Source organism: Nocardia aegles, assembly GCF_052545135.1.
Genome location: NZ_JBQWRI010000013.1, coordinates 114094 through 157897, shown reverse-complemented (window position 1 = coordinate 157897; position 43804 = coordinate 114094). Strand labels below are relative to the sequence as shown.

Below are 43804 nucleotides of genomic sequence, written 5' to 3'. Positions count from 1 at the left end.
CGACGCGCCCAGCGCACCTCGACCACGTCTTTCGAGCGCAGCGAGACCGAGCCTGTTCCGTTCGCGGCCCGGCTCGCGTGTGCGCGGCCGCCGCGTCCGCGACGAAGTCGCCAGCGGCGGTCGCGCACACGCGAGCCACCAAGGGGCCGCGAACACCCAGCGCCGCAGGCGCTGGAAATCCAACACAGTAGGCTGTGGCCGTGTCGAGACGAGCCGATGGCAGGGCGGACGATGAGCTCCGCGAGGTCCGGATCACCCGTGGTTTCACCACGCATCCAGCTGGTTCGGTGCTGGTGGAGTTCGGGCAGACGCGGGTGATGTGCACCGCGAGCGTCACCGAGGGGGTGCCGTCGTGGCGGCGTGACTCCGGATTGGGCTGGCTCACCGCCGAGTACGCGATGTTGCCCGCCGCGACGCACACGCGCAGCGGGCGGGAATCGGTGAAGGGCCGTATCGGCGGACGGACCCAGGAGATCAGCCGCCTGGTCGGCCGCTCGCTTCGTGCCTGCATCGACCTCGCCGCGATCGGGGAGAACACCATCGCCATCGACTGCGATGTGCTCCAAGCCGACGGCGGTACCAGGACGGCCGCTATCACCGGCGCCTACGTGGCGCTGGCGGATGCCGTGACCTATCTCGGCGCGGCGGGCGCGCTGGCCGACCCGCAGCCGATCTCCTGTGCGATCGCCGCGGTGAGCGTCGGTGTGGTCGACGGTCGGGTGCGCGTGGATCTGCCCTACGAGGAGGATTCGCGCGCCGAGGTCGACATGAACGTGGTCGCCACCGATACCGGAACGCTGGTGGAGATCCAGGGCACCGGCGAGGGCGCCACCTTCCCGCGCTCCACGCTGGACAAGCTGCTCGATGCCGCGCTCGCGAGCTGCGAGCGGTTGTTCATCGTGCAGAAAGAGGCGCTGGCGCTGCCCTACCCCGGCGTGCTTCCGGAGCCCGCCGAGTCGAAGAAGAAGTGATGACCCGCCGTCTGCTGGTAGCCAGCCGCAACGCCAAGAAACTGAACGAACTGCGCCGCATCCTCGACGAGGCGGGCATCGCCGGGATCGAGATCGTCGGATTGAACAACGTTCCCCCGTACGACGAGGCGCCCGAGACCGGCGCGACCTTCGAGGAGAACGCGCTGGCCAAGGCCCGCGACGGCGCCGCGGCCACCGGATTGGCTTGTGTGGCCGACGATTCCGGCCTCGAGGTGGACGCGTTGAACGGCATGCCGGGTGTGCTGTCGGCGCGCTGGGCGGGCAGGCACGGCGACGACGCGGCCAACAACGCGCTGCTGCTGGCGCAGCTGTCCGACGTGCCGGACGAGCGCCGTGGCGGGCGGTTCGTGTCCACCTGCGCGCTGGTGGTGCCCGGCGGGGCGGAGACCGTGGTGCGCGGTGAATGGCCCGGCTCGATCGGGCGGAAGCCGGTGGGCGACGGCGGTTTCGGCTACGACCCGCTGTTCGTCCCGGAAGGCGGCGATGTCACCGCGGCCCAGTTGACGCCCGCCCAGAAGGACGCGGTGTCGCATCGTGGGCGGGCACTGGCCCGGTTGACGCCCGCGCTGGCGGTGCTCGCCGAACGCTGACGCGGGCGGTCTCAGACGCCGAAGGTCTGCTTGACCTGCTTCGCGTTGACGTGCTCGACGAAGAACGACAGCAACGGGATGGTGCCGGCGAGCAGGGTGCCGACGGTGCGCAGCACCGGCCAGCGGACCTTGACCGCGAGGTCGGCGGTGACCAGCAGGTAGACGAAGTACACCCAGCCGTGCACGACCGCGATCCAGCTGGGGGTCGCCACCCCGAAGCCGTACTTGGCGATCATCTCACCGGTGAGCAGCAGCAGCCAGAGGCCGGTGATCCAGGCCAGCGCTCGATAGCGCCGCAGTGCCGGACCGATCTTGGCCTCGTTCCCGGCAGGGGCCGGGGCGGCGGTGGTCTCGATGGAATTCTCGCTGGTGGTCAACCGGCGCTCCTCTCGCGGGTGTGCAGGTCTGCCGCGCGGACCTGTTCTTCGACGTCGTTGGCGTGCAGCGCGGCGAGGTAGCGGTTGTACTCGGCGAGCACGGGGTCCTCGTCCCGGACGGCCTTCGGGCGCTCGGGCAGCAGCCCCGCTGGGAGTTCCCTGGGCGCGAGTGGCTTCGTGGCACGACTTGTCGTGGCGGAGTCGCGGCGCGGGGCGCCGGCGGACTCGTTGTTCTGCTCGGGTTCGCCTGCCTCGCGTTCGAGCCGGACGAACCGGAAGTAGGCGAAGACGGCGAAGCCCGCGAACAGGGGCCACTGCATCGCGTAGCCGAGGTTCTGTGCGCTGCCGGTCGCGGATTCGTACCGCTCCCACTGCCACCAACCCAGCCCCAGGAAGCCCAGCGCGGCGAAGATCACCAGCGCGATGAGGGCCGGGCGGTTGTGTGCCGAGCGGCGGGATGAGGCGGACACGGCTTCTACGGTACCTGTTCTACTACGCGGGCCGTAGAACGAGGTCCGTCGTCGGGCGCTTGCTGTGACCACGATCATCGCGGCGGCGGCCGGGTGCGGATGGAACCAGTTTCGGGGCGGCCTCGAATGCCGAGACGATCGGGCGCCGTCCGAGCAAACGCCCGATCCGCCCTGCCGCGCCTCCCCTGACCGCTCCGGCGTTGCCCGGCTCAGAACGAGTAGGTGACGCCGGTCTTGCGCTCCGACACGCTCCACAGCCGCTGCCACAGCTCCCTGTCCCGTGACAAACGGGTGGACGGCGAGGGTTTCACCGGGCCTCGGGCGCCGAAGAGCCGGGTCGGGCCCCAGTAGGTCTCGGGGTCGGCGTCCGGCATGGTCGCGGCGAACAAGGTCGAGTGCGCGGCCTTGGCCGGCGAGTGCCCGATCAGGCGGATGAACGGCTTCGAGATGTGATCGAGCGGGGTCTCGGTGTGTGCGAAGAGGTCGGTGGCCGAGACACCGGGGTGCACGGCGTAGGAGCGCTTGGCCGAGCCGGACTCGCGCAGTCTGCGCTGCAGTTCACGCGCGAACATCAGATTGCACAGCTTGGCCTGCGCATAGGCGAGGTTGCGCTGGTAGCGACGCTTTTCGTAGTCGAGGTCCTCGATCCAGAGTTTCGGTGCCTGCTTGTGCGCGATGCTGGAGAGGGTGACCACCCGATCGGTGATCCGGTCCAGCAGCAGTCCGGTGAGCGCGAAGTGTCCGAGGTGATTGACGCCCCACTGGGTTTCGAAACCGTCCTTGGTGCGCGAGAACGGCACGTTCATCAGTCCCGCGTTGTTGACCAGGACGTCGAATCGGCCGGTCTCTTCGGCGAACTTGCGCACCGAAGCCAGATCGGCCAGGTCCAGTTCGGCCACTCGAACGTCGCCGTCGATGGTGCCGGCGACCTCTTTCGCCCTGACCGCGTTCCGGCAGGCCATGATCACGGTCGCGCCCTTGGACGCCAGGACTTTCGTCGTGACGGCACCGAGCCCGCCGTTCGCGCCCGTGATGACGAAGGTGCGTCCCGTCTGATCCGGGATCTCAGTTGGTTTCCACGCCATGAGTCGACCTTACTTCGGAGTAAGTTGCAGGGGTAGATTTCGACATCGATCGTCTCAGACGCGGGTGCCCGTGTCGCGGAACGCGAGCGCGACACGGGCACGCGGCGGGTAGGTGTCGGTGGCCGCTGCCGATGGGCGCGCCGAGGCAGTTCCCGGTCGCTGTGATTTCGCTACCGTGGGAGATGTGACGGCGGCAGTGGGCAGGCGATACGGCGGGCGCGCCGTCGTGGAGCGGAAAGCCGAACGGCGCCGGCGGTTCGTCGAGGCGGCCACCCGGATCTTCGCCGAACGCGGCTACGCCGATTGCTCGCTGGCCGACGTGTGCGCCGCCGCCGGCTTGTCCAAGCGCCAGTTCTACGAGGAGTTCGAAGCCAGGGAGGACGTTCTGGTCGCCGCGTACGACCGGATCCAGGACGAGGCCGCCGGCGCCGTGATCGCCCGGATCGAGGCGCTCGACCCGCGGTTCGACCTGCGCGCCGCGATGACCGCCGTGGTGACGGCATATCTCGAATCGATCGGCTCCGATCCCTATCGCGCGAAGGTCGCCTTCATCGAAGTGGTCGGCGTGAGCGATCGGATGGAGCGCCGCCGCCGCGAGCGCAGGCACGCCTGGGCGGCCGTGCTGGAGTCGCACGTCGTGCCGGTGGTCGCGCCCGGTTCGCGGGTGCGCGGCGCGCCCGGGTGGGCAGCGAGCGCCTTGATCGGCGCGATCAACGGGCTCGCGCACGAATGGGTGCTCGCCGACCCGCGTCCGACGGTCGCCGAACTCGTCGATCTGCTCGTCCCCATCGCGATGTCGCTCATCGAGCGGACGGACGAAGCGCCGGAGGGCGCGCCGGGCTGATTCGCCGGCATGTCGCTGGACCAGACCATCGTGGCCACCGCGCTGCCCACCATCGTCGCCGGCCGCCGGCCTCGGCGGGGGCACATGGCGTAGGTGGTCCATCCCCACCTGCTCGCGGAGGCTGTGGCGTCGGCAATGGCCGGCGAGCTCGGTGACTGTTCGGCCGCAAGCCGGTGTTCGAGATCAGTGCCGTGATCCCTCGTCGGCTCGATCGTGGCGGGCCGGGCGAACGCCGCGCGGAGGAAACGGTACCCGCGTGACCCTTGCGGCCAATTACTCGCAGACGTATATTCGTTTACGAGTAAGGAGGAGGTGCCGCGATGAAGAAGCGCAAGGTCGACAACCTGCTGGCACTCGCGGTGCTGTCGGTGATCATCGAACGCCCGATGCACCGCTACGAGATCGCCCAGACCTTGCGTGACCGGGGCAAAGACCAGGACATGGCGATCAAGTGGGGTTCGCTCTACACCGTCGTGCAGAACATGGCCAAGGTCGGCTTCCTCGAGGTCGTCGGCAGTGAACGGGCGGGCGCCCGGCCCGAGCGGGTGATCTATCGGATCACCGACGCCGGTCGCGCCGAGTTGGCCGATTGGACCAGGGAACTGCTGTCGACACCGGAACCGGAGCAGCACCGGTTCGTCGCGGGCCTGTCGATCCTCGCAGTGCTTCCGCCCGCCGAAGTGATCGAACTGCTCGGCGCCCGCCTCGAAGCGCTGGACCGGACGATCGAGACCGTGCGTCGCGAACTCGGCGAGCTCGCGGGGACGTTGCCGCGATTGTTCATCATCGAATCCGAGTTCGGGCTGGCGATGCTGGAAGCCGAAGCGACCTGGACGCGCTCACTGCGCGCGGAGCTGACCGAGGGCACCTTCCCCGGACTGGCGCAATGGCGTGCCTGGCATGAGCACGGCACGCTGCCGTCGGAGGCCGCCGAAATGGTGGAGAGGGGGATGGCCGAGAACTAGCCGAGAACCGGACCCGGCGAAGGTGCGGCAACACCACCGCCGGGCCCGATCGAACAGTCTCGAACCGCGCCCGCGAACGCGCACCCGGCTACAAGGCTGGCAACCACAGGATAACCGGGTGGGTGGCGCGTGGGTCGGTCCGGGAACCGAAACCCGTATCGCACGAATCCTGGAGACACCCATGTCCACAACACGTACCGCCCTGGTGATCGGTGGCGGCATCGCCGGCCCCGTCGTCGCGACGGCCCTGCGCAAAGCGGGCATCGACGCCCGCGTCTACGAGGCCTATCCCGGCCCTTCCTACGGCATCGGCAGCGGGCTCGCGCTGGCGCCCAACGGCATCGCCGCGCTCGACATCATCGGCGCAGGCGACCCGGTCCGCGCGATCGCGCTGCCGGTGCGGAAGATGAACATGGCCGTCGGCGCCAAGGTGCTGGCGATGCCCGGCCTCGCCGATGTGCCGCCGCTGCAATTGGTCGATCGCAGCGAGCTGCATCGAACCCTGCACCGGCACGCGGTCGCGGCCGGTGTTCCGTTCGAGTACAACAAGCGCCTGGTCGACGTGCAGGAGGACGAGTCCGGCAGCACCGCCCGGTTCGCCGACGGCAGCACCGCCACCGCCGACGTGCTGATCGGCGCGGACGGCATTCGCTCGCGGGTGCGCACGCTGATCGACCCGAACGCGCCCGGTCCCGACTACACCGGCATGCTCGGCTTCGGCGCGACCACCGAGTGCGACGCGGACATCCCGCCGGATACCATCACCTTCGCGTTCGGCCGGCGGGCCTACTACCTGTACTGGCCGCTCGGGGACGGGCGGGTGGCGTGGGGGGCGAACCTGCCGCACAAGCAGTACCTCTCGCTCACCGCGGCGCGGGCGGTTCCGAGCACGCGCTGGTTGAAGATCTTGCGCGAGACCTACGACGGCGACACCCCCGGCGGCGAACTCGCTCGACGCACCACCGAGGAGCAGTTGGAGGTGGTCGGCGCACTGCACATCATGCCGCCGGTGCCGCACTGGTATCGCGGGCGGATGGTGCTGGTGGGCGATGCGGTGCACGCGCCGTCCAACAGTTCCGGTCAGGGCGCGTCGCTGGCGATCGAGAGCGCCGTGCAGCTGGCCCGCTGCCTGCGTGATCTGCCCGTCTCCGAGGCGTTCGCGGTCTATGAGCGCTTGCGGCGCGAGCGGGTGGAGGGCGTCGCGGCCCGCGCGGCGAAGATCAATCACAGCAAGACGCCGGGACCGGTGGGGCGCAAGGTCATGCAGTTACTCCTGCCGGTCATGGCCAAGACCGTGATGAATCCGGAGAAGACGATGGGGACGGAGCAGCGCTACCGGATCGATTGGGACGCGTCGGCCGAGCGCGAGCTCGCGTCGGTCTGAGTCGACGGGGGTCCCGCAGGTCCGGACGACCTGCGGGACCGGCCGTCCCTGTGGTGCTCGAGTTTCCCCAGTACTCAGGGGCAAGCGGTGAGGATCCGCACCATGGCGTCCTTCTCGGCCGCGGTGACCCAGAGCTGGTAGGCCGTCTTCACCTGGATCTGCCTGGTTACGTAGGCGCAGTGGTAAGCCTTGCTCGGCGGCAGCCATTGGGCCGCGTCGGAGTCGCTCTTGGACTGGTTGGTCGGACCGTCCACGGCCTGCAGGTTCAGCGGGTCGTTGGCCAGGTCGCGGCGGCGCTCGGCCGAAAGCTGCTGTGCGCCTTTCTGCCAGGCGTCCGAGAGCGCGACGACGTGGTCGATCTGGACGTCATCGGAGGACTTGGTGCCGCGCTTGAAGTCGATCGTCTTGCCGGTGTAGACGTCGGCGAGCGTTCCGGTCGCGACGATGCACTTGCCCGACTTGAACGTCACGTCGGTCATGTCGCGCTGGAGGATGTCGTTGCGGGTGTCGCAGCCGTTGTTGCCGCCGGGTACCGAGACGGTGTCGGACCAAGGCGGGCCGAATTCGTCGCGGCTGTAGCCGGTTTTGGGCGCGCGGTCGGCCACGCGCAGGGAGTTCAGCAGGGCGAGCGCGTTTCGTGATGCGATCGGGGCCGGTATGTCGGCGCAGGCTTTGCCGCCGGACCCGCAGCCCGACGCGGTCGACTGGCCGGGCGGAACGGTTGTGCACGAGACGAGTCCGATGGAAGTCGCCACCATGATGCCGATCAGAGCCAGCCGTTGCACTGTGGACTTCATCGAACTTCCTAACGCCGAACCCACGTGGAACTGTAACCGGCGTCAAGGTATCCAGTGGCCGCGTTCGCACAACCGATCGGCGCGTATGACATTCGGCACAGCGCACCTTGCGTCGGAGTCGGCCGAGCCGGAGAACGGGGCCGCCCCCGAATCGCCGTGCCGGCGCCGATTCGGGGGCGGTTCTATCACGAGGAGGCCGGTGGAGCCGCGCGGTTGTGCGGACGGTTGTCCACTCCGAAGACCGCACTGGGACGACACCACGGGGCTGATGAGGGGGAGGTCCCGAGGTGTCGAGCCGCGCCTGCTCCCGGACTCACTCGTGATGATCTGGGTGATCGACATCCGGCGGGCACCGGTGACCAGGGAAGCTACTCTCTGGTTGCAGCACGCATCAGCTCCGTCTCGATCACGCTTCATTCTACGTATCAAGACAGTAGATAGATGCCGCGCGGGTTGGCAAGTTCGGTCCGTGTATCCCGAAATTTTCTCAGCCGATCTTCAGTTTCGGCCATACATCTACTGCATGAGTACGGATGTGTCGCCAACGCGTTCCGTCGCTGCTCGCGCCGCGTGGACACAGCACGTGGACCGGCCGTGTCGTCCCAGCCGGTGCGCGATCAGCCCGGCGTCTGCCCGGCGGGCGGGCTTCCCCGGAGTTCCGTTGCCAGGCGGGCGATGTCCGCTGGGCCCACGCGGCAGCATCCGCCGATGATCCGCGCGCCTCGGGCGAACCAGTCCCGGGCTTGTCCCGCGGTGAACCGCGCGGGGCCGATCCACCGGTGATGTACCGCATCCCAGCGCTCACCACTGTTCGGGTAGGCGACCACGGGTTTGCCGGTGCCGACGGCGAGTTCGACCGCGACGGCGACATCGGCGGGCGCGCAGCAGTTCACGCCGATCGCGACGATCGAGTCCGAGCCCGCGGCCACCGCGAACGCGTCGGCGAGCGGCTGCCCGGCCCGGGTACGCACACCGTCGACGGTGTAGCTCAGCCACGCGGGCACCCCGAGATCGTCCACCAGGTCGACCAGCGCTTCCGCTTCGTCGACGTCGGGAACGGTCTCCAGGGCGAGCAGGTCGGCGCCCGCCTCCGCGAGCACCTCCATGCGCGGTCGATGCCAGGCCCGCAATTCGGCCACGGTGCGCCCGTAGCGGCCACGGTATTCCGATCCGTCCGCCAGCGATGCGCCGTAGGGGCCGATCGAGGCGGCGACCCACCGTCGCCGATCGTCGGCGCCCGTGTCGCACGCCGCGCGGGCCAGCGCCACACCGCGCCGCCAGAGCCGCACCGTCTGCGCCCTGGTCAGGCCGCGCGCGGCGAAACCTTCGAAGGAAGCCTGGTAGGTGGCGGTGGTCGCGATATCGGCGCCCGCCCGGAAGTAGGCTTCGTGCACGGACCGGATCGCGGCGGGATCGTCCAGCAGCAGCCGGGCCGACCACAGGGCGTCGGACAGGTCGTGGCCGCGCGCCTGCAACTCGGTGGCCAATCCGCCGTCCGAGATCAGTGCCCCTGCCGCGGCGTCGAACAGCACGGCTCCACTGTAGAACGCTGATTCACTCGTCGTCGGTGGGCTGGGCGGTCGGGGGGACGCCGGTGTCGAGGAAACGGATGAGCCGCTCGATGCGCGCGGTGTGATCGGCACAGCGTTCCAGGTGATGCCCCAGCAGCGCGATATCGATCGCTACCTCGGTGGACGGCTGGGAGACGGGGTCGCGCAGCGCGGAATGCAGCTGCCGGTGCAGCGTTTCCATCGAGCGGTCCGCGGGCGTGTCCTCCTCGGGCAGCAGGCGCTGACCGGCGACCGCACGCCCGGCCAAGGCCGTGCGCTCGGCCGCCAGCTCGCCCATCGCGGCGAGGATGTCCTGGATGGGTTGCTCCGCGGCGTGTGCGGGGTGGCTCCGGTACACCTGGTCGGCGACCCGGCTGGCGAGCCACCCGATGCGGGACAGCTCACCGGCGATCTGGATCGCGGTCACCACATGCCGCAGGTCGCGGGCCACCGGCGCCTGTAGGGCGAGTAGCACCACGGTGCGCGCCTCGCAGGCGCCGTACATCTTCTGCAACTGCTCGTCGAGCGCGAAAACCTCGTAGGTTGCCGTGAGGTCGGCGCCGACGAGCGCGTCGGTGACACGCTCGACGGCGTCATGGGCCAGCGTGCACATCTGCGTCAGGTCATTGGTCAACGCGATGAGCTCGGCAGTGAACTGGGTGCGCACCGCCAAATTCTCACCTATCGATCGGGGTGTGGTCGATTCCTTGTCGGATGTTCGTCAGTGCGGACGTCACCTCGGCGCGCCGTCGCGCACGGCAGCGTTGGAGCACGCGCGATCACAGCGCCGGGTGGCGGACGGGAAAACGGAGGTCAGACGCTAGTTTTCGCGGACAGGAAGGTGCGGCGGACCGGCGGGCGGCACCCGCGATCGGGTACCGGTCATGGGCAGCCCGAGATATATTGCGGGACCGGAGATTTATGACGGCCATCACAGTGCGCTGTTGCCGCGCACGGTTACTCGTCCGGTTGCTCATCACGTGCCGTACCCGGCCCGGTGCGGTGGCGCGGACGGCCGACACCGCGCGACGCGATGGGGGCATCGGCGTCCCGGTGCCGTTGGCTGCCGGCGTCCATCCCGCGCCCGCTCGTACCTTGGTCGATGCCCGAATCGCGCATGTCGCGTAGCCTGCCGACGGGTGCGCCGGTGTTACGGTCGCGGCATGCCGAACTTGCGCGATATCCAGCATCGGGTGGTGACGACGTTCCAGCGCCGATTGGGCAATCCGATCCTCCGTGCGCTGCCCGGCCAGACTCTCCTGGAGACCACCGGCCGGGTCAGCGGGCAGCCGCGGATCACGCCGATCGGTGGCCGCAAGGTCGGGCGGGAGTTCTGGTTGGTCTCCGAGTTCGGTGAGCGTTCGCAATATGTACGGAACATCAAGGCGGACAATCGTGTCCGGCTGCGGCTGCACGGCCGCTGGCACACCGGTGTCGCGCACTTGCTGCCCGACGACGATCCGCGTGCCCGCCTGGCCGCCCTGCCGCGCGCCAACAGCGCGGCCGTCCGATTGGTCGGTACCGACCTCCTTACGGTGCGTATCGATCTGGACGACTGAGTCGGGAGGGTGGGGGGCGTCGGTCGCTTGACCAGGGTGTGTGCGGTGTGCTGGGACGATGGTGGGCATGATCCGTGTGTTACTCGCCCGCTGGACCGTGTTCGTGCCCTTGCTCGCCGTCGTCGCCCTCGTAGTGACGTGGGGCCGAAGTCTGCCCGGTGTCGCGGTGACGATCGTGGTGGCGGCCCTGGTGGGGGCGGTGCTGTCGGCGGTTCATCACGCGGAGGTGGTCGCGCGCCGCGTCGGCGAACCGTTCGGGTCGCTGGTGCTGGCCATCGCGGTGACCGTGATCGAAGTCGCGCTCATTCTCACGCTGATGACCCAGGGCGGCGACAAGACCGCGACCCTGGCCCGCGACACGGTCTTCGCCGCGGCGATGATCACCTGCAACGGCATCTTCGGCCTCTGCCTGCTGGTGGGCGCCTTGCGCAGGCGCGTGGCGGTGTTCAACGCGGAAGGCACCGGCGCGGCGCTGGCCACCGTGGCGACGCTGGCCACGCTCAGCCTCGTGCTGCCGACCTTCACCACGAGCAAGCCCGGTCCGGAGTTCTCGCCGGCGCAACTGGCCTTCGCCGCGGTGGCCTCGCTCGCGCTGTACGGCTTGTTCGTGATGGTGCAGACCGTGCGTCATCCGGACGACTTCCTGCCGGTCGAGGCGGACGGCGTCGTCGCCGAGGACGACGAGCACGTCGAGCCGCCCACCGCGCGCGACGCCGTCACCAGCCTCGGCCTGCTGCTGGTCGCCCTGGTCTGCGTGGTGGGACTGGCGAAGGTGGTCTCGCCCGCCGTGGAATCGGCGGTCCAGTCGGCGGGCCTGCCGCAATCGGCGGTCGGTGTGGTGATCGCGCTGTTGGTGCTGTTGCCCGAGACGATCGCCGCGGTGCGAGCCGCGCGCCGCGACCGGGTGCAGATCGGTCTCAATCTGGCGCTGGGTTCGGCCATGGCGAGCATTGGCCTCACCATTCCGGCGATCGCCGTGGCCAGCATCTGGCTGGACGGTCCCTTGGTGCTCGGCTTGGGAGCGACGCAGATGGTGCTGCTGGCGCTGACCGTCGTGGTCGGCGGGCTGACGATCGTTCCGGGCCGGGCGACGCTGCTGCAGGGCGGCGTCCACCTGGCCGTGTTCGCTGCCTTCGTCGGTCTCGCCGCCAGCCCCTAGAGCGGCGGCCCAAGTGAGCGCGTGCACCATGCGCCAACGCGCTGAGCGCCTCGGCGCGGTCACCGCCGAATTGGTGCGCCGGTAGCGGCGCGAACGCGGGGGACCGGTCCACCCACCCGGCCTTCGGTGGCCGCGCGCCGCTCAGTGCGGGTGCTGGGCCGCGTACCTGGCTCGTTCCAGCGCTCGGCGTCGGGCTCGCCGCGGGTTCTCCAGATCCGCGGGCAAGCCGTGCTTCGCGAGCCGGTGCGCGCGGTTCATCGGCATGAAGGCGACGGTGTAGAACAGGGCCAGCAGCAGCGCCAGCAGGACCATCGCGCCGCGCAACCACAATTCGCCGGGAAAGAGCAGGAACGCCGCGAACAGCGGTGTGAACGGCACCATTCCGCGCAGCACGTGCCGCGTGGCGGCGAACCTGCCGGTCAGGTCGTCGCGCACCCATTCGCGCATCGAATCGGGCAGGCGGCGGCCGAAGGCGTAGCCGATCCACTGGATCGGACCGGGCCGTCGTCGCTCTCGGGTCATGACCGGGCTCCTCGGTTCGGGGTCGAGCTGTCGGGCTCGGCGAGCACCGACCGGCGGGCCGCCTCGTTCACCCGGGTGAGGACTTCGCGCAACTGCTCGAGGTCGGCCAAGGTCACGCCGAGGCGTTGCACGACGGCGGGTGGTATCCGCTCGGCCTCGGCGCGTAGTTCGGCTCCGGCCGGGGTCAGGTTCACCACCAGGTTGCGCTCGTCCCGGCTGTCGCGTTCGCGGCTGATCAACCCGGCGGCTTCGAGGCGTTTGAGCAGCGGGGACAGTGTGGGGGAGTCGAGCTGGATGGCCTCGGCGATGGCTTTGACCGACATCGGCGCCTCGCCCCAGAGCGCGAGCATCACCAGATATTGCGGGTGGGTGAGCCCGAGCGGTTCGAGCAGCGGGCGGTAGACGGCCAGTACCGCGCGATTAGCCACGGCCAGCGCGAAGCACACCTGCCGGTCCAAGCGCAGCGGATCCTCGATCTCGGTATCCATGGGTCCTCCTTGTCCCCCGCTGAAGTTAGCGCATTAATAGTTAGCGCGCTAATCAATGTAGGCGACATCTCGGCGCGAGATCCCGGCGTCGGGGCCGCCGCTGGATACCGTGAGATGCATGCACGACGACGCGGGTCCGCCACGCATCCAGGAACTCGACGCGGTTCGTGGTTTCGCGCTGTGCGGCATGCTGGTGGTGAACATCTGGCGGATCACCGACATCCCGGCGACGGACGATTCTGGCGTGGTGCTACCGGTCCGGCACGCGCTGTCGGTGGTGTTCGAGGGGCGGTTCTTCCCGATCTTCGCGTTCCTGTTCGGGGTCGGCTTCGCATTGCTGCTCGACAGCGCCGCGGAGCGCGGCGAGCGCCCACGGCTGGTCCTGATCCGCCGCTTGGCCGCGCTCGGGGTGATCGGCTTGGTCCATCAGCAGTTCCAGCCGGGTGAGGTGCTGCTGCCGTACGCGCTGGCCGGGTCGGCGATCCTCCTGCCCGCCTCGACGCTGCCGAACTGGGTGCTGCTCTCGGCGGGACTGGCAGGCACCTTCGGTGTCGCCCTGACGCTCGGCGGCGGGCTGGCGCTCGTGCCGGGATTGTTCCTGCTCGGCCTGGCCACCGCGCGCGCCGGGATCGTGCACACCCTCGATCAGCGGGGCCGGCAGATCGCCGCGGTCTTCGCCCTCGCCGTGCCCGCCGCGATCGTGGCGGGCAGGTGGGAATACCGCGCACCGTATCCGGAGCTGTGGTCCACTCCCGCCGTGGCTGTTGCGGGTCTGCTGGGTGCGCTGGCCTACGTCACCGGGCTACTGCTGTTTCTGCGCATCGAGCCCGGCCAAGTGCTGGCGGAGGTGTTGCGGCCGCTGGGCCGCCTGGCGTTGACCAACTACGTTGTCGCCACCGCTGTGATCCTCCTCGCCGCACCGCGTCTCGGCCTGCCCGGCTCCAGGAGCTACGCGGCGGTTCTCGGGTTGGCGGTCGGGATCATCGTGGCACAGGCGGTGTGCAGTGCCGTGTGGTTGCGATTGTTCGAATACGGCCCGCTGGAATGGGTGTGGCGCTGCGTCACCTGGTGGACGGTGATGCCGATCCGGCGGACGCGCGCGCCGAGCTACCCGTACTGAACTTGGGCGCGAGGCCGCCGGATCTGCTCCCAGCCGCGATCGGCCCCGCTCACTCGTCTTGCTCGTTCTCGATGCGCCGCAGGATGTCCAGCATCGCCAGCACCGATTCAGCGCGGACCGTACCTTGTTGCAGCCCGTCGCGCAGCACCGGTTCGAGCACCTCGTGCTCGGCGTTTCCCTTGAGCGCGTTGATCAAAGCCAGTTCGCTGCCGCGCGCCGTCGCCAGTCGCGGATCGGTGAACGGGTCGAGGCTGTCGAGACCGAAGTAGCCGCGCAACACCTCCAGGGTCTCGTAGGACGGGTTCACCGCCTGCCCGGTGCGCAGCTTCCACAGGTAGTTGGCGGACAGGCGCGCTCCGGTGGTGCGGTGGATGTCCTCGGCAAGCGCGCGATGGGTGACCTCCTGCGTCCGCCCGTCTTTTCCTGTGGGCGGGTGCATTCCGTTGATGAGCGTGTTGAGAGCCCGTGTGAACGGGTGTAAGTCGTCCCCCATATCGGCTGTGTCTCCTGTAGTTGACAGGGCTTGTGGCGTAGATCATACTCGTCCCTGCTCCGCGAGCGCATGTCGGTGTGGTCGCCCCGGGAGGGGTCGCGACCGCGAGAGGCCCGGCACCCGAGAGCGGTAGCAGATGGGGCGATCATCGTCGCTCGCCCCATCTCATCGGAGTGTGGCAGCACCAGTGGTCCGCGATGGCGGAAACCGCAGCGCCGGGCGATCTCTCGTTCGTGCACCCCGAGCGCCGGGTCCGGCCACCGGGTGCGGACGTGATCGACAGCGGCCGCGGCGACGGTGGGCCGGTGGCCCGTCGGGCGTGCGAACACGGTGAACGTCCCTCTCGGCGCGTAGTCGCTCGAGCGTTGGGCACGGGTTCTGGGCGAAGTCGGAATCGAACACCTCCGTCACTCCGTCATCGCCCGCACCGGGTCGCTGCTGACCAGGCCTGGGGCCGCGGCGCGCCCGATCAGGAGGCGGCGGCTCCGGTCTGCCGGATCGCGTCGAGAACCTCACCGAAGCTCAGCGTGGTCGAGTCCACGAAGGCGCGCGCCGCGGCCACGTCGATGTCGACGGAATAGATACCGCGGCGATGAGTCGATCGCCGACGCGGACTCCCGAGTAGCGTTGTGCAGCGTAACCGTGTACGTCAGGTAATTCGCTTTGATCGATTCCACACGGTCGAACTTTCCTTTCTGTCCCGTTTGATCGCGGGCACCCCGGGAATAGCAGAGTTGTCAAACGACTCGACGCAACAGGGATTGCCATGATCATCATCATCGGGCTCATCGCCTTGATCGCGGCCGTGATTATCGGAGTCGCCGCGGTAGTCGGCAACACCGGCCCCGCTCAGCAACTGACGAGCGATTTCTCGGTATTCGACTATCACTTCCACAGTTCCACCGGAGCGCTGTTCGGTTACGGAATCACGCTCGGGGCGATCGGGATGTTCGGATCGGCGCTGGTCCTGACCGGGGCCTGGCGGGTCACCCGCCGCGGCGTGGTGGCGCGTCGTGAACTCGCACAGTCTCGCCGCGAGATGGCGGCGGTGCGGCGTGATCTGGCGGCAGGCACTACCGCGAAATAATCGAGAAAGAAAAGGAATACGACAATGATCATTCTCGGCCTCATCCTCCTGGTCTTGGGCTGGCTGCTCGGTATCGGACTGCTCACCACCGCGGGCATCATCGTGCTGATCATCGGGCTCGTGCTGTTGGTGGCCGGTTCGGTGGGCCGTCCGGTGGGTGGCCGCCGCTGGTACTACTAGGAATTCCGCATGAAGTTCGAAGATCGCATCGCGCACCAAGTGCAAGCGACCAGGGGCCGCGTGAAGAAACTCCTCGGCCGAGCGACCGGTAACTCCCGGCTGGAGGCCGAGGGGCGTCGGGAGCAGGCCCGCGGCAACCTGAAACGCGCCGGGGACAAACTGCGGGACGCGCTCGAGCGCTGACCGCGCACCGCTACGCCGGTGCCGGGCGAAGGCAGACGGCCTCCGCCCGGCACCGGCGTGTTCTCAGCGAGGAAACGCGCGAATCCGCGCGTGCGAGTCAGATTCCGGCGACGCCGGCGAGCTGTCCGATGCCGTAGGTGACGGCCATCGCGAGCGCGCCGCCGAGCACCACCCGGACCACGGCCCGGCCACGGGGCGCGCCGCCCAGCCGGGCGCTGACCGACCCGGTGAGCGCGAGCGCGGCGAGCACAGCCGCGAACGTCACCGGAATCCGCGCGCTGACCGGCGGCAGCAGGATGGCCAGCAACGGCAGCAGCGCGCCGAGCGTGAAGGCCACCGCCGAGGAGAACGCCGCCTGCCAGGGGTTGGTCAGCTCGGCGGGATTGAGGCCCAGTTCCGCCTCCGCGTGCGCGGTGAACGCGTCGTGCGCGGTGAGTTCTTCGGCGACCTTGCGCGCGGTTTCGGGCGTCAGCCCCTTGGCCCGGTAGATCCCCGTCAGCTCGATCAGCTCGTAATCCGGCTCCTCGTGCAGCTCCCTGCGCTCTTTGGCCAGCAAGGCCCGCTCGGAATCGCGCTGCGTGCTGACCGAGACGTACTCGCCCACCGCCATGGAGATCGCTCCCGCCGACAGGCCGGCGATGCCCGCGGTGAACAAGGCCGGTGTGTCGGTGGTCGCCGCCGCGACGCCGACGACCAGACCAGCGGTCGATACGATGCCGTCGTTCGCGCCGAGCACACCCGCACGCAGCCAGTTGAGTTTGGAGGCGAAGCCGTCGCCGTGCGGCTCGTGCGGATGTGCGCCGGAAGCGTCGGTCGTGCGGTCCATGGAACGCACACTAATCACCACGTCGGGCGAGGGCGGGGCCACTACGGCCCGGACGGCCGAGTGCGGGGTCGGCTGAGGACAGCCGGCGGATACGGCGGCATCGTGCGGTGGATGATCTGCAGGATCAGCAGGAACAGCACCGAGAGTCCGGCGGTGGTGAAATCCCCGACCAGCACCGCCAGTGCGGCGAAGGCGCCGAACACGGGCAGCTCCAGCACCGCGCACCAGCGCAGGAGCCGCAGCCGCCTGGCGTTGGCGGCCAGCCGTTGCACACCGTCATCGATGATGGTCAGCGCGGTCTCGTAGCGCACCATGCCGTCGCCGACCTGGACGAACATGTGCACCGCCTGGTCGCGGCTGAGCTCGCCGAGCCAAGCTCGGTCGATCAGCCGCTTGCCCTCCTCGGCGACCTCCTTGACAACCGCGTCCATGCGGCCCCCTTCCCAATCGATCGGAGAGTCTAGCGGCCCGATCGCGCCTTCCCAGTGGGGATTCGAACCGTCTTTCGATCGTGCCGAACAGCGTTTGCCGCCGTCGCGGGCCGACTGGTGGGCCCGGGTGTTCGCGATCGCCTGCACCCGGGTGGGCCGCGAGTGCCGCTGCCGTGCGCGGATCACTCACCCGAAAGTGTTGTGTTGCTGTGACCTTTCGTGTGCGTCCGTGCGGCGCAGAACGGTAGGCGTTGTGCCCCACCACCTTCGGGCGCAGCGGGTGAAAGTCGCCTGCTCGGACAGTCCGATCAGCGAGGCGACCTGACTCATCGGCATGTCCGTTGTGGTCAGATACCGCCGCGCCGCGTCCCGGCGGACCTCGTCCAGGATCGCGGCGAACGAGGTGCGCTCGGCCGCGAGACGTCGTTGCAGGGTGCGCGGGTGCACCGTGAGCAGGCGTGCCACCGCCACTATCTCGGGTGCGGACGTGCCGAGCAGCTGCTGGACGGCGGCGCGCACCTGGGGGGCGAGCGCGGCGGCCGCGTCACCGGACTGCTCGGCGAGGAAGGCCATCGCCAGCCGGTGCAGGTTCTCGTCACCGCCGGTGAGCGGCCTGCTCGCCAGACTGCTCGGCACGCGCAGCGCCGCGAACGGCCGCTCGACCCGCACCGGTGCGCCGAAGAATTTCTCGTAACCGGCGACCGCCGCCTCCGGCCGATAGGGCAGCTCGACCGAGCGCAACCCGTATCGGTCGTCCACCAGGCGCTGAATGGTGCGATGCACGAATGCCAGGCCGAGGTCGGTGCCCTGGACGGGGTTCGGGCGTCCCGGTCGCACGCCGTAGCGCAGCGCGATCACGCCGCGATCCCCGTAGGGGTCCGGCTCCAGCGTCAGGCTCAGCGACGGCGCGTGCAGGAACAGATACCGTGCCGAGCACTCGAGCACGTCGGCCAGCGACGGCGAATTCCGGATCGCCAGCGCGAGCGGGCCGAGCATGTCCAGATCCTGGCGCTGGGAGATCCGCAGGCCCAGATCGGGACAGCGCAGCTGGTGCGCGGCCAGTTCCAGGACGGCCGCGACGCGCTCGTCGGGCACGAGCAGGTCGTCGGCGTCCAGGGCGGCCACCGGCAAGCCGCATGCCGTGGCCAGCGCCTCGGCGTCGCCACCGAGCTCGGCCACGGTCGCGCGAAAGCCGCGCAACCCGGCGGATCGAATCACCGACATGTCGTCGAGGATCAAATACTTGTCGCGCAAAGTCAAGGAAGCGGCGGGCTCGGCTCGCACACTGGAGATATGACGGAGACCGCGGTAGCGCCGGAACACCTCGATGTCGTGATCATCGGCGCGGGCCTGTCCGGTATCGGTGCTGCCTACCGGTTGCAGACCGAATGCAAGGGCGCGACCTACACCATCCTGGAGGCCCGCGACACGCTGGGCGGCACCTGGGATCTGTTCCGGTACCCCGGCATCCGCTCGGACTCCGACATGTTCACCCTCGGGTATCCGTTCAAGCCGTGGCGCGACGCCAAGTCGATCGCGGACGGCCCATCGATCCTGCGCTACATCGCCGAGACCGCGGCCGAGAACGGCATCGACCGGCACATCCGTTTCCGCACCAAGGTGATCGCGGCGGACTGGGACAGCGGTGCGGCGCGCTGGACGTTGACAGTCGAGCAGCGCGACGCGTCCGGCTCCACCGCGACGCGCACGCTGACCTGCGGCTTCCTCTACGCCTGCACCGGGTACTACAACTACGACCAGCCGTACACCCCGGAATTCCCCGGCATCGCGTCGTTCGCGGGCGAGCTGGTGCACCCGCAGTTCTGGCCCGAGGACTTCGACTATCGCGGCAAGCGCGTCGTCGTCATCGGCAGCGGCGCGACTGCGGTCACTCTGGTCCCGGCGATGGCCGAGCAGGCGGAGCTGGTGACGATGCTGCAACGCTCGCCGACCTGGATCAGCGCCGTTCCCGGCCGGGACAAAGTGGCCGACCGGATCCGCGATCTGCTGCCGCCGCGGCTGGCGCATCGGGCGATCCGCACCAAGAACATCCTGTTCTACATCGGCTTCTACCAGTACTGCCGACGCCGTCCGGAAGCGGCGCGCAAGCTGCTCACCGGCCTCACCACACGCATCCTGAAAGACGAACAGGCCGTCGCCGAGCACTTCACACCCAGCTACAACCCGTGGGACCAGCGTCTGTGCGCGGCCCCGGACGCGGATTTCTTCAAGGCGATGAAGAAGGGCAAGGCCGAGGTGGTCACCGATCACATCGACACCTTCGTGCCGGAGGGTATCCGGCTGAAGTCCGGCCGGGTGCTGGCGGCGGATATCGTCATCACGGCGACCGGTCTGCAACTGCTCGCCTTCGGCGGCATCGCACCGAGTGTCGACGGCGTGCGGGTCGACTTGCCCGAGCAGTTCGTCTGGCAGGGGGCCATGCTCACCGGCGTCCCCAACTTCGCCGTGTGCATCGGGTACACCAACGCGTCGTGGACGTTGCGCGCCGACCTCACCTCCCGGCTGGTTTGCAAGGTGCTCAACCACATGGATCGCAAGGGCTACGCCGCCGTGGTGCCCGAGCCGAGGGGCACGCTCGAGGAGCATCCGCTGCTGGATCTGGCTTCCGGTTACATCCAGCGCTCCATCGGCGACTTCCCCCGGCAGGGCGGCCGTCATCCGTGGAAGGTGCGGCAGAACTACTTGCTCGACTCGGCCACCACGCTGCGCTCCGACTTGGACAAGACACTCACCGCCACGCCGAAATCGTCCGTCCGGCGGCCGGAGCCCGTCGCCTGACCCCACCCACGGGGCGCCGGTCGGCGCGACCGGAGAGCGACGATGCCCGGGGCCGACCGCACGTACTCGGCGAGGGCGAGCCACCACCTTGTCGTTGCCCGCGAGCGAGGAGCACCCGCACCCAGGCATCGTGCCCCCTGCCGCTGTCGGGTGGACGTCGGTTCAGCCGCGGCGGGCACATCTGGGTAGGCTCGCGCACGACCCGGCGCACTCGACTCCCAGGAGAGACAAGTCATGGCAGGCGACTGGAACACCCAGATCATCGAGGAATTTCGCGCCAACCGGGGCAAGGTCGGCGGTCCCTTCGCCGGCCGCGAGTTGCTGTTGCTCACCAGCATCGGCGCGAAGTCGGGGCGCCCGCGCACCAACCCGCTCGCCTTCGTCCGCGACGGCGACGACGTCGTGGTGATCGCTTCCAAAGCGGGCGCGCCCACCAATCCCGACTGGTACCACAACGTGCGCGCCAATCCAGAGGTCACGCTCGAGATCGGCACCGAAACCCTCGCGGCCACCGCGACTCCGGTCACCGAAGGCCCGGAGCGCGATCGCCTCTACGCCGCGATGGTCGAGGTGATGCCCGGCTTCGCCGAGTACCAGGAGAAGACCGACCGGGTGATTCCGGTCGTCAAGCTGACGCCGCACTGAGCCGAAGGCAACCGTCAGCCTGCCGTGATTCCGGTGATCAGCGTTTGATCCGTACCGGTACGGGTGGTGATGAACTGCGTGAAGGTGTTCGCCTCCTCGCCGGGAAATTGCTGTGTCAAGTGGACTTCCCATCGCGCCTGGCCGTCGGGGCCGTCGCCGGCCCGGGAAATCCGCACACAGTAGCGGGTGCCGGCCGGCACTTGATTGATGCCGCGCTGGATCTGATCGGCGGGTGATACCGCCGCGTCGGAGGCGACCACCGCGCGGGCACGGTACCCGGACCGCTCGGCGTAGTAGGCGTACTCGAAGGCGAAGATGGCGTCGGGGCCGTTGGCGGTGCCGCCCGGATCGGTGCCGGAAATGACGTCCGCGGTGCGTTTCTGCTCGCATCCCGGCGTGGCGATGGCCCACGGCGGCCTGACCCGTGAGGTGGACGTCGAGGTGGTCGGCGCGGGCCCGGCCGCGCGCGGCGGCGTGGTCGCCGCCGCTTTGCGCGAATTCGCCCCGGAACCGTAGATCATGGCCAGCCCGATGGAAACGGTGGCGATCGCGATGCCGAGCACGATCACGACGGTCAGCGAGCGGTTGCCACGCTGCTGATCGGTGCGCCGCGGACGGCGCACCGGTGTGCCGGGATGGATGCCGGAGCGATTGACGATGGCCGGCGCGGTGACGTGGCCCTCCTCGGCATCGGCCGGTACCGGCTCGGTGGGCGCGCTGCGTTGCTGCGGGGCCACGGGTTGCGGCGGACCCGCAGCGGCAGGCGCGGGTTCGAGCCATTGCTCCCATTCGCCGAAGCGTGGCCGGGTATCTCGCCGCTCCGGCGGGCGCGGTGGTTCCGACGCCTCGTACTGCGGCTCGCGCCGACGAATCTGCTTGCGGCGGACGGGCGAACGACGTCGTTTGGACGGCTTGGCCGCCGGCATGCGCAGCATCGGCAGACCCGTGTCGAACGGATTGGCCTGGCCCGCGCCCTGACCGGGATGCTCCCGGTCAGGGGGCGTCATCGTCGAATTCGCCCAGCACCGGTACGACCGCTGTCACCGCGGACGGGATGGTCACACCGAGTTGTCCGTCGCGCGGCTTGTGCTCCTGGTCTTCGCCGCCGGTCGGCGGAGCGGGCGGCACCACCATGCCGCCGGTGGGACCGGGATGAGCGGGGTGGTCCGGGCTGCTCGCGGGCGCGGGCGGCGTGGAGTCGACCGCGGGCGGCGCGACCGAGGGCACGGGCCTGCTCTCCGGCTTCGGAGCGTCCGCTCGCGCGGCGGGTGCCGAGTTGCCCGGCGGGATCACCGAACCCGGGCCGCTGGTCGACGGCTTGTTCGCCGGCGATCCGCCGAAGTCGAACAACTTCGACGAGTTCTTCGAGTCGTCGCCGTTCGTGCCGGAGCTGGTGGTGGAGCCGGGATTGATCAGTTCCGGGATCGCCTTGTCCGCGGCCGCCGCGACGGTGTCGATGCCGTGGATGCCGACTTCGGCGATCTTGTCGATGATGTGCGTGCCGATGTCGACACCCGCGTTGATGGCCGTGGTGCCGAGGTCCACTCCCGCGGAGATGAGTGCCTGCTGCAATTGGAGCTGCGCGGCCATCGCCGGGTCCATGGGCTGTGTGGTGGCGGGTGTCGTGGTGCCGGGCACGACTTGTCCGGTGCCACCGGGATAGCCGACTTGGCCCTGGGCGACGCCGGACGGTGTGGTGACCGTGAGCGGCCCCATCTCGTCGAGTCTCCTGGTGTGGTCGTCCATTTCGGTGCGCGCGGCCGTCACGGTGGTGAGCGCGTCGCGCAGCGCCTGGGTGGCGCGGGTGATGACGGCGTCGGTCTCCGGCGCCGAGGTCGCGTTGTCCAGGATCTCCCGGGCGTCGCGCCGGAAATCGGCGATGATCTGGTCGACGCGCCGTGCCGCGCGCCCGGAGGTGGCGTGCGCGTCGGCGAGCACGGACAGATAGGCCGGACCCCGATCGGAGATGTCGCCGATCTGGGTCTGGGTCCTGCGCATCGCGGGCACCGCGCTGTCGGCGGCCTGGGAGGTCCAGGTCGATTCCAGTGCGTACAGGCCGTCGCGGTGCGGGCCTTCGGTATCGGCCGCCTGGGTGGCGGCGGCCGAGAGCGCCGCGGTCGCGGCCGCGCTCGGCACGCCGACCCCGGAGCCGAGCGAGGAGCGCAGCCTCAGCAGCGGTTCGACCAGCGCGGCGACGATCGGCGGATCGACGCCCGGTTCGGTGCTCGCCGGCCTGGCGGTCTCGGCGGCGGGCTGGGTGGTGTGCGCGCGTTTCCGCAGCCCCATCAGGCTTCTCATGCCAGCGCCTCCCCGGACCGGGTGATCGCGCTCGCTGTCGCGGCGTCGACACCCTGCGCGTCGGCGCGGTAATCGCGCAGCACTTGGCCGTAGGCTCCGACCAGCTGTCCGGCCGTCGACAGCGCTTCGGCGTGTTCGGATACGGCCGCAGAGAAGCGCGCCGCGAATTCCGCGCCGACGAGTCCCAGATCGGCGGCCAGCCGTTCCGGATCCACCGCGCCGGAGGCGACCGTGGCCGCCGACGCCAATTGTTTCGACACCGCGTCCGCGATCGCGGTGTAGGCGGCCACCGCCGCCGGGTCGAGCTCTAGCGTGTCCACTGTTCCCCTCCCGGATCCCAGCCTGTCGCTACCGCGCCATGATTCACCGCCAAGGGTACTGTGCCGGAGGACCGATAGGCGCCCGTTCCTCGGTGGTAGCTTCCGCACGCAGGCCATTCTTTCGGGTGTCCGACGCGCCTGCCCGCTAAAACGCGATCCCGATGCGTCCGCGGGAGGTCGCGCAGCGCGCCGGGCGACATCCCTGTTCACGAGCCATCCTGCGCCCCTTTGCCGATCCGGCTGCGACGGCGTCCAGCTGAGCGAACGCGCGCGTGTCGAGAGTGGTATCCAGAGCGATAAATCATCTGTTGTGCGCTGCGTCACAGTCCAATAGGTTGCTGTGACAACTTTCGTTCCACTCCGACCGCCCGGCGGCAGTAGAACGTGCCGCCCTTGCTCGGCCGGGCGCTGTAGGCGGCGCTGATCGCGGGCCGGGTTCACGCGGCGCCCGCCGCGCTGAACTCCGACAGGTGGGTGGTGAGCAGGCGTACCCGCATCCGCTGTTCCTCGGTGGTTTCCTCGGGGTGATGGATCTCGATGCTCAGCCGGTCGTCGAAAGTGCTGATGATGATGGTGCCGCTGGGCTGCTGGAGCCGATGCCCGGTCTTGTCGGGTTTGCCGAGCATGATCGAACGGAAGTCGGTGATCCGCAGCTCGTCCGGCACCCGAGGCCTGCACACGCGTCCCCAATTGGTGGCCAGCACGATTCCCGGCGCGCGCGGCGGGGGGCCTGCGGCGATCTCCGGAATGTGCAGTGGGGTCTGCTGCACGATGCCGGTGTCCAGTCCGGCGCGCAGCGTGTCGCTGATGCCGCGGGCCAGCTCGACCAGCGTCGTGCCGGTCCGCGGTGTCGGGACGAAGTTCGCGAAGCCCAGCACGTTGGTGCCTTCGGTCAGCCCGATCGGCGGTGTCACCCGGGTGCGCAGGTCGACGGAATAGGTGTAGTCCAGCTCGGTCAGCGGCAGTCCGCGCAGTTCGGCCTCGGTGCGCAGGATCGCGGCCGAGGCGAGGCCGTTGATCGTGGTGTGCTCCCGGTGCCCGAGTTCGATCAGCGCGGCGGTCTGCTCCCGGGTCAGCCGGCAGCGTGCGGTGCGCGGGATGAGGTAGTCGGGATCCTCGGGGCCGGAGTAGGCCTGAGCGACGCCTACCGGGCGGTGCGGCATGACCGGTGTGTCGATCTTCCGCACGCCGCGCTCGCCCAGCAGTTCCTCCACCGATCGCGGGAAGCCGTGCGGCGGCAATTCGGCGCAGCGGCGCCGGGTGCGGTCGGTGTAGCAGGACCACAGCTCGGCGAACACGGCCAGCGAATGGTAGGCATCCGCGATGCTGTGGTGGGTCACCAATGTGATGCCCGCGGTGTCGCCGTCGCGGACCACGCACAGCGCGGCGAGCGCACTGCGCTGGTCCAGCTGGGCGCCGGTGAGCAACCGCTCGGGATCACCCGTGGCGACCGTCAGCTCCGGTGCGGCGCCGGAGGATTCGAGCAGGAGGTGGCCGCCGCGCCCGTCCGGCTCCAGGCGGGCGCCGAGGACCGGACGGGAGCGAACCACGGCCTCGAACGCCGCCGACAGCGCGGCGAGATCCAACCGACCCGCGACCCGAATCGAATAGCCGACGAGGACTTCGCTGTTGGCGAAGATCGCCTCGCTCGGCGCCAGCGGGCGGATGACGGTTGCTGCGGCCATGTCGCTTCCTTCACCTGAGCCTGTCCCGAGGCTAGCCCGAAGCCCGGACGCACCAGGCTTTTTCGGCAGCATCGTGTGCGTTCTGTATCGGGCGACCCCGGGCCGTTGTTTCGCGTCGCCACAACGACACCTTGTCCGGGTCCGATCCTCCGAATCCGCAGCTTGCGGTTGGCGGGCCGCGAACCCGATCTGCTCGCGGTACCGGCTGCGGTGCGGTTCCTGTCGTGCGAACCGCTACTCGGACCGATCGATCTCGACCGGTTCCGGTTCACCCGCACTGCCCGCTTGGGGCGTTTCGTCAGCAACTGGTAAGTGTGCCCGGGGACTTCCCTCATCACTTGGCCTCGACTCCCGCTGCGGCGCAGTAGCGTTACCAGCAGTGGAGAGCGGGCGGAGTAGGGCAGTGGTCTCCCGAGGCCGTTGATGGTCGCGCGGAACATGGGCCCGGCGGTGTAGCCGGTGCAGGCCAGGTAGAGCCAATGTGCAGGCCCATCTCCGAGCCGATCCGGCCCCCACGCGGCCGACACGACGACCGAGGAGAAGGCGGCTCCGCCTTACGGCCTATCCGTCAGTCGATCTTCTGGCCTTCGGCGCCCTCGACGAGGGCTGCGGTGACCCGCCGGTGGTCGAATTCGTCTGCGTAGCAAGGATTCTGCCGCTGTCGGAGTGCGGAAAGACCGGGTCGACCGGTTTGCGACGCGACACAGAAACATCGCTGACAGCCGAGGTGGCGTAGCCGAACTTTCCGTTCTCGAGGCCGTAACTGGCGAAAATCGGGCGATGCCCATGTCGGTTGCGGATCGGCGATGGGTGATCAACAGTGGTTGGCGAGTTACGGTGCGGCGACGGGAGGCCACCATGGACCGTGCGGACGTCGTTGTCGTCGGTGCGGGATATGCCGGACTGTGCGCGGCGCGGGCGTTGCGAGCGGCGGGCCGGGATGTCGTTGTCCTGGAGGCGAGCGATCGCGTCGGCGGTCGCACCCGGACCGCGCGGGTCGGTGACGGATGGGCCGTCGACCTCGGCGGTCAGTGGATTTCGGCCGGCCACACGCGGTTCGCGGCACTGGCCGAGGAGTACGGCGCCGCGACCTACCCGCCGCCCGAAGGGGTCGACCTGCTGGTCGAGGGCGTGGTCCGGCGGCCGTTCACCGGCGCCCGCCCGCCACTTCCGACGTTCGTCCTGGCCGTGCTCGCTCAGGCCATGTGGCGGCTGGAACGGATGGCCGCCCGCGTCGACCTCGCGCGGCCATGGGCCACCCCCGGCGCCGATCGGCTGGACGCGATGACGGCGGCGACCTGGTTGCGCCGGAATCTGCCCGAGCGGCGGGCGCGCAACCTCGCCGAGGTGATGATCGGTGAGGAACTGTGCGTCGACGTCGGCAGCATCTCCATGCTCGGTCTGTTGACCACCATCCGTTCGGCGGGTGGCGTCGAGGCCGGGGTCGCCGCCGAGACGGCGACTCGCCTGTTCGTCGACGGTGCCGACGGGCCCGCGCTGTCGGTCGCGGCGGAACTGGGGGACGCGGTGCGTCTCGGCGCGCCGGTGACCGGTATCGGCAGGCGCGCGGATGGCGTTGTGGCGCGCGTCGACTCCGGTGACGTGCATGCCGAGCAGGTGATCGTGGCGGTCCCGCCCACCCTCGCCGGCCGCATCGCCTACGATCCGCCGCTGCCCGCCGCGCGCGACCAACTGACCCAGCGCATGCCGATGGGCTCGGTGCTGAAAGCGTTCGCCGTCTACGAGCGGCCGTTCTGGCGCGACGACCTGCTCACCGGCCAATCGCTGAACCTGCACGACCCGGTGCCGGTCACCTTCGACGCCACCCGGCCCGGCGGTCCCGGTGTGCTCGGTGCGCTGGTGCCCGGCCGGGCCGCGCAGCGGTTGGCCGCCCTGCCTCCGGCCGGGCGACGCGCCATGATCATCGGTTCGCTGGTCCGCGCCTTCGGGCACGCCGCCCGCGAGCCGGTCGAGTGGCACGAGAAGGTCTGGGCGGACGATCCTTACACTCGCGGCGGCTACGGGGCCTTCTTCCCGCCGGGCGTCCTGACCACCTCGGGCTCGGCTCTGCGCCACCCGGTCGGTGCGATCCACTGGGCCGGAAGCGAAACCGCGACGGAGTGGGCGGGCTATATCGAGGGAGCGATCCGCTCGGGCGAGCGTGCGGCCGCCGAAGTGCTCGCGGCGGACGGTTCCACGGCCCCAGCGTGATTGCCACAGTGTTGCCGGAACGCTGGCTCCGGCCTGACCGAGGGATCACAATGGAGAGGTGTTCCAGCGGATCGTGGTGGGTTACGACGATTCACCCGGCGCCAGGGCCGCCTTGGCGATGGCACTCGAGCTGGCGACGGTGCACCACGCCACGCTCACGGTCGTCGCGGTCGAGGAGTACCTGCCGCACTACGGGCCGGTGGTCGGCGAGATCGAGGACGAACGGTCGATCGGGGAGTTGACCTGCCGCCGATGGCTCACCGCCGCCGCCGAGACCGCGGAACGGCGCGGCATCGCGGTGCGGGCCGAACTCCGCGCGGGGCAGGCCGCGCGCGAACTGGCCACGGCCGCCGCCGATCACGATGCCGACCTGCTGGTGCTCGGCCGCAGCGGGCATTCGGGTATCTGGGGGCGGTTCATGGGCAGTACGGCTGAGAAGGCCGCACGGCACGTCGGCTGCTCGGTTCTCGTCGCGCACGACGGCGACGGAGAGGCCGGGGGCCGGTGAGCGCGGCGGCGTGGTGACCCGGTGGCGGCGCCGCCACGGACGGTGGGGTAAGAGATCTGCGTGGCGGGTGAACTGACCGAGGAACCGACCGGCATCGCCGATCGCGCGCGTGGCCGCGCCCGACGGCGGGATTTCTGGCGCACTCACGGTCCGGTATCGGGCGTCGTCGCCCTCGGCGGGGCGCTCGGCGCGCTCGCCCGCTACGGACTTGCCCAGGGGTTGCCCGAGCGCCCGGGGCACTTTCCGCTCGCCACCTTCGTCACCAATGTCGTCGGCTGCTTCGCGATCGGAGTACTCATGGTCGCGGTGACCGAGATCTGGGCTGCCCATCGGTTGCTGCGCCCCTTTCTCGGCGTGGGCGTCCTGGGCGGGTTCACGACTTTCTCCACCTATGCCAACGAGATCCGTCAACTGCTGCAGCCGGACACGATCGTCGTCGCGGCCGGTTATCTGGCGGGCACGCTGATCTGCGCTCTCTCGGCGACCCTCGCCGCCATGTGGCTCACCAGGGCGGGATACGAACGCCTGCGGCGCGTGCGAAAGGCGGCTCGATGAACCTCGTGCTGGTTCTCGTGGGCGGCGCGATCGGCGCGCCGCTGCGGTATCTCATCGACCGCGTGGTGCAGGATCGCCGCGACAGCCTGTTCCCGTGGGGCACCTTCCTGGTCAACCTGATCGGCTGCCTCGTGCTCGGCGCCCTCAGCGGAGCGGGGACGGCGCTGTCCTCGCCGCTGTTCGTGCTGCTCGGCACCGGGTTCTGCGGAGCGTTGACCACTTACAGCACCTTCAGTTACGAAACCGCGCGGCTGGCCGAGCGGGGGGCGTATTTCTACGCGGCGACGAACGTGATCGTCAGTGTTTGCGCGGGGTTGATCGCTACGGTGTCGGCTTACGCGGTGGTGCACGCCTTGCTCGGCTGAACAGTCGGCCGAAGACCTGTGCGACGTGATCCAGCTCACTCCGCTGCTCTGTCGCACACCGCGGGCGGTGGGTTAAGCTACGAAACGAATGCAGATATGCGCATACATTCGATGGTGGAAGGGCTGGGTTGATGGGACACGAACACGGTCACGCGCACGGGCACGCGCTCTCCGGTCAGGCCGATCGCAGGTGGCTGATCATCGCGCTCAGCCTGATCGTCGGCTTCATGTCGCTCGAGGTCGTGATCGGTCTGCTGGCCAACTCGCTGGCCCTGCTGTCCGACGCGGCCCACATGCTCACCGACGCCGCGTCCATTGTCCTCGCGCTCGTCGCGATCCGGCTCGCGGCGCGTCCCGCGAACGGCAAGTACACCTACGGCTACAAGCGCGCCGAAATCCTCTCGGCCCAGGCCAATGGCATCACGCTGCTCGTGCTGGCAGGCTGGCTCACCTACGAGGCCGTGCGCCGTCTGCTGGAGCCGCCCGAGGTGACCGGCGGGCTCGTGCTGGCGACCGCGCTGGCCGGAGTGGTGGTCAATATCGCGGCCACCTGGGCGATCAGCAAGGCCAATCGCGCGAGTCTCAACGTGGAGGGCGCCTTCCAGCATGTGCTCAACGACCTGTACGGGTTCATCGCCACCGCCGTGGCCGGCCTCGTCGTGCTGACCACCGGCTTCACCAGGGCGGACGCGATCGCCACCCTGATCGTCGTCGCGCTGATGGTCAAGGCGGGGCTCGGGCTGGTGCGCGAATCCGGCCGGATCTTCCTGGAGGCGGCGCCCGCGGGTGTCGACCCGGATGCGCTGGGGCGCAGGCTGGTAGACATCGACCGCGTCGATGAGGTGCACGACCTGCACGTCTGGCAGATCACCTCCGGTGAGATCGCCCTATCGGCGCACGTACTGGTCCGGCCGGGCGCCGACTGCCACGGCCTGCGCCAGCGGATCGAGCACGTGCTCGACCACGACTACGGCATCACCCACACCACGTTGCAGGTCGATCACTCCCATGTCGTCGCCTCCGGTGCCGTGGCGGACGCGCAGCGCCTGCTGCCGGTGCTGGAAGACCACTGCGACGACGCCCATGGGCCCGTGCACCGTGATCGCCCGTCGTCCGCGGCGAATGCCATCGCGCCCTGACCCACCGAGCGCGCGAGCACGAACGATGCCGGGCGGATGTCGTGTCGACGACTTCGGCCACCTGCGGTCCACTCGCAGCAGCCGCCACCCTGCCGCGCCTGACCTCGCATGACGGCTATGGGTTCGGCGTCTCCGGCCTTCCGTCGCTGCCGGATTCGGCTCGGGACGGCTCAGCGATCCAGACGGGGGAACGGCTGCTCGGCCTCGATCAGGTAGGCCAGCTCCAGCAGGGTGCGCTCGTTGCCGCGGGTGGCGGCGAACTGCACCCCGACGGGCAGGCCGGTGTCGCTCAGGCCCGCCGGCACCGTAATGGCCGGTGTTCCGGTGATGTTGTTGATCGGCGTGAAACAGACGTAGGCGCGCAACCGCTCGATGAGTTCGTCGAACGGCACGGTGGGGCTGAGATAGCCGAGCTCCGGCGTGGTGTGGCCGAGCGTGGGGAGCAGCACCGCGTCGTAGGGCCCGAGTGCCTTCTCGTAGGTGGCCGCCGCCGTGCGGAGCCGGTAGAGCGTGAGCGGGGCATGCAGTGCCCGGCGCAGGAACAGGGAGCGCAGACCGGTGGTCAGGTCGTCTACGCGGCGGGCGTCGAACCGGCGGTCGATGAACCGGCCCGTCGAGGTGATCGCGGCCGCGAGCAGGCCCCAATAGTGCAGGAACGCGCTCTCGATCGTGGCGTCGAACGGCAACGCCACCGGCTCGACCGAATGGCCACCGGATTCGAGGGTGCGTGCGACGCTTTCGACGGCCGCGCGTGTCGGACCGGCGGCCAGCGGCCCCGCGAGGTTGTCGAGCACCAGCGCCACCCGCATCCGCCGGGTCGGCGGACCGTCGACGCGGCCGATCGGCTGGAGCGTGGGATTGCGCCAATAGCGTTCGGCAGCAGCCGTATACATCGCCGTATCACGCACCGTTCTGGTCAGCACGCCTTCACTGACGATGTCGACCGGCAGCGTGCGAGCCAGTCCGGACACCACGTGCCGCCCCCGCGTCGGTTTCAAGCCGATCAGCCCGGCGCAGGCGGCCGGAATGCGGATCGAGCCGCCGCCGTCGTTGCCGTGCGCGATCGGGACCACACCCGCCGCCACCAGTGCGGCGGCTCCGCCCGACGAGCCGCCCACCGAATGGCCGGTGTGCCACGGATTGCGCGTGGGCGCCAAGTGCGGGGTCTCGCTGCTGGCGTTGAAACCGAATTCGGGCATGGCGCTCTTGCCGAGCACGGTCAGGCCGGTGCTGAGGAACTGCCGGGTGTAAGCGCTGTGCGCGCGGGCGGGCCGCGCGCGGAAGGCGGCCGTGCCCTGATTGGTCGGCATGCCCGCGACGTCCGTGTTGTCCTTCACGAAACTGGGCACGCCGTAGAAGGCGCCGGTCCGCTCCGCGGGCAGCAGCGGATCCGCGTAGCTCCGGTAGGCGACGGCCGCCAGCTGCTCCACCTGCTCGGCGCGCGCCACCGCGGCCGCGGCGAGTTCGCGCGGCGAGACCGCGCCATCGCGCACCAGCCCGGCCAAGGCGACCGCGTCGTGATCACCGAGCGCGTCGTCGCCGAAGGCGTGGACGCGCGAGGGTAGCGGAATCTGAGCGTCGGCGGTCATGCCCTCGAATCTAATGTGTGCACCAGGTAGATCGTCCAGAGCAGATCCAGAGCAGATCCAGAGCAGAGAGGACAGCAGGTGGCCGCGACATACCCGGATCCGGTGCCACCGAAGGGCCGGGTCGGCTCGCTGTTGTTCGCCTTGCCGCCCGCGGGTCGGCGGTGGAGTGCGGCATTGCGCGCCGCGCTCGCGTTCGCCGCCCCCGCCACGATCATCACCGGTCTCGGCCATCCGGATGCGGCGGTGTTCGTCATGTTCGGTGCCTTCGCCGTGCTGTACGGCGAGGGGCGGCCGTTCCGCGTGCGCGGCGGGGTCGTCCTCGCGGCCGGCTCGGCGCTGCTGGCCGCCTGCGGTGTCGGTGCGCTGATCGGCGGCCTGCTGGGCACCGGGTTCGGGTCATCCGTGCTCATGGTCGTCGTGGTGTCGGCGATCGCGGTCGTGGCCGTGTTCGTCATCGACGCGCTGCGGCTCGGCCCGCCCGGTGCACTGTTCTTCGCGCTGGTCTGCGCGGGCGCGATGAAAGCCGCCGAGGCCGGGACCGCGGTGCTGACGTTGTTGTTCTGCACGGCCTGCGGTGTCGTCGCGGCGATCGTCGTCTCGATGGCCGGGGTGCTGCGGGATCGCCGTAAGCCCGAACGAGTGGCGGTCGACGCGGCGGTCCGGGCGGTCGACGCCTACGTCGCGGCGCGGGAGGCCGGAACGCCCGCCATCGACCTGCGCCACCGGGCGGGCGCGGCCATGGCCGACGCGTGGGCCGCGGTCTACGACGCGGGCCTGCCCTCGGACCCCGGGGAAGCCGAGCTCCTGGCCACCTTGCAGGAGGCGCGGCACAACCTCGCCGGGCACGCCCCCGAGGACGACACCGACGACCTGCTGGTCGACCCGTTGGTCTCGTTCGCCCGCCCCGGGATCGGCTTCCGGCTCGAGCGTTCGCTGTCCTTCTCCGCACACGCGGCGATCAGCGCGATGCGGGTCGCCGCGGCGTGCCTGGGCGCGGGTGCGCTGAGCGCGCTGCTCGGTCTGGATCGGCCGCACTGGGCGGTGCTCAGTGCCCTGATCGTGTTGCAGACCGGACCCGATCGAGTGCGCGGACAGGTCCAGGCCATCCACCGATTCGTCGGCACCATCGCGGGCCTGGCCCTGTTCGCGCTCATCTTCCAGCTCGGGCCGACCGGTTACGCGCTGGTCGCGCTGGTCGCCGTGCTGCAGTTCTGCATCGAGCTGTTCGTGCCGCGCAATTACGCGCTGGCCGTAGTCTTCATCACCCCGGTCGCCCTGATCGCGGGTGGCGTAGCCACCACGGGCGGGCCGATCGCACCGGTGATCCGCGATCGGTTGTGGGAGACCCTGCTCGGTGTCGCCGTCGCCGTTGTCGCGCTGCACGGCGTCGCACCCCGCGGGCACCGGCGCACCTTCCACTGGCTGGAACACCGGGTGCGCGCCGCCGCCCAAGCCCTGCTCGATCGGCTGCGCCGCGAGCCGATGGACGCCGACGCGTGGGTGCTGGTCCAGCATCTGCAATTCGAGCTGGTCGGTGTGGTGCGCAGCGGCATCGACTCCGCGACCGACGACCCGGACTGGACCCGCGAGAACTGGCCGGAGCACGCGGCCTTGGCGCACTTCGGTCATGATCTGCTCGCCGCCTGCTGGGTGCTGCGGCCGGGCCGGCGGCTGGACGACGTGGACGGCTGGGCGGCCCGCTTGGCGGTGACCCGTTCGCGGCCGGGCGCGACGGCCGGACCGCCTACTGGCGTTCGGCGCGGGTACGGCAGCGTCACGGTCTGGATGGCCGCCCCGGCGGGCAAGATCTGGGAACTGGTCAGCGATATCGAGAACACCGGGCGGTTCAGTCCGGAGACGTTCGCCGCGGAGTGGCTCGGCGGCGCCACCGGGCCCGCGGTCGGCGTGCAGTTCCGCGGTCATGTCAACCGCAACGGCTGGGGGCTGAAGTATGCGACGGTGTGCCGCATCGTCGCCTGCGAGCCGGGGCGCGAGTTCGCGTTCACCGTCCTCGGACCACGGGGGATGCCGATCAATACCTGGCGTTATGTTCTCCGACCGGTGGACGGCGGCACCGAGGTCACCGAGTCCTTTCAGCTGCACGGCAATCCGGTGCTGCGGCTGTATTGGCTGCTGGCCGGGTGGGCGCGCGCCAAGACCAACGTCGAGGGAATGCGCGAGACTCTCCACCGGATCAAGGCCGTCGTCGAATGATCCGGACGCACAGCCGCCGTACCCGAGCCGCATCGGCAAGACCGGCCACGGTCGGCTCTAGCGGACGGCGCTGCCCTGCACCCACTGGTCCCAGGGCACACTCCAGTCACCGTTCTGCCAGACCTCCAGCGGGGCGCCGCCGGTGTTGCGGATCTCCACCACGTCACCGGGGACGGCGAAATTGAAGAACCACTGGGCGTTCTCGCCGCTGAGGTTGAGGCAGCCGTGCGAGACGTCGGTGTTGCCCTGGGCCCAGACCGTCGAGTCGAGCTGGTGCAGGTAGATGCCGTCGGTGCTGATCCGGGTGGCCCAGCCGATGGCCTCCTTGTAGCCGAGGCGGGAGTTGATCGGCAGGCCGTAGGTCGAAGAATCCATGATCACCGGATTGGCCTTGTCCATGACCGTGTAGATTCCGGGCTGGGTCCAGAACGTGATCGTCTTGCCCGCGACGACCTCGCTGCCGCCCATGCCCATCGAGGTCGGCATGGTGCGGATCAGCCTGCCGTTCTCGAAGACCTGGACCTGTTTGGTGTTGTCATCGGCGATCGACACGTGCGATGCGCCGATGGTGAACGTGGTCTTGGTGTCCTCTTGGCCGTAGAGGCCGCGTCCGAGTTCCTGGCCGTAGATGTTCGCCGCCACGCTGACCTTGGTGCCCGGCGCGTAGTACTCCCTCGGACGCCAGTGCGCGTTGCGGTCGTCCAGCCAGTACCAGGAGCCCGGCACCGGCGGATCGGTGGTGACCGAGAGGTGCTTCTCGGCGGCGGCGCGGTCGGGAATGTTCTCGTCGAAGTGGGCCACCACCACGGTGCCGACGCCGAAGGTGCCGCCGTCGGACAGTGGCGTGCCGCCCGTGGTGGTCAGCGACACCTTCGTCTGATTGTTGGGAGTCAGCGTGGAGAAGGTCGAGGTGATCGGTCCGGTCCGGCCGGTGAGGGTCAAGCCCGTGGCGGTCACGGTGTAGGTGCGGCCGTAGCCGAGCGGCTCGGTGGGCTTCCAAGCCGTCCTGTCCGGCGTCATGATCCCGTCGACCGTCTTGCCCTGCTCGTTGGTCATGGTGACGGAAGTGAGCTGACCGTCGGCGGTGCTCACCTGGACCGGCGTCAGCGGATCGACATTGCCGGCGCCGGAAGCGGGCGTGATGGTGATCGGCACGGGCGCCGGACCGACCGCACCCGGTGTGCCGCCCGGCCCCGGCGCGGACGAACATGCCCCGACGAGCACCGCCATGACCAGGGTGGACCACACGAGTAGTCCGGATCGGACGCGACTGATCGCCATGCACTCTCCTGTGTTCGCCCGGCGCAACGAATGGCGCACGAGCGCCCACTGTCCCCCTCGGAGTTTACCGACCGTGCTCCGAGCACATCCTCGGCCAGAAGGGGACCCACGGCGTATTCTCGGCCATCACACAGGAAGCGGTTTCCGTCCGACGACGGCCGGGTCGCTACGAAGTGCGAGATGCCGCGCGTCGCGGGCTATTTGTCCGGTTTCACGGCAAACGCAGCGCTGAGGCAGTCCGCGGGGGACGGTTCACAGCCGGCGGATGCGGGCCAGCCAGGCGGCGGCGTCGACCCGGCCCGACTCGGAGATCTCCAGGTCCGTCACCTCTTGGGCGACCAGGTCGGTGACCCGCCCCCGGTACTTGGCCGGCCGCAGGTCCGCTACCGTCCAGCCGTCGCGGAAGGACTCCCGGATCACGGTGTCGCTGATCCTCGGGCCGAAGCCCGGTTCGACATCCGAGAGTGCGAGAACGTAGACCGTGCCGCCCGGCTTGCACACCGCGTGCAGACTGCGAACGTACGCGGCGCGCGCCTCGTCGTCGGTCCCGAAAACGTGGAACAGCGCGCTGTCGACGACGGTGTCGAACGCGGGCGCGGAGCCGGGCGGGTCACCGGAGAAGTCCGGCCGGTCGCCGAGGACAAGCGCGTCGGCCACCTCGAACACGGCCGACGGCACACCCTGCTCGGCCGCATTGGCGCGCGCGTACGCCACCGCGCTCGGCGACATATCTATTCCGCGCACGTCGTATCCCAGCCGGGTCAGCAGGATCGTGTGCTCACCCGCGCCGCAGCCCGGGGCGAGCACACGGCCGGTGATGCCGCCTTCCCGCTCCAGCGCGACGATGGCCGGTTGCGGCTCGCCGATCACCCAGGGGGCGGTGTCGTTGTCATAGACGGAGTTCCAGAAATCAGCTGGACGAGTCATGCCACCATGCTTCATCCTCAACCGCTGTCGAGGTCAACCCGACACGGCGGAAGTACTGCCGGGCTGGGCCACATGGGCTGCGTCGACGCGGTGGACGCGGGTACGCGCGGGGTATGAGCACACCGAATATCGATCCGGAAACGGCGGAGTCGATGCTGCAAGACGCGGATTTCGCCGACGAGCACACCAAACCGACGCACGCCGACGAACACCCCGCCGGCGAGCAGCTGGAGACCGACGAGTCGACCCCGCGCGGCCACAGCGGTATGGATCAATGATTCGTCGTCGGCCGTCGGGCCGTCGGCCGGTTCGGCGCACCCGCTCGGGGAGCGGGTGATCTCGCACCGGCTCGAGCCGGCCATCGGCCGGGTGCGGTCCGAGAAGTGGGTGCACGGTGAGTCCGGCGCCCGCGACCGGGTCGGGAGCGTGGGTTAGCGTCGAGAGCATGCGGCTTCACGTGGGATGTGCGATGTGGGCGCACGCGGCCTGGCAGGAACGGCACCTCTCCGCGGGGGAGCGGTTGCGCTGGTACGCCACGTGGTGCAACGCGGTCGAGGGCAATACGACGTTCTACGCGACGCCGTCGCGGCGGACGGTCGAATCCTGGGCGGCGCAATGCGATCCCGCGTTCCGTTTCGTGCTCAAGTTGCCCAGGCCGATCACCCACGAACGCAGGCTGACCGGCGTCGAGCAGGAGCTGCGGTCCTTCCTCGCCGCGATGGAGCCGCTCGGCGAACGTATCCACGCTCTGTGGGTGCAACTGCCGGGTTCGTTCGGGCCCACCGATCTCGGTGCGCTGGCCGGGTTCCTGCGGCATTTCCCGCATACATACCGGGCCGCGGTCGAGGTACGGCACCCCGCGTTCTTCGAGGACGAGCAGGCGGCGCGCAGGCTGGAATATGTGCTGTCCAGGGTCGGCGCCGAGTGGGTGCCGTTCGACACCACAGTGCTTTTCGACGGTTCGCCCACCAGCGCGGCGGAACAGGAAGCGGCCGCGAAGAAGCCGCGGGTGCGGCGCCGGATGCGTGCGCTGACCGAATACCCGATCGTGCGGTATCACGGCCGCGACGACGTCCGGCGCACCGTCGACGGCTGGCGGCCGTGGGTCGGCACGGTCGCCGAATGGCTGCGTGAAGGCCGTTCGCCGACGGTGTTCCTGCACACGCCGGACAATGCGGGCGCACTGGAGCTGGCCCGCCGTTTCCACGACGAGGTCAGGGCCCGGCTGCCCGAACTCGAGCCGCTGCCCGAGCCGGCTGCCGCCGAGCCGATGACACTCTTCTGACGGCGTCCGGATCAGGCCTGGAGGGTGACCTCGACTTCGAGGTCGAGCGTGATCTTGTCGCCGATCACCGCGCCGCCGTCGGGCAGCGGCATGTCGATGGTGATGCCGAAGTCGCGGCGGTTGATCACGGTCTTGGCCTCGAAGCCCGCGACCGGGCCGTGGCCCATGCCGGGGTTGACGCCGAGGAACTCCACCTCGAGCGATACCGGCTTGGTGACTCCGCGGATGGTGAATTCGCCGTCCACCACGAAATCGTCGCCGTTCACCCGGAAACCGGTGGACTTGAACGTCGCCACCGGGAACTGCTCGGCCTGGAAGAAGTCCGCGGTGCGCAGGTGCGCGTCGCGCTGCTCGTTGTCGGTGGTGACCGAGTCGACCCGGATCTCGGCCTCGGCCGAGGCGCTGCCGTCCGCGCCGATCACCAGCTTCCCGGAGAAGTCGGTGAAGCGCCCGCGCACCTTGCTGACCATCAGGTGGCGCACCGAGAAGCCGAGGGTGGAGTGGGCGGGGTCGATGGCCCAGGTGCCCGCGGTCAGTGTGTTGGCGGTTCCGGTCGACATGACGTTCTCCTTGATAGTCGAGATGTGAACTAATCGGGTGTAGCGGGGGCGCCGGTCGCCGCGGCGAGCCGACCGGCCGGAAACCGGGTCGACGAGGGCTGCGACAGGCCCGCGCAGACGACGGCGATGCGGGTCATCGGGTCGCCTCCACGGCGGTGTCGCGGGCGGCGACCAGGCTCTCGTGCGTCGGAGCGTCCGGGACGTGCGCCGGGCGCAGGGCCGCGAATTCCCTGCGCAGCACCGGCACTACTTCCTCGCCGAGCAGGTCCAACTGCTCCAGCACGGTCTTCAGCGGAAGGCCCGCGTGATCCATCAGGAACAGCTGGCGCTGGTAGTCGCCGAACGACTCGCGGAAGGTGAGCGTCTTGTCGATGACCTGCTGCGGGCTGCCCACGGTCAGTGGGGTCTGCTCGGTGAACTCCTCCAGCGACGGGCCGTGCCCGTACACCGGCGCGTTGTCGAAATAGGGGCGGAACTCGCGCACCGCGTCCTGGGAGTTCTTGCGCATGAACACCTGCCCGCCCAGGCCGACGATCGCCTGGTCGGCGGAGCCGTGGCCGTAGTGCTCGTAGCGCTGCCGGTACAGCCCGATCAGCCGCTGGAAGTGCTCTTTGGGCCAGAAGATGTTGTTGGCGAAGAAGCCGTCACCGTAGTAGGCGGCCTGCTCGGCGATCTCGGGGCTGCGGATAGATCCGTGCCAGACGAACGGCGGAACGTCGTCCAGCGGGCGCGGGGTGGAGGTGAACGACTGCAACGGCGTGCGGAATCTGCCTTCCCAGTCGACCACGTCTTCGCGCCAGAGCCGATGTAACAGGTGGTAGTTCTCGATCGCCAGCGCGAGGCCGTCGCGGATATCCTTGCCGAACCACGGGTAGACCGGCCCGGTGTTGCCGCGGCCGAGCATGAGGTCGACCCGCCCCTCGGCCAAGTGCTGCAACATGGCGAAGTCCTCGGCGATCTTCACCGGATCGTTCGTGGTGATGAGGGTCGTCGCGGTGGAGAGTCGAAGCCGCTCGGTCCGCGCCGCGATGTAGCCGAGCATGGTCGTCGGCGACGACGGCACGAACGGCCGGTTGTGGTGCTCGCCGGTGGCGAACACGTCCAACCCGACCTCCTCGGCCTTGCGCGCGATCGTCACCATGGCGGTGATGCGCTCGTGCTCACTCGGTGTCCGGCCGGTCGTGGGGTCGGCCGTCACATCACCGACCGTGAAGATTCCGAACTGCACGACGCCTCCTTCGTGCTCAGTCTGACTCAATTTGGTGGATATGGCAACCAAAGGAACAGGGCGGGGTGTGCGGGTATTCCCCCGCGTGACGGTGTGGCGTCGGTGCCGGGTCGGTCGTCGTACGCGCCCGATCCGGGCCGGAATCGGGTAGCCGACTACGCGCGACTTCCGGCGCTCGGTCCGCAGAATCGGTCGCCACAGGGTTTCGACCATCGGTTTCGAAGGGATTTGCATGGCTGGATATCACGACTGGTTGGCGCCTGCTCCGAATCCGGAGCCGCCCTTGGACAGTCGCTCCGATACTCGTGAACCGGCGCCCGCTCGGGCATTACCTTGCCGCGCGCGGCCGCGTGCCGTGTCCGGCCGGTCGAGTGCCGGACTGCGCAGCGCGGTGCGGCGAAGTCATGCGCCCGCGGCGTCGGCGGCAGGCGAAACCTATTCGGCCGCACGGCGGTTCGCCGAGTCGGCGGTCCGCATCGTCTTGGAAGTGCTCGACCGCAGGAGACCTGTGCCGCAACTGGCCGTAGTCGCCGACGCCACGGTCGTCGCCGCGGTGCGCACATTGCTCGACGCCCGTTACGTCCCGGGTCGCGCCCTCGGCGTCGCGGTGCCGATCCGGGTGAGCGTCGTGCTCGCTGACGCCAGGACCGCCGAGGTCTTCGCCGCGTATGCCCGCGGCGGGCGCCGTTTCGCTCTGGCGGCACGCATCGTGCGGACCCGCTCGGCCGGCTGGCGGCTGACGGCGCTGCGCATCCGATGACGCGGCGCGGCGGTCGGCCGAGCTGGACGGACCGTCGCGCCATGCCGGTCGATGACGGTGCGGGGGCGCCAGGCGGGCCACCGCGCCTTGCGCCGGAAATCCAGCAGCGACGTCGCCGGCCGCTGGCGCCTCGCGGCCCGCGCGTCGAATTCGGCGGTGAAGGGCTGCGTGTGCTCGTCGGCCGCCGCGGCGCGCAGGTTGCGGGCGAGGAATCCGCTGCCGACCTTCTGGACGGTTGTTCAAATTGGAACAAGAAGGCTAGGGTGGAGCTGTGGAGACCAGGTGGCTGAACGCGCGCGAGATGCAGGTATGGGAGAGCTTCCTCGCGGCGGGCGCGCTGGTGGGCCGCGAAGTGGAACGGCAGCTCAAGCGGGAAGGGCTGTCCCACACGCAGTACGAGGTGCTGGTGCGGCTCGCCGACGCGCCCGAAGGCCGCCTGCGGATGACGGAACTCGCCGACGCGCTCTACACCTCCAAAAGTGGGTTGACCTACCAGGTGACGCAGCTGGAGAAGGCCGGGCTGCTGGTGCGCGAGACCTGCCCGACCGATGTGCGTGGCGTCATCGCCGTGCTCACCGAAGCGGGTCGGGACAGGCTGGCGCAGCTCGCGCCGGAGCATGTCGCGACCGTCCGCCGCGTCCTCGTCGACGTGCTCAGCGCCGCCCAGCAGAGTGCCGTCGCCGACGGTCTGGGCGAGGTCGCGCGCAGGCTCGCTCCCTGACTCAGGCCAGCGACGCCAGCCAGTTGTGCATCCACGACAGCGCGGTCGCTCCGTCGCCGACGCGGTAGCTGCCGTAGGCGGTATGTGCCTGAGAGCGGTAGAACTCGTCCAGCAATCGGGCCCGTTCCTGGTTCGCCGACTCCGACAACTGGCTCTGCAACACGGGGATGCCGCCGTTGGACATCAGATCGCCGACGATGGCTCCCATTTCCAGCTGGTAGCGCCAGAGGTTGGCCGGGTCGGGACGCGAGGTCTGGGCCAGGAAGCCCGCGAAGCGGGTCACGAAATCGTCCGAAGCCGTGGAGCAGTACAGATCGCCTGCGGCGCAGATGGTGCGGGTCTGCGGGCTGACCCAGCCGAAGCCGCCGATGCGGGGACCGCCCGCGCCCGCGCCGCCCACCGGAGGACCGACCAGCGCGTCGGTGGGAGAGCGGCGGGGGTCGGAGATGAGCCCGACCGCCGCGATCCGCTGCGGCGGCACGACGCCGAGGCCGGTGCCGATCTCGGCGGCCAGATCACCCGCGGCGTCGGCGCCCTGGCTGTAGCCGAGCAAGGCGATCTTGGTCGCGCCGCAGGTCCTCGCCATCGCCCCGATCATGCCGCGCGCGTTGTCGACGGCCTCGCGTTTGGAGGCGCCGTAAACCTCGCTCTCCCACGGGAAGGCGGTCGCGGCGTAGCTGACGTAGTCCACTCGCGCCGAGGGCGGCAGTCCGTCGGTGACTCCGGTCAGCATCCCCGGGCCGGGGCGCTCGCCGTCCGGCCGGTCGGTGGTTTCCCAGGTGCCCGGGATCGCCACCACGTACATGGTCGGGCACTCCGGCTCGGCGACGGCGGGCCCGCTGCCCGGTCCGACGCACGACAGCGCCATCGCCGTGACACCGATGGCCGCCGAGATCCACTTCGATCGCATGGCGTTGCTCCTGGTAGTACAGGCGCCGCAGGCGCTCCCCGGCAGGAATGGCCTCCGCCGGGCGCCGTGCGGTGGTCGAAGGCCCCGTCGAAGGCTGCATTGAGACCCGATGGTCTCGAAGTGCAGCCAGGATAGCGAGAGCGTGCGAGACGGCACAATCTGTTGTACAAGTGATGCACGTCACATGAATAGCACCCGGTAGCTGCGGAGACGGGTTCCGGACCAGAGTCGAAGGGAAACGATGACCGACAGCGACAGCCAGGCCGAAGGCGGCCTGGGCGCGTGGTACCGCGGATGGACCGAGCAGCCGGACTCGCCGTGGGCCGGGCGCCCCGACCCGGACGACGCGCGCGAGTACCGGACCCTGACCTACGAGCGGGACGGCCGCATCGCGCGCATCACCTTCGACCGGCCGGAGAAGGGCAACGCCATCACGCCCGACACGCCCAACGACTTGGCGCACGCGGTGGAACGCGCGGATCTGGACCCGCGGGTGCACGTGATCCTGCTGTCCGGGCGCGGCAAGGGGTTCTGCGGCGGATACGACCTGAGCATGTTCGCCGAGCAGAGCTTCGCGGGGGCGGGCGGTCCCGCCGACGCGGCGGGAACGGTCGTCGATCCGGTGGTGCAGGGGCGCAATCACGATCCGGCGCGCACCTGGGACCCGATGATCGACTACGCGATGATGAGCCGCTTCAACCGCGGTTTCGCCAGCCTGCTGCAGGCGAACAAGCCGACCGTGGCCAAGCTGCACGGCTTCGCCGTGGCCGGCGGCAGCGACATCGCGCTGTTCGCCGATCAGATCATCTGCGCCGATGACACCAAGATCGGCTACCCGCCCACCCGCGTCTGGGGTGTCCCCGCAGGGGGAATGTGGGCGCATCGCCTCGGTGACCAGCGCGCCAAGCGTCTGCTGTTCACCGGCGACTGCCTCACCGGCAAGCAAGCGGTGGAGTGGGGCCTGGCGATCGAATCCTGGCCCGCCGGCGAACTCGACGCGCGCACCGAGGAATTCGTCGCGCGGATCGCGCGCATGCCGATCAACCAGCTGATGATGGCCAAACTGGCGCTCAACTCGGCGTTGTACACCCAGGGCGTGGCCAACTCGGGCATGATCAGCACCGTCTTCGACGGCATCTCCCGGCACACCACGGAGGGCTATGCCTTCCAGACCCGAGCCGCCACGGCCGGTTTCCGTACGGCGGTCCGGGAACGCGACGAACCGTTCGGCGACCACAAACGCGATCGGTCGGCGGGATGAGCCACTGCCAGGCCGTGCTGCGCGAGGACCTGCCGAGCCGATGGGCGTGAACGGCGCGGGGCGGTGGTCCGGTGACCACCGCCCCGCGCGCGTACTACGCAGAATCCGTCAGCGGACGGGCGGAACCTTGCCGGTCGCTTCGTCCTCGAGGTCGTAGCCCAGCCGCACATCGTGGGCCACCTCGCCGCCGGTCACCGTGATCCGGCTGGTCACCGCGGGGTAGCCGCGTGCGACGACCGTGTAGTCGCCTTCGGCGAGATCCGTGACGACATAATGCCCGGTCTCGTCGGTGCGCGTCGTCGCGGTCAGGACGCCCGCCGCGTCGAGCACGCTGATCTGCGCATCCGCGACGGCCCGGCCGCCGTCCGACCACACCGACCCGGCCAGCACCGCCATCGGCGTGAGGTCGATGTCGTGGTGCAGCAGTCCGCTGTCCGGCACGGTCAGCGCGGTCGCGCTGGGACGCATGTGCTCGGCGACCGCGACGACGGTGTATGTGCCGGGCACCACGCCGTGGCACACGTAGCCGCCGTCGGCGGCCGCGCTCGCGGATCCGACGACCTCGCCCTCCAGATCGGTCAGCGTGACGGTCGCGCCGGGCAGCGGCTCACCGAGGGTGCTCGACCGGACGACGCCGGTCACCTCGCCGGAGCCGAGCAAGGTGACGTCGAATTGCTGCGGCCGGTCGCCGACGGTCACGTTGACCGCGGCGGGCTGATGACCGGCGGCCGACACGATCAGCACGTAGTTCCCCGCGTCGGGCGCACCGACGAGGTAACTGCCATCCGCGCCTCCGCTCGTCCGCGCGGCCTGCCGCCCCTGCTGGTCGATCAGCGTCAGTGCCGCCGCGGGCACCGGCCTGCCGTCTTCGCGATGGACGTAGCCGCCGAGCGAACGGCCTTCGTGCTCGGCGCTGTCGAAACTCGCCCGCGGTTCGCGCAGGTACGCGCCGTTGCCGGCCGGATCGCCCGAGGCATGGCCGTTCGCGGCCGCGGCCAGCACCGGTTCCGGCTCCGACAGCGCCTGTGCGGCGCCCTCCCAGACCTGATCCGCGTCCCAGTGCGACTCGGCGGCGTCGGTCTTCTCGGCCGGCGTCTTCTCGGCCGGCGTCTGCGCGGCGGGCGCCGGAGTGTCCTGGAGCGGAATCTCTTTCATGAACATGAGCACCACGCAGGCCAGCAGCGCGACTCCGGCCGCCGCGTAGAACACCCCGTGCATGGAGTTGGTGAAGCCGGTGAGGATCGGCACCTTCAGCGCGTCCGGCAGCGTCGCGATGCCGCTGGTGTTGGACTGCATTCCGCTGAGCTGCTCGGCCCCGAACCCGGGCGGCAGTACGCCGCCGAACGCATCGGTGATCCGGTGCGGCAGCAGATTGAACAGGATGGTCAGGAACACCGCGACACCGAGCGTGCCGCCCATCTGCCGGAAGAAGGTGGCCGAC

General features: G+C 69.6%; 47 protein-coding genes and 2 pseudogenes (1 of these 49 cut by a window edge). 26 read left to right on the top strand and 23 right to left on the bottom strand.

Annotated elements, in window-relative coordinates:
- Positions 1-200 precede the first annotated feature (200 nt).
- Together rph and rdgB are read left to right on the top strand one after the other, a co-directional pair.
- Positions 201-971, top strand: coding sequence for a ribonuclease PH (gene rph / locus ACT89H_RS27075; protein WP_445111485.1), 771 nt, complete (start codon positions 201-203; stop codon positions 969-971).
- Positions 971-1582 (top strand): RdgB/HAM1 family non-canonical purine NTP pyrophosphatase, encoded by a 612-nt coding sequence (rdgB, locus tag ACT89H_RS27070; protein ID WP_445111484.1) that lies wholly within the window; start codon positions 971-973, stop codon positions 1580-1582. The genes rph and rdgB overlap by 1 nt, the downstream gene beginning before the upstream one ends.
- An 11-nt stretch (positions 1583-1593) precedes the next feature.
- On the opposite strand, the gene ACT89H_RS27065 is transcribed toward rdgB, so the two are convergent.
- The 3 genes from ACT89H_RS27065 to ACT89H_RS27055 form a co-directional block, all read right to left on the bottom strand.
- On the bottom strand, positions 1594-1959 hold the full coding sequence (locus ACT89H_RS27065) for a DUF3817 domain-containing protein (RefSeq protein ID WP_445111483.1): 366 nt from the start codon (positions 1957-1959) through the stop codon (positions 1594-1596).
- Entirely contained in the window at positions 1956-2429 is a 474-nt protein-coding gene (locus tag ACT89H_RS27060) for a transcriptional regulator (RefSeq protein ID WP_445111482.1), read from the bottom strand. Before ACT89H_RS27060 ends, ACT89H_RS27065 begins: the two co-directional genes overlap by 4 nt.
- Before the next feature lie 209 nt (positions 2430-2638).
- On the bottom strand, positions 2639-3514 hold the full coding sequence (locus tag ACT89H_RS27055) for an oxidoreductase (RefSeq protein ID WP_445111481.1): 876 nt from the start codon (positions 3512-3514) through the stop codon (positions 2639-2641).
- 184 nt (positions 3515-3698) lie between these two features.
- On the opposite strand from ACT89H_RS27055, the gene ACT89H_RS27050 reads away from it, so the two are divergent.
- The 3 genes from ACT89H_RS27050 (at position 3699) to ACT89H_RS27040 (ending at position 6707) form a co-directional block, all read left to right on the top strand.
- The gene (locus ACT89H_RS27050; RefSeq protein ID WP_445111480.1) at positions 3699-4358 is read left to right on the top strand and encodes a TetR/AcrR family transcriptional regulator; all 660 of its coding nucleotides are present in this window, start codon (positions 3699-3701) and stop codon (positions 4356-4358) included.
- A gap of 320 nt (positions 4359-4678) precedes the next feature.
- Positions 4679-5323 (top strand): PadR family transcriptional regulator, encoded by a 645-nt coding sequence (locus tag ACT89H_RS27045; RefSeq protein ID WP_445111479.1) that lies wholly within the window; start codon positions 4679-4681, stop codon positions 5321-5323.
- Between the two features lie 181 nt (positions 5324-5504).
- Entirely contained in the window at positions 5505-6707 is a 1203-nt protein-coding gene (locus tag ACT89H_RS27040; protein ID WP_445111478.1) for an FAD-dependent oxidoreductase, read from the top strand.
- A 74-nt stretch (positions 6708-6781) separates the two neighbouring features.
- On the opposite strand, the gene ACT89H_RS27035 is transcribed toward ACT89H_RS27040, so the two are convergent.
- The 3 genes from ACT89H_RS27035 to ACT89H_RS27025 form a co-directional block, all read right to left on the bottom strand.
- Positions 6782-7504 carry an HNH endonuclease family protein gene (locus tag ACT89H_RS27035; protein WP_445111477.1) on the bottom strand — a complete coding sequence of 241 codons (723 nt, stop codon included), beginning with the start codon at positions 7502-7504 and terminating at the stop codon, positions 6782-6784.
- Between the two features lie 617 nt (positions 7505-8121).
- Positions 8122-9009 (bottom strand): homocysteine S-methyltransferase, encoded by an 888-nt coding sequence (mmuM, locus tag ACT89H_RS27030; RefSeq protein WP_445111492.1) that lies wholly within the window; start codon positions 9007-9009, stop codon positions 8122-8124.
- A 49-nt stretch (positions 9010-9058) separates the two neighbouring features.
- A complete protein-coding gene (locus ACT89H_RS27025; protein WP_445111476.1) occupies positions 9059-9721 on the bottom strand; it encodes a phosphate signaling complex PhoU family protein in 663 nt (220 codons plus the stop codon).
- A 496-nt stretch (positions 9722-10217) separates the two neighbouring features.
- Here ACT89H_RS27025 and ACT89H_RS27020 point away from each other — a divergent pair, with 496 nt between their 5' ends.
- Positions 10218-10613, top strand: coding sequence for a nitroreductase/quinone reductase family protein (locus tag ACT89H_RS27020; RefSeq protein ID WP_445111475.1), 396 nt, complete (start codon positions 10218-10220; stop codon positions 10611-10613).
- A gap of 67 nt (positions 10614-10680) precedes the next feature.
- Positions 10681-11772, top strand: a complete 1092-nt coding sequence (locus tag ACT89H_RS27015) for a calcium:cation antiporter (RefSeq protein WP_445111474.1) — start codon at positions 10681-10683, stop codon at positions 11770-11772.
- 141 nt (positions 11773-11913) lie between these two features.
- Here ACT89H_RS27015 and ACT89H_RS27010 read toward each other — a convergent pair whose 3' ends face one another.
- Positions 11914-12294 carry a DUF5313 family protein gene (locus ACT89H_RS27010; protein ID WP_445111473.1) on the bottom strand — a complete coding sequence of 127 codons (381 nt, stop codon included), beginning with the start codon at positions 12292-12294 and terminating at the stop codon, positions 11914-11916.
- The gene (locus ACT89H_RS27005) at positions 12291-12782 is read right to left on the bottom strand and encodes a MarR family winged helix-turn-helix transcriptional regulator (RefSeq protein ID WP_445111472.1); all 492 of its coding nucleotides are present in this window, start codon (positions 12780-12782) and stop codon (positions 12291-12293) included. The genes ACT89H_RS27010 and ACT89H_RS27005 overlap by 4 nt, the downstream gene beginning before the upstream one ends.
- Before the next feature lie 118 nt (positions 12783-12900).
- Here ACT89H_RS27005 and ACT89H_RS27000 point away from each other — a divergent pair, with 118 nt between their 5' ends.
- On the top strand, positions 12901-13902 hold the full coding sequence (locus ACT89H_RS27000; RefSeq protein ID WP_445111471.1) for a DUF418 domain-containing protein: 1002 nt from the start codon (positions 12901-12903) through the stop codon (positions 13900-13902).
- Between the two features lie 49 nt (positions 13903-13951).
- Here the strand turns inward: ACT89H_RS27000 and ACT89H_RS26995 are convergent, their stop codons facing one another.
- Positions 13952-14395: a hypothetical protein gene (locus ACT89H_RS26995; RefSeq protein ID WP_445111470.1), complete on the bottom strand. Its 444-nt coding sequence runs from the start codon at positions 14393-14395 to the stop codon at positions 13952-13954.
- Positions 14396-15161: 766 nt separating this feature from the next.
- Between ACT89H_RS26995 and ACT89H_RS26990 the strand changes: the two genes are divergently transcribed.
- Genes ACT89H_RS26990 through ACT89H_RS26980 form a run of 3 tightly spaced genes read left to right on the top strand, consistent with a single transcriptional unit; the run spans position 15162 to position 15845 of the window.
- Complete coding sequence (locus ACT89H_RS26990) at positions 15162-15482, top strand: hypothetical protein (protein WP_445111469.1); 321 nt, start codon at positions 15162-15164, stop codon at positions 15480-15482.
- A gap of 24 nt (positions 15483-15506) precedes the next feature.
- Entirely contained in the window at positions 15507-15662 is a 156-nt protein-coding gene (locus ACT89H_RS26985; RefSeq protein ID WP_086006372.1) for a DUF6131 family protein, read from the top strand.
- Between the two features lie 9 nt (positions 15663-15671).
- Complete coding sequence (locus ACT89H_RS26980) at positions 15672-15845, top strand: CsbD family protein (RefSeq protein ID WP_445111468.1); 174 nt, start codon at positions 15672-15674, stop codon at positions 15843-15845.
- A gap of 97 nt (positions 15846-15942) precedes the next feature.
- On the opposite strand, the gene ACT89H_RS26975 is transcribed toward ACT89H_RS26980, so the two are convergent.
- From ACT89H_RS26975 to ACT89H_RS26965, 3 genes are all read right to left on the bottom strand, one after another.
- A complete protein-coding gene (locus tag ACT89H_RS26975) occupies positions 15943-16671 on the bottom strand; it encodes a VIT1/CCC1 transporter family protein (RefSeq protein ID WP_445111467.1) in 729 nt (242 codons plus the stop codon).
- A gap of 41 nt (positions 16672-16712) precedes the next feature.
- Positions 16713-17102, bottom strand: a complete 390-nt coding sequence (locus ACT89H_RS26970; protein ID WP_445111466.1) for a hypothetical protein — start codon at positions 17100-17102, stop codon at positions 16713-16715.
- A gap of 186 nt (positions 17103-17288) precedes the next feature.
- On the bottom strand, positions 17289-18326 hold the full coding sequence (locus tag ACT89H_RS26965) for an AraC family transcriptional regulator (protein ID WP_445111465.1): 1038 nt from the start codon (positions 18324-18326) through the stop codon (positions 17289-17291).
- Positions 18327-18395: 69 nt separating this feature from the next.
- Here ACT89H_RS26965 and ACT89H_RS26960 point away from each other — a divergent pair, with 69 nt between their 5' ends.
- The gene (locus ACT89H_RS26960) at positions 18396-19901 is read left to right on the top strand and encodes a flavin-containing monooxygenase (RefSeq protein ID WP_445111464.1); all 1506 of its coding nucleotides are present in this window, start codon (positions 18396-18398) and stop codon (positions 19899-19901) included.
- Positions 19902-20135: 234 nt separating this feature from the next.
- Positions 20136-20546, top strand: a complete 411-nt coding sequence (locus tag ACT89H_RS26955) for a nitroreductase family deazaflavin-dependent oxidoreductase (protein ID WP_445111463.1) — start codon at positions 20136-20138, stop codon at positions 20544-20546.
- Positions 20547-20560: 14 nt separating this feature from the next.
- On the opposite strand, the gene ACT89H_RS26950 is transcribed toward ACT89H_RS26955, so the two are convergent.
- The 4 genes from ACT89H_RS26950 to ACT89H_RS26935 all read right to left on the bottom strand — a co-directional run bounded on the left by ACT89H_RS26950 (position 20561) and on the right by ACT89H_RS26935 (position 24849).
- The gene (locus ACT89H_RS26950; protein ID WP_445111462.1) at positions 20561-21553 is read right to left on the bottom strand and encodes a DUF8176 domain-containing protein; all 993 of its coding nucleotides are present in this window, start codon (positions 21551-21553) and stop codon (positions 20561-20563) included.
- A complete protein-coding gene (locus tag ACT89H_RS26945) occupies positions 21540-22844 on the bottom strand; it encodes a hypothetical protein (RefSeq protein WP_445111461.1) in 1305 nt (434 codons plus the stop codon). The genes ACT89H_RS26950 and ACT89H_RS26945 overlap by 14 nt, the downstream gene beginning before the upstream one ends.
- Positions 22841-23164 carry a hypothetical protein gene (locus ACT89H_RS26940; RefSeq protein ID WP_445111460.1) on the bottom strand — a complete coding sequence of 108 codons (324 nt, stop codon included), beginning with the start codon at positions 23162-23164 and terminating at the stop codon, positions 22841-22843. Before ACT89H_RS26940 ends, ACT89H_RS26945 begins: the two co-directional genes overlap by 4 nt.
- A gap of 437 nt (positions 23165-23601) precedes the next feature.
- Positions 23602-24849: a phthiocerol/phthiodiolone dimycocerosyl transferase family protein gene (locus ACT89H_RS26935; protein ID WP_445111459.1), complete on the bottom strand. Its 1248-nt coding sequence runs from the start codon at positions 24847-24849 to the stop codon at positions 23602-23604.
- A 177-nt stretch (positions 24850-25026) separates the two neighbouring features.
- Here ACT89H_RS26935 and ACT89H_RS26930 point away from each other — a divergent pair.
- The 6 genes and pseudogenes from ACT89H_RS26930 to ACT89H_RS26905 all read left to right on the top strand — a co-directional run.
- Positions 25027-25101 (top strand): annotated as a pseudogene (locus tag ACT89H_RS26930) (hypothetical protein); the annotation flags it as partial.
- A 606-nt stretch (positions 25102-25707) separates the two neighbouring features.
- Positions 25708-27060: a flavin monoamine oxidase family protein gene (locus ACT89H_RS26925; protein ID WP_445111458.1), complete on the top strand. Its 1353-nt coding sequence runs from the start codon at positions 25708-25710 to the stop codon at positions 27058-27060.
- 58 nt (positions 27061-27118) lie between these two features.
- Complete coding sequence (locus ACT89H_RS26920; protein ID WP_445111457.1) at positions 27119-27568, top strand: universal stress protein; 450 nt, start codon at positions 27119-27121, stop codon at positions 27566-27568.
- A 60-nt stretch (positions 27569-27628) separates the two neighbouring features.
- Positions 27629-28123 carry a fluoride efflux transporter CrcB gene (gene crcB / locus ACT89H_RS26915; protein WP_445111456.1) on the top strand — a complete coding sequence of 165 codons (495 nt, stop codon included), beginning with the start codon at positions 27629-27631 and terminating at the stop codon, positions 28121-28123.
- Positions 28120-28488 carry a fluoride efflux transporter CrcB gene (gene crcB / locus ACT89H_RS26910; protein ID WP_445111455.1) on the top strand — a complete coding sequence of 123 codons (369 nt, stop codon included), beginning with the start codon at positions 28120-28122 and terminating at the stop codon, positions 28486-28488. The genes crcB (ACT89H_RS26915) and crcB (ACT89H_RS26910) overlap by 4 nt, the downstream gene beginning before the upstream one ends.
- Positions 28489-28619: 131 nt before the next feature.
- Positions 28620-29627, top strand: a complete 1008-nt coding sequence (locus ACT89H_RS26905) for a cation diffusion facilitator family transporter (protein WP_445111454.1) — start codon at positions 28620-28622, stop codon at positions 29625-29627.
- Positions 29628-29797: 170 nt separating this feature from the next.
- Here the strand turns inward: ACT89H_RS26905 and ACT89H_RS26900 are convergent, their stop codons facing one another.
- Complete coding sequence (locus tag ACT89H_RS26900) at positions 29798-31216, bottom strand: amidase (protein ID WP_445111453.1); 1419 nt, start codon at positions 31214-31216, stop codon at positions 29798-29800.
- A 252-nt stretch (positions 31217-31468) separates the two neighbouring features.
- On the opposite strand from ACT89H_RS26900, the pseudogene ACT89H_RS26895 reads away from it, so the two are divergent.
- Both ACT89H_RS26895 and ACT89H_RS26890 read left to right on the top strand, forming a co-directional pair.
- Positions 31469-32578 (top strand): annotated as a pseudogene (locus tag ACT89H_RS26895) (FUSC family protein); the annotation flags it as partial.
- A gap of 423 nt (positions 32579-33001) precedes the next feature.
- Positions 33002-33430 (top strand): SRPBCC family protein, encoded by a 429-nt coding sequence (locus ACT89H_RS26890; RefSeq protein WP_445111491.1) that lies wholly within the window; start codon positions 33002-33004, stop codon positions 33428-33430.
- A gap of 57 nt (positions 33431-33487) precedes the next feature.
- On the opposite strand, the gene ACT89H_RS26885 is transcribed toward ACT89H_RS26890, so the two are convergent.
- Together ACT89H_RS26885 and ACT89H_RS26880 are read right to left on the bottom strand one after the other, a co-directional pair.
- Entirely contained in the window at positions 33488-34711 is a 1224-nt protein-coding gene (locus tag ACT89H_RS26885) for a L,D-transpeptidase (RefSeq protein ID WP_445111452.1), read from the bottom strand.
- 252 nt (positions 34712-34963) lie between these two features.
- Positions 34964-35638 carry a class I SAM-dependent methyltransferase gene (locus tag ACT89H_RS26880; protein WP_445111451.1) on the bottom strand — a complete coding sequence of 225 codons (675 nt, stop codon included), beginning with the start codon at positions 35636-35638 and terminating at the stop codon, positions 34964-34966.
- Between the two features lie 113 nt (positions 35639-35751).
- Between ACT89H_RS26880 and ACT89H_RS26875 the strand changes: the two genes are divergently transcribed.
- Positions 35752-35916 (top strand): hypothetical protein, encoded by a 165-nt coding sequence (locus ACT89H_RS26875; RefSeq protein ID WP_445111450.1) that lies wholly within the window; start codon positions 35752-35754, stop codon positions 35914-35916.
- Positions 35917-36083: 167 nt separating this feature from the next.
- On the top strand, positions 36084-36923 hold the full coding sequence (locus ACT89H_RS26870) for a DUF72 domain-containing protein (protein WP_445111449.1): 840 nt from the start codon (positions 36084-36086) through the stop codon (positions 36921-36923).
- A gap of 11 nt (positions 36924-36934) precedes the next feature.
- Here ACT89H_RS26870 and ACT89H_RS26865 read toward each other — a convergent pair whose 3' ends face one another.
- Both ACT89H_RS26865 and ACT89H_RS26860 read right to left on the bottom strand, forming a co-directional pair.
- Positions 36935-37483: a YceI family protein gene (locus tag ACT89H_RS26865; protein ID WP_445111448.1), complete on the bottom strand. Its 549-nt coding sequence runs from the start codon at positions 37481-37483 to the stop codon at positions 36935-36937.
- A 133-nt stretch (positions 37484-37616) separates the two neighbouring features.
- Entirely contained in the window at positions 37617-38711 is a 1095-nt protein-coding gene (locus ACT89H_RS26860; RefSeq protein ID WP_445111447.1) for an LLM class flavin-dependent oxidoreductase, read from the bottom strand.
- Positions 38712-39102: 391 nt separating this feature from the next.
- Here ACT89H_RS26860 and ACT89H_RS26855 point away from each other — a divergent pair, with 391 nt between their 5' ends.
- Together ACT89H_RS26855 and ACT89H_RS26850 are read left to right on the top strand one after the other, a co-directional pair.
- A complete protein-coding gene (locus ACT89H_RS26855) occupies positions 39103-39471 on the top strand; it encodes an Rv3235 family protein (RefSeq protein WP_445111446.1) in 369 nt (122 codons plus the stop codon).
- A 271-nt stretch (positions 39472-39742) separates the two neighbouring features.
- The gene (locus tag ACT89H_RS26850) at positions 39743-40192 is read left to right on the top strand and encodes a MarR family winged helix-turn-helix transcriptional regulator (protein ID WP_445111445.1); all 450 of its coding nucleotides are present in this window, start codon (positions 39743-39745) and stop codon (positions 40190-40192) included.
- A gap of 1 nt (position 40193) precedes the next feature.
- On the opposite strand, the gene ACT89H_RS26845 is transcribed toward ACT89H_RS26850, so the two are convergent.
- Entirely contained in the window at positions 40194-41102 is a 909-nt protein-coding gene (locus tag ACT89H_RS26845; RefSeq protein ID WP_445111444.1) for a cutinase family protein, read from the bottom strand.
- A gap of 241 nt (positions 41103-41343) precedes the next feature.
- Between ACT89H_RS26845 and ACT89H_RS26840 the strand changes: the two genes are divergently transcribed.
- Positions 41344-42363 carry a crotonase/enoyl-CoA hydratase family protein gene (locus ACT89H_RS26840; RefSeq protein WP_445111443.1) on the top strand — a complete coding sequence of 340 codons (1020 nt, stop codon included), beginning with the start codon at positions 41344-41346 and terminating at the stop codon, positions 42361-42363.
- Between the two features lie 108 nt (positions 42364-42471).
- On the opposite strand, the gene ACT89H_RS26835 is transcribed toward ACT89H_RS26840, so the two are convergent.
- Positions 42472-43804, bottom strand: partial view of an MFS transporter gene (locus tag ACT89H_RS26835; RefSeq protein ID WP_445111442.1) — the 3' portion only. Its footprint extends 1250 nt past the window's final position; 1333 of the gene's 2583 nt are visible here — the last part of the coding sequence; its start codon lies off the right edge, out of view — the gene reads right to left on this strand; its stop codon occupies positions 42472-42474.

Coding starts and splice junctions, on each gene's coding strand:
- rdgB (WP_445111484.1), top strand. CDS start 971: ATGACCCGCCGTCTGCTGGTAGCCAGCCGCAACGCCAAGAAACTGAAC.
- ACT89H_RS27055 (WP_445111481.1), bottom strand. CDS start 3,514: ATGGCGTGGAAACCAACTGAGATCCCGGATCAGACGGGACGCACCTTC.
- ACT89H_RS27045 (WP_445111479.1), top strand. CDS start 4,679: ATGAAGAAGCGCAAGGTCGACAACCTGCTGGCACTCGCGGTGCTGTCG.
- ACT89H_RS27040 (WP_445111478.1), top strand. CDS start 5,505: ATGTCCACAACACGTACCGCCCTGGTGATCGGTGGCGGCATCGCCGGC.
- ACT89H_RS27035 (WP_445111477.1), bottom strand. CDS start 7,504: ATGAAGTCCACAGTGCAACGGCTGGCTCTGATCGGCATCATGGTGGCG.
- ACT89H_RS27020 (WP_445111475.1), top strand. CDS start 10,218: ATGCCGAACTTGCGCGATATCCAGCATCGGGTGGTGACGACGTTCCAG.
- ACT89H_RS27015 (WP_445111474.1), top strand. CDS start 10,681: ATGATCCGTGTGTTACTCGCCCGCTGGACCGTGTTCGTGCCCTTGCTC.
- ACT89H_RS27010 (WP_445111473.1), bottom strand. CDS start 12,294: ATGACCCGAGAGCGACGACGGCCCGGTCCGATCCAGTGGATCGGCTAC.
- ACT89H_RS27005 (WP_445111472.1), bottom strand. CDS start 12,782: ATGGATACCGAGATCGAGGATCCGCTGCGCTTGGACCGGCAGGTGTGC.
- ACT89H_RS27000 (WP_445111471.1), top strand. CDS start 12,901: ATGCACGACGACGCGGGTCCGCCACGCATCCAGGAACTCGACGCGGTT.
- ACT89H_RS26995 (WP_445111470.1), bottom strand. CDS start 14,395: ATGGGGGACGACTTACACCCGTTCACACGGGCTCTCAACACGCTCATC.
- ACT89H_RS26990 (WP_445111469.1), top strand. CDS start 15,162: ATGATCATCATCATCGGGCTCATCGCCTTGATCGCGGCCGTGATTATC.
- ACT89H_RS26985 (WP_086006372.1), top strand. CDS start 15,507: ATGATCATTCTCGGCCTCATCCTCCTGGTCTTGGGCTGGCTGCTCGGT.
- ACT89H_RS26980 (WP_445111468.1), top strand. CDS start 15,672: ATGAAGTTCGAAGATCGCATCGCGCACCAAGTGCAAGCGACCAGGGGC.
- ACT89H_RS26975 (WP_445111467.1), bottom strand. CDS start 16,671: ATGGACCGCACGACCGACGCTTCCGGCGCACATCCGCACGAGCCGCAC.
- ACT89H_RS26970 (WP_445111466.1), bottom strand. CDS start 17,102: ATGGACGCGGTTGTCAAGGAGGTCGCCGAGGAGGGCAAGCGGCTGATC.
- ACT89H_RS26965 (WP_445111465.1), bottom strand. CDS start 18,326: ATGTCGGTGATTCGATCCGCCGGGTTGCGCGGCTTTCGCGCGACCGTG.
- ACT89H_RS26960 (WP_445111464.1), top strand. CDS start 18,396: ATGACGGAGACCGCGGTAGCGCCGGAACACCTCGATGTCGTGATCATC.
- ACT89H_RS26955 (WP_445111463.1), top strand. CDS start 20,136: ATGGCAGGCGACTGGAACACCCAGATCATCGAGGAATTTCGCGCCAAC.
- ACT89H_RS26950 (WP_445111462.1), bottom strand. CDS start 21,553: ATGACGCCCCCTGACCGGGAGCATCCCGGTCAGGGCGCGGGCCAGGCC.
- ACT89H_RS26945 (WP_445111461.1), bottom strand. CDS start 22,844: ATGAGAAGCCTGATGGGGCTGCGGAAACGCGCGCACACCACCCAGCCC.
- ACT89H_RS26935 (WP_445111459.1), bottom strand. CDS start 24,849: ATGGCCGCAGCAACCGTCATCCGCCCGCTGGCGCCGAGCGAGGCGATC.
- ACT89H_RS26925 (WP_445111458.1), top strand. CDS start 25,708: ATGGACCGTGCGGACGTCGTTGTCGTCGGTGCGGGATATGCCGGACTG.
- crcB (WP_445111455.1), top strand. CDS start 28,120: ATGAACCTCGTGCTGGTTCTCGTGGGCGGCGCGATCGGCGCGCCGCTG.
- ACT89H_RS26905 (WP_445111454.1), top strand. CDS start 28,620: ATGGGACACGAACACGGTCACGCGCACGGGCACGCGCTCTCCGGTCAG.
- ACT89H_RS26900 (WP_445111453.1), bottom strand. CDS start 31,216: ATGACCGCCGACGCTCAGATTCCGCTACCCTCGCGCGTCCACGCCTTC.
- ACT89H_RS26890 (WP_445111491.1), top strand. CDS start 33,002: ATGGCCGCCCCGGCGGGCAAGATCTGGGAACTGGTCAGCGATATCGAG.
- ACT89H_RS26885 (WP_445111452.1), bottom strand. CDS start 34,711: ATGGCGATCAGTCGCGTCCGATCCGGACTACTCGTGTGGTCCACCCTG.
- ACT89H_RS26880 (WP_445111451.1), bottom strand. CDS start 35,638: ATGACTCGTCCAGCTGATTTCTGGAACTCCGTCTATGACAACGACACC.
- ACT89H_RS26875 (WP_445111450.1), top strand. CDS start 35,752: ATGAGCACACCGAATATCGATCCGGAAACGGCGGAGTCGATGCTGCAA.
- ACT89H_RS26870 (WP_445111449.1), top strand. CDS start 36,084: ATGCGGCTTCACGTGGGATGTGCGATGTGGGCGCACGCGGCCTGGCAG.
- ACT89H_RS26865 (WP_445111448.1), bottom strand. CDS start 37,483: ATGTCGACCGGAACCGCCAACACACTGACCGCGGGCACCTGGGCCATC.
- ACT89H_RS26845 (WP_445111444.1), bottom strand. CDS start 41,102: ATGCGATCGAAGTGGATCTCGGCGGCCATCGGTGTCACGGCGATGGCG.
- ACT89H_RS26840 (WP_445111443.1), top strand. CDS start 41,344: ATGACCGACAGCGACAGCCAGGCCGAAGGCGGCCTGGGCGCGTGGTAC.